We start from the raw sequence: 56,581 nt of genomic DNA on the forward strand, positions 1-56,581 counted from the left end.
ATTCTACAGCGTTAATCGCTGCTGTCAACACCTCTTTTTCTCCGCTTTCGACCGAGAAGATCGAACCGTTAAAAGAGCTACACATCATTGCTCTTTCAACTCCTTCCAGACTTCGATGATCTGAAGCAAGTCGCTGTCGAAAACTGCATAACTCTTTGAATCTCAAGGAGTTTTCCGCTTCGACTGCGCCGGAAGTGGGGCGAATTATAGACCTCTGGAATCTGCCGTCAACACCTATTTTCATATTTCTGTCATATCGGTCAAAAAGCCCCGAAAACACGAAGGCCGACCCTATAGGTCGGCCTCCTGCACCCTGCTCCTTATAAGCTAGGGAATGCGAACTGCGAAGCTTCATGACTCGCACGTTGTGGCCAACGCTGAGTGATCGCCTTGCGACGAGTATAGAAACGCACCCCATCCGGGCCATACGCATGAAGGTCGCCAAACAGCGAACGCTTCCAACCGCCGAAGCTGTGATAAGCCACCGGCACAGGCAGCGGCACGTTGACGCCAACCATGCCGACTTCGATCTCGTCGCAGAACAGACGCGCCGCTTCGCCATCACGAGTGAAGATGCAGGTGCCGTTGCCGTATTCGTGATCGTTGATCAGTTGCATCGCCTCTTCCAGGCTGTTCACTCGCACCACGCACAGCACCGGGCCGAAGATCTCTTCTTTATAGATGCGCATCTCCGGGGTGACGTTGTCGAACAGGCAGCCGCCGAGGAAGAAGCCTTCTTCATGACCGGTCACACTCAGACCACGACCATCGACCACCAGGGTCGCGCCCGCCGCCACACCGTCATCGACATAACCGCTGACCTTGTCACGCGCCTGACCGGTAACCAACGGGCCCATGTCCAGACCGCACGACGTACCCGCGCCGATTTTCAGCGCTTTGATCTGTGGAACCAGTTTCGCCACCAGCGCGTCCGCGACCTGATCGCCAACACACACGGCCACCGAGATGGCCATGCAGCGTTCGCCGCAGGAACCGTACGCCGCGCCCATCAATGCACTGACCGCGTTGTCCAGATCAGCATCGGGCATCAGCACCGCGTGGTTCTTCGCGCCGCCCAGTGCCTGAACGCGTTTGCCGCGCTTGGTGCCTTCGGCGTAGATGTATTCGGCAATCGGCGTCGAGCCCACGAAGCTCAGCGCTTTGACTTCCGGCGCTTCGATCAGCGCGTCCACCGCAGTCTTGTCACCATGGACCACGCTCATCACGCCTTTCGGCAAGCCCGCTTCCAACAGCAACTGAGCGATCAGTAGCGTCGAGCTTGGATCGCGCTCGGATGGCTTGAGGATGAAGCAGTTGCCGCAAACGATCGCCAGCGGGTACATCCACAGCGGCACCATCGCCGGGAAGTTGAACGGGGTGATACCGGCAACAATCCCCAATGGCTGAAAGTCCGACCAGGCGTCAATGTTCGGGCCGACGTTGCGGCTGTACTCGCCCTTGAGGATTTCCGGCGCGGCGCAGGCGAACTCTACGTTCTCGATACCGCGCTTCAATTCACCGGCGGCGTCTTCCAGGGTCTTGCCGTGCTCTTCGCTGATCAACTGCGAGATGCGTGCTTCGTTCTGCTCCAGCAGTTGCTTGAAACGGAACATGACCTGGGCGCGTTTGGCCGGCGGCGTGTTGCGCCAGGCCGGGAACGCGGCCTTGGCGGCATCGATGGCTTTCTGAATAGTTGCTTGACTGGCCAATGGCAGTTTATGGATCGCCTGGCCGGTAGACGGGTTGAACACATCCACTGCGCGACCGGTTTCGGTCACCAGTTCGCCATTGATCAAATGCGGGATAACGCTCATCGAACACTCCTGAATTCTGGTCCGCAGGCGCCGCAACAGGCGCCCGCATTTTTGTACATATATATAGAGAGAAAAATCAGTCGAGCTTGTTCAGCACTTCGCCGACCGCGTCGAACAGACGATCAAGGTCTTGCGGCTTGCTGTTGAAGGTCGGGCCGAACTGCAGGGTGTCGCCGCCGAAACGCACGTAGAACCCGGCTTTCCACAAGGCCATGCCCGCTTCGAACGGACGCACGATGGCATCGCCGTCGCGCCCGGCAATCTGGATCGCGCCGGCCAGACCGTAGTTGCGGATATCGATGACGTTCTTCGAGCCTTTCAGACCGTGCAGTGCGTTTTCGAAATGCGGCGCGACTTCCGCGACGCTCTGCACCAGCTGTTCCTTTTGCAGCAGATCGAGTGCGGCCAGGCCAGCGGCGCACGCCACCGGGTGCGCCGAATAGGTGTAGCCATGGGGGAATTCCACGGCGTACTCCGGCGTCGGCTGGTTCATGAAGGTCTGATAAATCTCGGAACTGGCAATCACCGCGCCCATTGGAATCGCGCCGTTGGTGACTTGCTTGGCGATGCACATCAGGTCCGGGGTCACGCCGAAGCTGTCTGCACCGAACATCGAACCGGTGCGACCGAAACCGGTGATCACTTCGTCGAACACCAGCAAGATGTTGTGCTGATCGCAGATCTCGCGCAGACGCTTGAGGTAACCCTGCGGCGGAACCAGTACCCCGGCAGACCCGGCCATCGGTTCAACGAACACGGCAGCGATGTTGGAGGCGTCGTGCAGCTCGATCAACTTCAGCAGCTCATCGGCCAACGCGATACCGCCCTGCTCCGGCATGCCACGGGAAAAGGCATTGCTCGCCAGCAACGTGTGCGGCAGATGATCGACATCCATCATCGCCTGACCAAACAGTTTGCGGTTGCCGTTGACGCCGCCGAGGCTGGTGCCAGCGATATTCACGCCGTGGTAGCCACGGGCACGGCCGATCATTTTGGTCTTGGTCGCCTGGCCTTTCAGGCGCCAGTAGGCACGGACCATTTTCACGGCGGTATCGGCGCATTCGGAACCGGAGTCGGTGAAGAACACGTGGTTCAGGTTGCCCGGGGTCAGTTCGGTGATTTTCTCTGCCAACTGGAACGACAACGGATGGCCGTACTGGAAGCCTGGCGAGTAATCGAGAGTGCCCAGTTGTTTCGAAACGGCCTCTTGAATTTCCTTGCGGGTGTGCCCGGCGCCGCAGGTCCACAAACCAGACAGCGAATCGTAGATCTTGCGGCCCTTGTCGTCGAACAGCCAGCTGCCTTCTGCGCCGACAATCAGCCGCGGGTCGCGCTGAAAGTTGCGGTTGGCGGTGTACGGCATCCAGTGCGCGTCCAGCTTCAGTTGGCTGGCCAGTGGCGACGGCGCGTTTTCAGGCATGTTCATCGGGCAAAACCTCGCAGGGCATAAGCGTCAGGGAGATGGAAAGCGTTGTTGCGGCTAAGTTGCCATGGCGATAAAGTCGGTGAAATCCAACTCTTCTAACCTTCAGTTAGATCAATGCTAAACAAAGAGAACAAAAAATGAGCAGCCGCCGCGCCGATCCGCTGGCCCAGGTCAGTGATTTTGATATTCGCCTGCTGCGGATTTTTCGCAGCGTCGTGGAGTGTGGCGGCTTCTCCGCAGCGGAAACCGTGCTCGGTATCGGGCGTTCGGCGATCAGCCAGCAGATGAGCGATCTGGAGCAGCGCCTCGGATTGCGCTTGTGCCAGCGTGGGCGGGCCGGGTTTTCGCTGACCGAGGAAGGTCGTGAGGTGTATCAATCAGCGCTGCAATTATTGAGCGCGCTGGAAAGTTTCCGCACTGAGGTAAACGGTCTGCATCAACACCTGCGCGGCGAGTTGATCATCGGCCTGACCGACAATCTGGTCACCCTGCCCCACATGCGCATCACCCACGCCCTCGCGCAGTTGAAAGAGCGTGGGCCGGACGTGCAGATTCAGATTCGCATGATCGCGCCAAACGAAGTTGAACAAGGTGTACTCGATGGGCGCTTGCATGTGGGTGTGGTGCCGCAGGCCAGTGCATTGTCGGGTCTGGAGTATCAGCCGTTGTACAGCGAGCGTTCGCTGCTGTACTGCGCCGTTGGTCATCCGCTGTTTTATGTCGATGACAAACAGCTCGATGACCAACGCCTCGACAGTCAGGACGCGATTGCACCGACCTTTCGGTTGCCGGCGGAGATTCAGGCGCATTATCAGGCGCTCAACTGCACCGCCAGCGCGTCGGATCGCGAGGGCATGGCGTTTCTGATTCTGACCGGGCGTTATATCGGCTATTTGCCGGATCATTACGCCAGCCTTTGGGTGCAGCAAGGACGGTTGCGGGCGCTCAAGGCCGGCACGCGCTTTTACGATTTGAGTCTGGCATCGGTCACGCGCAAGGGCCGGCGCCCTCATTTGGTGCTGGAAAGCTTTTTGGAGAGTCTGGCGGCGACGCGCTGAACGCGAGATCAAAAGATCGCAGCCTTCGGCAGCTCCTACTTCTGACGGTCGTTATTCACGAAAGCTGAGCAAGTGGACAGGTTTTTGCAGAGAAGGCGTAACTCGATCCTTCAAGAAGCCAAAGCCATGCAGCCAGACTCCGATTCGTCCAGTGAACTGATCTACGGCCTCAACGACCGTCCCAAACCTCCCGCCGCGATCCTCGCCGCGTTGCAACACGTGCTCGCCAGTTTCGTCGGCATCATCACCCCGCCGCTGGTGATCGGCTCCGCGCTCGGGCTGACCGCGCATCTACCGTACCTGATCAGCATGGCGCTGATGGTCTCGGGCGTCGGCACCTTTATCCAGGCGCGGCGACCGTTCGGCATTGGCGCGGGGATGATCTGTCTGCAAGGCACCAGTTTCGCGTTTCTCGGTGCGGTGCTGTCGGCCGGGTTTCTGGTCAAGCAGCGCGGCGGCAGCCCGGAAGATATTCTGGCGATGATTTTCGGCGTGTGCTTTTTCGGCGCAATCGTGCAGATCGTGCTCAGCCGCTTCATCGGTCAGTTGCGCCGAGTGGTGACACCGCTGGTGACCGGCATTGTCATCACCCTGATCGGCATCAGCCTGATCAAGGTCGGCATCACCGATCTGGGTGGCGGCTTCAATGCGCCGGACTTCGGCGCGCCGGGCAATCTGGCCTTGGGCGTGTTCGTGCTGCTGACGATCATTCTGCTCAACCGCTCGAATACACCGTGGGTACGGCTGTCGGCGATCATTATCGGTTTGCTGCTGGGTAGTCTGGCGGCGTGGTTCAGCGGGAAATTCGTCCCGCAGCCGCTGCCTGACTTGCCGCTGGTGAGTTTTCCTACGCCGTTCAAGTTTGGTTTCAACTTCGACTGGACGGCTTTCCTGCCGGTCGCGCTGATTTATCTGATCAGCACCATCGAAACCGTCGGCGACCTCACCGCCAATTGCATGCTCGCCCGCCAACCGATCTACGGCCCTTCTTATATAAGTCGCTTGCGCGGTGGCGTGCTTGGCGATGGCGTGAGCTGCATGATCGCGGCGACCTTCAGCGCGTTCCCTAATACGACGTTCGCGCAGAACAACGGCGTGATCCAGCTGACCGGCGTTGCCAGCCGCTACGTCGGCCTCTACATCGGCGCGATCCTGTTCTGCCTCGGCCTGTTCCCGATGATCGGCGCGGTGTTGCAACAGATCCCAAAACCGGTGCTAGGCGGTGCGACGCTGGTGATGTTCGGCGCCGTCGCGGCGGCCGGAGTGCGCATCCTTGCGCAGTCGCCGCTGGACCGGCGCAGTATGTTGATCATCGCCACTTCGTTCGGCGTCGGCCTTGGCATCGCCGCGCAACCGAACCTGCTGCACCTGCTGCCTAAACTGGTGCAGAACCTGTTCGACTCGGCGATCACCAGCGGCGGGCTGACAGCAATCTTCCTCTGTCTGTTGTTGCCCGAAGGCAAAACCGCAGCAGCGCAAAACCCCGCATCAATGAACAAGATCGAACAGGCGTAACTGTTTTTCTGCGCAAGGACTTGTCGGATGCCTGTGGGTGCGCTATCAACGCAACTGGTTGCACCCACAGACAATCCCGGAAGTGCCTATGACCTTTGAAGTCCCAGCCCACGGCGGCAAACCCGCCAGCCGCATTCGTCAGAAGAACGAAGAGACCATCCTCAAAGCCGCCGAAGACGAGTTCGCCCGTCACGGGTTCAAAGGCACCAGCATGAACACCATCGCGCAGAATGCCGGACTGCCCAAGGCCAACCTGCATTACTACTTCACCAACAAACTCGGTTTGTACGTAGCAGTGCTGAGCAACATCATCGAGTTGTGGGACAGCACCTTCAACACCCTCACCGCCGAGGATGATCCGGCCGAAGCCCTGACCCGCTACATCCGCGCGAAGATGGAATTTTCCCGGCGCCAGCCACAGGCCTCGCGAATCTTCGCCATGGAAGTGATCAGCGGCGGCGAATGCCTGAGCGAATACTTCAATCAGGATTACCGCGCCTGGTTCACCGGGCGTGCTGCGGTGTTTCAGGCGTGGATCGATGCGGGCAAAATGGACCCGGTCGATCCGGTGCACCTGATCTTCCTGCTGTGGGGCAGCACCCAGCATTACGCCGACTTCGCCACGCAGATCTGCCGCGTCACCGGGCGCAGCAAGTTGACCAGGCAGGACATGGAAGACGCCGGCAACAACCTGATCCGCATCATTCTCAAAGGCTGCGGCCTCACTCCTTCTCTATAAGACGTTTATGCCTTTCACCCTCAGCGGTTTTTGCGAATACCGCGAAGAGATTCGCAAAAGCCGCTTTATCACGCTGGCCACGCCGATCAGCAGCCCCGCCGACGCGCAGGCTTTTTTCGAGCTGCACAGCGATCTGAACGCCACGCACAACTGCTGGGCGTGGAAACTCGGCGCGCAATACCGCAGCACTGACGACGGCGAGCCCGGCGGCACTGCCGGGCGCCCGATTCTGGCGGCGATCGAAGCGCAGGATTGCGATCAGGTCGCGGTGCTGGTGATCCGCTGGTACGGCGGCATTCAACTGGGCACCGGCGGCTTGGCCAGGGCCTACGGCGGCGGCGCCAATAAATGCCTGCAAGCGGCGGAAAAAGTCGAGCTGATCAGCCGGGTGCCGCTGAGTTGCGCCTGTGGCTTCGCCGAACTGGCGCTGGTGAAGCTGCGCGTGGCGGATCTGGGTGGGCTGGTGGTGGAGGAAAACTTCACGGCCAATGGCGTGGAGTTGAAGTTGGCGGTGGGGGAAGCGCAGATCGACGTCTTGCAAACGCAACTTGCTGATCTGAGCCGTGGACGGATTTTGTTGCAGCGATAAATTCAAGATCAATAGATCGCAGCGTTCCGCAGCTCCTACAGTTGAAATGCGTTCCCCTGCAGGAGCTGCCGAAGGCTGCGATCTTTTAGGGCATCCCCGATTGGCAAGTTGCCCACACCTGCTGTGCACCCGCTTGTGGATAACCTGAGCACATACCGCTGTAACCCTTCTGTCATGCGGCTTTGCGCGATTTGTTCACTTTTCGTTCAAATGACCCGACGAAACGGAAATTCGTCGCAAAAACAAGAAGTTAACTGCGTATATCACCAATAGAACAAAGCATTACAGTGCTTATGCCCTACCTCAACGCTTGCGCACAATTACTGTGGAGCAATCTGTGGATAAGCCGTTCATGACCGCCGCAGTCGCTGGATCTGCCTAGCCCCCAAGTGATTGCTCGTTTTTTAACCAACTGCTCACGGGCAAAACTGGAGCCGGATCAACGGCTTTGCGCTGAAATGGTGCTCGATCATGAAACAAATCGAGCGCCGATGCGCTGCAATCAGCGTTTGGCAACGGGTTGGGCCGGCGTTCCTGACTCAATGGCCAGGAAATTGCTTTATCCACAGGCACAACTCCAAGTCAGTCGAGCCTGTCATGTCCATCGCCTCTTCACCACCGCGCCTGCAACTGCGCCAGATCAGCAAACGCTACCCCGGATGTCTGGCCAACGATGACATCGACCTGACCATCGCGCCGGGTGAAATCCACGCTTTGCTCGGTGAAAACGGCGCGGGCAAAAGTACGTTGATGAAGATCATTTACGGTGTCACCCAGTGCGATAGCGGTGAAATGCTATGGCAGGGTCAACGCGTGCATATCCGCAATCCGGCGCAGGCGCGGCAGTTGGGCATTGGCATGGTGTTCCAGCATTTCTCGTTGTTCGAAACCCTTAGCGTGGCGCAGAACATCGCGCTGGCGATGGGTGCGAAAGCCGGAACGCCGAAGCAACTGGAGCCGAAGATTCGCGAAGTATCCCGCCGTTATGGCATGGCACTGGAGCCGGAGCGACTTGTTCACAGCCTGTCGATCGGCGAGCGCCAGCGCGTGGAAATCATTCGTTGCCTGATGCAAGACATCCGCCTGCTGATTCTCGACGAGCCGACCTCGGTGCTGACGCCGCAAGAGGCTGACGAGTTGTTCATTACCCTGCGGCACCTGGCTGCCGAGGGCTGCAGCATTCTGTTTATCAGCCACAAACTCGGCGAAGTGCGCGCCTTGTGCCACAACGCCACGGTGCTGCGCGGCGGTCGGGTAGCGGGGCATTGCGTGCCGGCCCAGTGTTCGGATCAGCAACTGGCGCAACTGATGGTCGGCGAAGCGGCGGCATTGATTGGCGAGTATCGGAAAGTCAGCGGTGGCGCGGCGTTTCTGCAGGTGAGCGGTTTGAGTTGGCACAACCCGGATCCTTTTGGCTGCTCGCTGCATGACATCAATGTGCAAGTGCGCAGCGGTGAAATCGTTGGCATCGCTGGCGTCGCCGGCAATGGCCAGGATGAGTTGCTCGCCCTGCTCAGCGGCGAACAGCCCTTGCCTGGTGCGCAATCGGCGAGCATTCGCTTCGCTGAGCGAAACGTTGCTCATCTGCGCCCGGATGCGCGACGCAAACTGGGCCTGGCCTTCGTGCCGGCCGAACGACTCGGCCACGGTGCGGTGCCGGAGTTGAGTCTGGCCGATAACGCCCTGCTCAGTGCATTCCAGCAAGGACTGGTCAGCAGCGGGCTGATTCAACGCGGCAAAGTCGAGGCGCTGGCGCGGCAGATCATCCAGCGTTTCGGCGTTAAAACACCAGGCACGCAAACCGCTGCGCGCAGCCTGTCGGGCGGCAATCTGCAGAAATTCATCCTCGGCCGGGAAATTCTGCAGCAACCGAAACTGCTGATCGCCGCGCACCCGACCTGGGGCGTCGACGTTGGCGCAGCCGCGACCATCCATAGCGCCTTGATTGCCCTGCGTGATGCCGGCGCGGCGATCCTGGTGATTTCCGAAGACCTTGATGAATTGTTCCAGATCAGCGATCGCCTCGGTGCGCTGTGCGGCGGGCGTCTGTCGACACTGCAAGCAACGTGCGCGACACAACTGAGCGATGTCGGCGCGTGGATGGCCGGCCAGTTCGATCACTCACCTTGCGCCGCCTCGGTTTAACGGAGTTCCAACCATGCTGCTTTCTCTCGAACCTCGTGGCCAGCAATCGCGCGTGATGCTGTGGTGCTCGCCCTTATTGGCGGCGGTGCTGACCCTCGGCTGCGGCTCGCTGTTGTTCGTCGCGCTGGGCCACGATTCACTGCAAACCTTACACACGCTGCTGATCGCGCCGGTCAGCGATTTATATGGCGTGTCTGAATTGCTGGTCAAAGCGCTGCCGATTCTGCTCTGCGCACTCGGTCTGGCGGTGGCTTATCAGGCGCGGATATGGAACATCGGCGCCGAAGGTCAACTGCTGCTCGGCGCATTGGCCGGCAGTGCTTTGGCGGTGAATATTATCGATGTGCAAAGTCGCTGGGCGCTGGTGCTGATCCTGTTGACCGGCACCTTCGCCGGCGCCGCGTGGGCCGGACTCACCGCATGGCTGCGAACGCGCTTCAACGCCAACGAAATCCTCACCAGCATCATGCTTAATTACATCGCGTTGAACCTGCTGCTGTTTTGCGTGCATGGCCCATTGAAAGATCCTGCGGGGTTCAATTTCCCCGAGTCGGCGATGTTCGGCGACGCCAGTCGCCTGCCACTGCTGCTGGAGGACGGCCGCGTGCACGCTGGGGTGTATTTCGCCCTGCTCGCGCTAGTGGCGGTGTGGGTGCTGTTGCAGAAGAGCTTTATCGGTTTCCAGATCAAAGTGCTGGGTCTGGACAAGCGTGCGGCAGGCTTCGTCGGCTTTCGCGAGAAACGCCTGATCTGGCTGGTGCTGTTGATCAGCGGTGGCCTGGCCGGGCTCGCCGGGGTCTGCGAAGTGACCGGACCGATTGGCCAACTGGTACCGCAGGTGTCGCCAGGTTATGGCTACGCGGCCATTACCGTGGCGTTTCTCGGACGGTTGAATCCGATCGGCATTCTGTTCTCCAGTCTGCTGATGGCGCTGCTGTACATCGGCGGCGAGAGCGCGCAGATGTCGCTCAATCTGCCGCAGGCAATCACTCAATTATTTCAGGGCATGATGCTGTTTTTCCTGCTCGCCTGCGACGTGCTGATTCTCTATCGGCCACGCCTGAAACTGCGCTGGACCCGGCGCGCCTCGACCACTGCCGTAACCGCCGGAGCGCTGTGATGGATATCGATCTGCTGAGCAACATTTTCTACGCCATGGTCCGCTGCGGCACGCCGCTGCTGCTGGTGGCGTTGGGTGAACTGATCTGCGAGAAAAGCGGCGTCCTCAATCTTGGCCAGGAAGGCATGATGCTGTTCGGCGCGGTGATCGGTTTTATCGTCGCCCTCAACAGCGGCAACCTGTGGCTGGGCGTGCTGTTGGCGATGCTCGCCGGCATGCTGCTGTCGTCGCTGTTTGCCTTGGTCGCGCTGGTGTTCAACGCCAACCAGGTGGCAACCGGGTTGGCGTTGACGATTTTCGGTGTCGGGCTTTCGACCTTTGTCGGCGCGGCTTGGGTCGGTAAGCCGCTGGCGGGTTTCGAGCCATTGGCGATTCCCTATTTGAGTGAAATTCCGCTGCTGGGGCGGATGCTGTTTGCCCAGGATCTGCTGGTGTATCTGTCGTTCGCGCTGTTTGCGCTGGTGGCGTGGGTGATCATCAAAAGTCGTGTCGGGTTGATAATTCAGGCAGTCGGCGAGAACCCGGATGCAGCGAGCGCAATGGGCGTGCCGGTGTTGACCGTGCGCACATTGGCGGTGCTGTTTGGCGGGGCGATGGCCGGGTTGGCGGGGGCGTATCTGTCGCTGGCCTATACGCCGATGTGGGCAGAAAACATGACCGCCGGCCGCGGCTGGATCGCCCTGGCGCTGGTGGTGTTTGCCAGCTGGCGCGTATGGCGATTGTTGCTCGGCGCGTATCTGTTCGGCCTTGCCAGCATCCTGCATTTGGTGGCGCAGGGATTGGGGCTGGCGATTCCTTCGAGCCTGCTGGCGATGCTGCCGTATGTGGCAACGATCGTAGTGCTGGTGTTGCTGTCCCGCGATGCCGTGCGCACACGACTGTATGCGCCGGTGTCGTTGGGGCAGCCTTGGCAATCGGGGCATTAAGAGGTGAATTCGCTCGCTCGCGAAGGCGTCCGCACAGGCAACACTTGAGCAACGCCCCACGCCAGTTCGAAGACCAGGAAAATAATCAAAATCGAACTTGCGCCATGGGCCAAGGCATACCCCTGCCAAGCCGCAAACAAAAATCTGGCCACCGCGTCATAGCGTCCATAAAGCGCCTGCGGATCACGAATCCGCAGCACCGCCCAAACACACACCACTGACCCCAGCAGATTCGCCATCAACATATGCACAGGCTGAAACGTCGGCAGTTCGCCGGGCAAATTCAGTGCGCTCAACACTCCGTGCACAACGGCGAAACTCCACGGCGTGGCAAACGCTGCCGTGACGATCAGGTCATACCAGGCACTGCCACGCACCACGTTGCGATACTGCGTTGAAGTCCACATCATCCATGCTCCAGAAATTCAGGGAGCAAGCACGGTAAAGCCTGGAGTATGCTCCAGGGTCAATAGTCCTTTTTGAGAGCCCGCATGCGCATCGGTGAATTAGCCCAGGCCAGCGCCGTCAGCCGTGACACCTTGCGTTTTTACGAGCAGCGCGGGTTGATCGCGGCGCAACGCAGTGCCAACGGTTATCGCGACTACCCGCCGCAGATGGTGCAACTGGTGCTCTATATCAAAACGGCGCAACGCCTGGGATTTACTCTCGGCGAAATCGGCAACAGCGTCACGGCACTGTGGAACGCGCCCGAGCCGGAGGACGCCGTGGCGCAGTTGCTGCGCGACAAACTGCAACTGATCGAAACGCGCATGGGCGAACTCGGCGCGCTGCGTCAGGAGTTGCAACTTCGGCTCGGTCAGGCCTGTCCATTGAATCCATGATCCTCATTCCTCAAGGAAGCCCTTCATGTCTGCAAAAAACGCACTGATCATAGGCGCCTCCCGGGGCCTGGGCCTCGGTCTGGTGAAGACCCTGCTGGCCGACGGCTGGCAAGTCACTGCTACCGTGCGCAATCCTGCCAATGCCGATGCGCTTCAAGCATTAGGCAAAGTGCGCATCGAGAAGCTCGACATGGACGACCAGCAAGCGGTGATCGCTCTGAGCCAGAAACTCAAGGGCGAAACCTTCGATCTGTTGTTCGTCAACGCCGGGGTCAAAGGCCCGGAAGTACAGACGCCGGGCGGCGCGACCCTGGCCGAAGTCGGACAGCTGTTTTTCACCAACGCGGTGGCGCCGATCAATCTGGCCCAGCGTTTCGTCGGGCAGATCCGCGACGGCAGCGGCGTGCTGGCGTTCATGAGTTCGGTGCTTGGCAGCGTGACCATGCCCGACGCGCCGGAACTGGCACTGTACAAGGCGAGCAAGGCGGCGCTGAATTCCATGACCAACAGTTTCGTCACGCAACTGGGCGAGCAGAAACTGACCGTGCTGTCGCTGCACCCGGGCTGGGTGAAGACCGACATGGGTGGCGAAGGCGCCGATCTCGACGTCGACACCAGCACCCGCGGGCTGATCGATCAGGTCAATGCGTTTACCGGCAAGGGCGGGCATCACTTCGTCAACTACAAGGGTGAAACGATTCCCTGGTAAGCACTGAAGATCCCCTGCAGGAGTTGCCCAAGGCTGGGATCTTTTGAATCTGAAAAACAAGATCAAAAGATCGCAGCCTTCGGCAGCTCCTACACAGGGATCGTGGTGAATGGTCGGGTGGCGCTTGCCCGGCGCTGCGATTTGTTTGAAACTGCGCGCCTCGTCCTCGCGACGACCCTGGATCAGCAGACAGGGCAACACTGAGCTGGCAACCCTGAACCCGATTTTCAGAGGAGCCGGCCACAATGCCTGCGACCCGTACCTGGTTAAAAAACCCCCTTGCCATTTTCACGGCCAACGCGCTCGACGCCCGTGGCGGTCTGGTGCTGCAAGACGGCGTGATCGTCGAAGTGCTCGCTGTCGGTCAGCAGCCGACGGCGCCGTGCAATGAAGTGTTCGATGCCCGCGAGCATGTGATCCTGCCGGGCCTGATCAACACTCACCATCACTTCTATCAAACCCTGACCCGCGCCTGGGCGCCGGTGGTTAATCAGCCGCTGTTTCCGTGGCTGAAAACCCTGTACCCGGTATGGGCACGGTTGACCCCGGAAAAACTCGCGCTCGCCACCAAAGTGGCGCTGGCCGAGTTACTGCTCTCCGGCTGCACCACTGCTGCCGACCATCACTACCTGTTCCCTGACGGTCTGGAAAACGCCATCGACGTGCAGGTTGAAAGCGTCCGCGAACTGGGCATGCGCGCCATGCTCACACGCGGCTCGATGAGTCTCGGCGAGAAGGACGGCGGCCTGCCCCCGCAACAAACGGTGCAGGAAGGTCAGGTGATCCTTGATGACAGCCAGCGGCTGATTCACGAGTACCACGAGCGTGGCGACGGCGCGCAGATCCAGATCGCTCTGGCGCCGTGTTCACCGTTTTCGGTGACTCCGCAAATCATGTCGGCCAGCGCTGATCTGGCGAACACGCTGGATGTGCGTCTGCACACCCACCTCGCAGAAACCCTCGATGAAGAGGACTTCTGCCTGCAGCGTTTCGGCCTGCGCACCGTCGACTATCTGGACAGCGTCGGCTGGCTCGGCCCGCGTACCTGGCTGGCCCACGGCATCCATTTCAACCCCGACGAAATCGCCCGCCTCGGCCAGGCCGGTACCGGCATCTGCCATTGCCCAAGCTCGAACATGCGTCTGGCGTCCGGCATCTGCCCGAGCATTGAGCTGACCGACGCCGGCGCGCTGTTCGGTCTTGGCGTCGACGGTTCGGCGTCCAACGATGCCTCGAACATGATCCTCGAAGCGCGTCAGGCCCTGTACATCCAGCGCCTGCGTTACGGTGCCGAAAAAATCACCCCGGAGCGCGTGCTGGGCTGGGCGACCAAGGGTTCGGCGAGCCTGCTCGGTCGTACCGATATCGGCGAAATCGCCGTCGGCAAACAGGCGGATCTGGCGTTGTTCAAGCTTGATGAACTGCGCTTCTCCGGTAGCCACGATCCGATTTCGGCACTGCTGCTCTGCGGCGCCGATCGGGCCGATCGGGTGATGATCGGTGGCAAGTGGCGTGTGGTTGATGGACAGGTTGAAGGGTTGGACCTGAAAGGTCTGATTGCCGATCACAGCCAGGCGGCTCGGCAGTTGATTGCCGGAAGCTGATCCAAGCAACAATCCCTGTGGGAGCGGGCTTGCTCGCGAAGGCGTCGTGTCAGCCGGTATTGAATTGCCTGACACGCCGCCTTCGCGAGCAAGCCCGCTCCCACAGTTGGTTTTGTGGTGGGCTTAAAGGCCTAGCAGGGACAGCATGATAAACGTGGCGAACAGCACAAAGTGCGTCATCCCCTCAATGGCGTTGGTCTCGCCGTCATTGAGGTTGATCGCGCTGACGATCAGGGTGATGAAGATCATCACTGTCTGCACCGGGGTCATTGCCATTTGAAACGGCTGGCCGGTGTACAACGCCATCGCTTCCATCACCGGCACGGTGAGAATCACCGTCGACAGTGACGCGCCCATCGCGATGTTGACCACCGATTGCATGCGATTGGCCAAGGCTGCACGCAACGCGGTCAGAATCTCCGGCGCCGCCGAAATCGCCGCCACCAGAATCGCAGTGATCACTGGCGGCGCGCCCGTCCCTTCCAAGCCAACATCCAGGGTCTTGGACATCACCTCGGCCAGTGCGCCGATGATCACCACCCCCGACACCAGAATGCCGATCGACAGTGCCAGGCTGACCGGCTTCGGCTCCTGCTCGACCGGCTCTTTTCTGCGGCGTTTGTCCGGGTAGCTGTAGCTGAAAAAGTAACTGTGCGGGCCGACCTGCATGCGCAGGAACAGCGCGTAGAGCACCATCATCGCGCCAATGGTGAACGCCGAATACATCTTCCAGTTGGCCTCGGGAATGAACTCCGGCACCACCATCGACACGCCCATCGCCGTCAGAATCATCACGCTGTAGCTGCGCGCCGAGTCGTCGTTGTAGGACTGCTCGCCGTGTTTGATCCCGCCCATCAAAGCGGCGAGGCCGAGGATGCCGTTGATGTCGAGCATCACCGCTGAATAAATCGTGTCGCGCACCAGCGTTGCCGAGGCCTCGTTGCTCATCATGATCGCCAGGATCACCACTTCGACGAGCACCGCCGAGAGCGTGAGAATCATCGTGCCGTAGGGGTCGCCAACCTTTTCCGCGAGCAGTTCGGCGTGATGAGCGACACGCATCGAGGCGGCGACTATGAAGGCGATCAGCAGCAGACCGCCGACCAACCCGACAATCTGGCCGCTGTGCAGCAGCCAGTGTTCCAGTGGATAAGCGACGCACGCGGCAAGGACTGCCAGCAGCAGGAAGCTTTCTTGTTTGAGGATCGAGAGCATGACGGGCCTTTTGCCGAAAAGAGCTGATGAAGCTACTGACTGCCGGGCGGCGCTAACGTTTCGTTACATCTTTGCGCACCAACCCATGGCGCGCGCACGCTGACTTGCACTGCGTTGGTTCCAACGCTGAAAAGATCGCAGCCTTCGGCAGCTCCTACAGGTTCGCATTTCCATGTAGGAGCTGCCGAAGGCTGCGATCTTTTTGTTTGTTGTCCTGTTGGTCAGCAATTTGCATTGGCCCTGAGCACACACAACAAAATGGAGTTCGGGTTCATGCCAATACGTCCGCTGCACAAATTGCTGTATGCCGCCATCGGTCTGGGAATCAGCCTGAGCGCCAGCGCTGCCGATCCGCTGAAGGTCGGTTTCGTCTACATCGGCCCGATCGGTGACCACGGCTGGACGTATCAGCACGAACAGGGGCGCAAGGCGCTGGCGGAGAAATTCGGCACGCAGATCACCACCAACTACGTGGAAAACGTCGCCGAGGGCGCCGACGCCGAGCGGGTGATCCGCAACATGGCCAAGGACAAATATGACCTGATCTTCACCACGTCTTTCGGCTACATGAACCCGACAGTGAAAGTCGCCAGGCAATTTCCCAAGGTGACGTTCGAGCACGCCACCGGCTACAAGCAGGACAAGAACCTCGGCACTTATCTGGCACGCACTTACGAGGGGCGCTACGTCAGCGGATTTCTCGCGGCGAAGATGACCAAAACCAGGAAGATCGGCTACGTCGCCTCGTTCCCGATTCCGGAAGTAATCCGCGACATCAACGCCATCCAGCTGGCCTTGAACAAGTACAACCCTGGCACCGAAATCAAAGTGGTGTGGGTCAACTCCTGGTTCGACCCGGGGAAGGAAGCCGATGCCGCCAACGCGCTGATTGATCAGGGCGTCGACGTGGTGTTCCAGCACACCGACAGCCCGGCGCCGATTCAGGCTGCCGAACGGCGGGGGGTGTATGCCGTGGGTTACGCCTCGGACATGGCCCACTTTGGCCCGAAAGCGGTGCTGACCTCGATCGTCAATGACTGGGCGCCGCACTACATTCAGGCGACGCAGAGCGTGATCGACCACACCTGGAAACCCCAGGATTACTGGGGCGGGCTGAAGGAAGGCACGGTGGAACTGCCGATCAGCGACCTGGTGCCAGCGCCGGTGAAAGCCGAGGCCGAGCAGTTGATCGCTGACATCAAGAGCGGCACGTTGCAGCCGTTCACCGGGCCGATCAAGGATCAGGCAGGCACAGAGAAAATCCCGGCCGGCGTGAGCGCCACCAACGCGGAACTGGCGTCGATGAATTATTACGTTGAGGGCATGAAGGCAGAGATGCCTAAGTAACTTCCAAAAATACACCGCCCCTGTGGGAGCTGGCTTGCCAGCGATGAGGCCTTCACATTCAACATCATTGTTGCCAGTTGGATCGCCATCGCTGGCAAGCCAGCTCCCACAGTTTTTTCGGTGTTCTCATGTTTGCGTTTCTTCAGGACCAGTGCATGAACAGTCTCCCCATCATCGACATCAGCCCGCTCTACAGCGCCGACGAGAATGCCTGGCCCGCCGTGGCCGGGCAGATCGACCAAGCCTGCCGCGAGTGGGGCTTTTTCTATATCAAGGGCCATCCGATCTCAGCGCAACGCATCGACGCCCTGCTCGATCACGCCCAGCGCTTCTTCGCCCTGCCTGCGGCACAAAAACTCGAAATCGACATCACCCAAACCCGCCACCATCGCGGCTACGGAGCGATTGCCACCGAGCAACTGGACCCGGACAAACCCAGTGATCTGAAAGAAACCTTCGACATGGGCCTGCACTTGCCGGCCGAGCATCCCGAGGTGCTCGCAGAAAAACCTTTGCGAGGCCCCAATCGTCATCCGGCGCAACCCGGCTGGGCAGCGCTGATGGAGCAGCATTACCTCGACATCCAGGCGCTGGCGCAAACCCTGTTGCGGGCGATGACCCTAGCGCTGGGCATCGAGCGCGACTTCTTCGATACGCGATTTGTCGAGCCGGTCAGCGTGTTGCGCATGATCCATTATCCGCCGCGCCACAACGCCAGTTGCGCCGAGCAGCAAGGCGCCGGCGCCCACACCGATTACGGCTGCATCACCCTGCTTTATCAGGACAGCGCCGGCGGCCTGCAGGTGAAGAACGTCAAAGGTGAATGGATCGACGCGCCACCTATCGAGGGCACTTTTGTGGTCAACCTCGGCGACATGATGGCGCGCTGGAGCAACGACCGTTATCGCTCGACACCGCACCGGGTGATCAGCCCGCTGGGTGTCGACCGCTATTCAATGCCGTTCTTCGCCGAACCGCATCCGGACACGCGCATTGAATGCCTGCCTGGTTGTCAGGACGCACAGCACCCGGCGAAATATCCGACGACCACCTGCGCTGAGTTCCTGCTATCGCGCTTCGCCGATACCTACGCCTATCGCCGCGAACAAGCAGCGGTTTAATCAATCAGCTGGTCAGGTTTTGCCAATTGTTGCGGCCGGCCTCTGTAGAATGCCGGCATTGCACCTGATGAGAAAAAACCATGTACGACTGGCTCAACGCCCTGCCCAAAGCCGAACTGCACCTGCATCTGGAAGGTTCGCTGGAGCCTGAATTGCTGTTCGCCCTAGCCGAACGCAACAAGATCGCCCTGCCGTGGAGCGACGTCGAAACCCTGCGCAAGGCTTACGCCTTCAACAATCTGCAGGAATTCCTCGACCTGTATTACCAGGGCGCCGATGTGCTGCGCACTTCGCAGGATTTCTACGACCTGACCTGGGCCTACCTGCTGCGCTGCAAAGCACAGAACGTGATTCACACCGAACCGTTCTTCGATCCGCAGACCCACACCGACCGGGGAATCCCGTTCGAAGTAGTGCTCAACGGCATCGCCGCCGCGCTCAAGGATGGCGAGACGCAACTGGGCATCAGCAGCGGTTTGATCCTCAGCTTCCTGCGCCACCTCAGCGAAGACGAAGCACAGAAAACCCTCGATCAGGCGCTGCCGTTCCGTGATGCGTTTGTCGCGGTCGGCCTCGACAGTTCGGAGATGGGCCACCCGCCGAGCAAATTCAAACGCGTCTTCGATCGCGCCCGCGACGAAGGCTTCCTCACCGTCGCTCACGCCGGTGAAGAAGGCCCGCCTGAGTACATCTGGGAAGCCATCGACCTGCTGAAAATCCAGCGCATCGATCATGGCGTGCGCGCGATCGAAGACGAGCGCCTGATGCAGCGGATCATCGACGAGCAGATCCCCCTGACCGTATGCCCGCTGTCGAACACCAAGCTCTGCGTGTTCGATCATATGTCGCAGCACAACATCCTCGACATGCTCGAACGCGGCGTGAAGGTCACGGTGAACTCCGATGACCCGGCGTACTTCGGTGGTTACGTCACCGAGAACTTCCACGCACTGCACGAACATCTGGGCATGACCCAGGATCAGGCCAGGCGCCTGGCGCAGAACAGTCTGGATGCGCGGTTGGTAAAACCGTAAGTAACATCGCAAAACCAATGTGGGAGCGAGCTTGCTCGCGAATACGGTCTGTCATTCAACGAAGATGTTGTTTGATACACCGCTTTCGCAAGCAAGCTCGCTCCCACAGTTGGTTCAGGGTTCAGCCAATAACTTGTGCTTCGGTCAGCTCCTCCAGTGTTTTGCCCCGCGTCTCCATCCCGAACAGCCACACCACGCCCGCCGCTATCGCAAAGCATGCCGCGCCCAGCGCGAACACTCCGCCCTGCCCGGTAATCGGGAACACCAGCCCGGTCACCAGTGGCCCGAGTAATGAGCCAACGCGACCGATCGCCGAGGCGAACCCAGAGCCGGTTGCCCGTGCCGACGTCGGGTAAAGCTCCGGCGTGTAGGTGTAGAGCACCGCCCACATGCCGAACAGAAAGAATTGCATCAACAACCCGGTGCCAATCAGCAACGCCACGTTGCCGCCGAACACCGCGCTCTGCCCATACAAAAACGCCATCACCCCGCCGCCGAGCAAGGTGACGATACACACCGGTTTACGCCCCCAACGCTCGACCAGCCACGCCGCCATGAGGAAGCCGGGAATCCCGCCGAGCGAGATCAGCACCGTGTAGTACACCGACTGCGTCACGGCGAAACCCGATTGCTGCAGCAAGGCGCTGAGCCAGGAAGTCAGCCCGTAAAAGCCCAGCAATGCGAAGAACCACAGGCTCCAGATCATCGTCGTGCGCTGGCGATACTGCGGCGACCAGATCTGTTTGAGAGCCGAGAAAAAATTACCCGGCGGCGTCACCGTGCGTGGCAAACGAACAGGCTCCGGCAACGCCGCACCGCGCAGCGAAGCACACACGCGCTTTTCGATGCCGTCCAACACCTTGTCCGCGTCGGCTTCGCGCCCGGCCTGTTCCAGCCAACGCGGCGACTCGGGAATGAAAAAGCGGATCGCCAGAACAAACACCGCCGGCACCGCCAGCACCAGAAAGATATCGCGCCAGCCAATCAGCGGCAGCAGAAAATACGAGAGTACGCCGGCCGCGACAAAACCCAGCGGCCAGAAGCCGTCCATCAATGCGATGTAACGGCCACGGCGTTGCGCCGGAATCAGCTCCGACAGCATCGATTGGGCGATGGGAAACTCCATGCCCATGCCGATTCCCAGCAGGATGCGCAACAGCGTCAGCGTTTCCACGGTCTGCGCCGTCGAGCACAGGTAACTGGCCACACCCCACAACACGATGCTCCACTGAAAAACCGGTTTGCGCCCGAAGCGGTCGGCGAGCATTCCCGACAACGACGCCCCGAGCACCATGCCGAAGAAGCTCGAGCTGGCCAGCAGGCCGGCTTGCGCACTGCTCAGGCCGAACTCGGCTTTGATCGAGCCGAGCAGGAACGTCATCATCGCCAGATCCATGGAATCGAAGAAAAACGCCAGGGCAATGATGATGAAAATGACGCGGTGATAACCACTGAGCGGCAGCCGTTCCAGGCGCTCTGCCGCGCTAAAGCGTTGTGTATTCATGTTGCGCTCCCCATCCGGAAAATCCCCGGATCGAGTGTGCGTGATGGTCATTCAGAGGTCGTACTGGATGCGACCTGTTCACAGCCGTAGGCGACGTTGCGCTTCAGTTCATCCCGGAGCAGCGCTCTAGAACGCTGTTTCCAGCTCGGTTTCCTTGGCAAAGCGATGAATTTCGCACTGGCCGATGGCGGTCAACTGCAAGGCACGCGAATCGTTGGGCAAGGTCAGCCAGCCGGACTGCATGAACAACTGCAATAGCGCCGCGCCCAGTGAGCCGCCCATGTGCGGACGGCGCTCGCTCCAGTCCGGGCAGGCGCAAGCGACCTGCACGTTGCGGTGCGCCAGGGCCTGAATGAACACGCCGCGCTGGGCCAGTCGGGTTGAGCCCTTGTGCGTCACCACGACTCGTTGCTCGAGTTGTTCGATCCAGCCCGCATCGAGCAGGCGCTGATACAGGTCGGCTGCCAGAGTGCCGCCCAGATGATCGTCGCAGAACCGCGCGCGCAACAGCGAAGACGGCGCCGCCTGCGGCTTGACCATCGGCGTGGTGTGTTTCAGCGCGGCAGGCACTTGCCGTGGTGCGCTGGCAATGGTGGCGCTGGCCAGCGCCTCGATCGCCGCGCCCACCTCCGGCGCTGCCAGGCGGAAGAAGCGTTTGCGCCCACGCATTTCGATGTTCAACAGTCCACCTGCGGACAGTCGCCCCAGATGCGCACTGGCCGACGACGGCGAGAGCCCGGCCAGCAACGCCAGCTCCTCGGCTTGCCGCGCCGAGCCATCCATCAACGCCCACATCATTGCGCTGCGCTTGGGGTCGGCCAGCAATGTCGCGATCTGGCTGATGCACGGTGCATTTTCCATTTGTTCACTCCCTGTCGAATCGTATCGTCTACCGCTCGGAGACATCTTGGCCGCTAATGGCTGATCGGCCAACACGCGAAAACCGCCCTGGATCGGGGCAATGCTTGCCACCGACACCAGCTGCTCCGGCACACAACCTTGCAGCAGAGTTGCAACCGCCACCAAAAAGCCGGCAACGCGTTACGGGATCTGCGCGCCAGGTGTCAGTGCAAGCATGAGGCGGGCGCTAGTATAAGCGGGTTAAGCCAGACGTCCTGCGCCTGTACCTGCGCAGTTGGCGATTGTTCCTGACAGAAATTTCTCTATTTACCTGCGACTAATGATCAACTTTTGAGAAAGCCGGGAAACTGACTATTCAATTCGGCGCATCGGCTGGCGAGCATCTCTCTCAGCAGGTTCACCGGCTTACTCAATTGTGCGCGATGGGCGCACAACAGATTCAGCGGTGCGCGCTCGCACAGCAGTTCCGGCATCAGCACTTTCAGGCGCCCGGCCAGCACATCGGTGCCGACGTCGAGCCAGGATTTGTAGGCGATGCCGGCGCCCGCCAGTGCCCATAACCGCACGACGTCGGCATCATCGCTGAAGCGGTCGCCGCTGACGGTCAGGCTGACTTCGCGTTTGCCATCGTGAAAACTCCAATGGTCATGAACGCGACTGCCGAGCATGTAGAGCAGGCAATTGTGCTGAGCCAGTTGCTCGAGCTGACGCGGCTCGCCATGCCGGGCCAGATAATCGGGGGATGCGCACAGCACGCGGCGATTGTGCGGGGCGATGGGCAAGGCGATCAGGCTGGAATCTTCCGGCTCGCCATAGCGCAGAGCAATGTCTACCGGTTGCCGGAACAAATCGGCGATCCGGTCGCCAAGCAACAACCGCACGGTCAGTTTCGGGTGCTCTCGCTGAAATGCGTCGAGCCACGGCAGCAGCAGATTGCGCCCGAAGTCCGACGGCGCCGACAGCTGCAGGATCCCGCTGACCTGATCCTGACCGCTGGCGAGCAGACGACGCCCTTCATCGAGATTGCTCAGGGCGGCGCGGGCATATTCGAGGAAGCCTTCGCCCTCGGCGGTCAGGCGCAGGCTGCGGGTCGATCGCGCGAGCAGCCGCGCACCGAGTTGTTGCTCGATGCGCTTCAATGCCGCGCTGGCCACGGCTGCGGACATGTCCATCACCCGTGCCGCCGCCGACAGGCTACCCAGGTCCGCAGCACGGACAAACAACTGCAAGTCATCGAAACGCAGCATGCGCAGCACCGATTATCAAAAAAATATTGAAGGAGACTGCTCTTTTAGCCGGTTTTATCGTGCAGAGAAATAGCCAATGATGGCCCCCATCGATTTCGTCCCGACTTTGGAGTCCACGCATGTCCCAGCCCTTTACCGCTGTCGCCACACTGACCGCCAAAACCGGCCAGCAGGACGTTCTCGAACAGGCCCTGCGCGCCCTCGTCGAACCGAGCCGCGCCGAGCCAGGTTGTGGGCAGTACGACCTGCACCGCGACCTCGCCGATCCGCAGGTTTTTTATGTGATCGAACAGTGGGCCAGTGACGAGATTCTTGAGGCGCATAACGCCAGCGCGCATTTTCTGAATTTTCAGACCAGCGCCGGCCACGCCATCGAACACTTTCAGCTCAAGCGCCTAGGCGCGATTGCCTGATTTCTTCTTCTATTAACTGTACGGAGCCACTTATGAAAGCCATCGCCTATTACGCGTCCCTGCCGATCAGCGACGCCAAATCCCTGCAGGACATCGAACTGCCAGAACCGCTTGCCGGTCCGCGCGATCTGCTGGTGGAAGTCAAAGCCATCTCGGTCAACCCGGTCGACACTAAAGTGCGGCAGAACGCGGCGCCGGAAAACGGTGCGGCGAAAGTGCTGGGCTGGGACGTTGCCGGTGTGGTCAAGGCCGTCGGCAGCGACGTCACCCTGTTCAAGGCGGGCGACAAGGTTTTCTACGCCGGATCGATTGCCCGGGCCGGTGGCAACAGCGAGCTGCACGTTGTCGATGAGCGCATCGTCGGCCACATGCCCAAGTCCCTTGGTTTCGCCGAAGCCGCCGCGCTGCCGCTGACCGCGATCACCGCATGGGAATTGCTTTTCGAGCGCCTGCAAGTCAGCGAAGGCAGCACCGATCAAGGCCAAAGCCTGCTGATCGTCGGCGCGGCGGGCGGAGTCGGCTCGATCCTCACCCAATTGGCCAAGCAGTTGACCGGCCTGAAAGTGATCGGCACCGCCTCCCGCGCGCAAACCCGCGACTGGGTCAGCGAACTGGGTGCCGACCTGGTCATCGATCACAGCCAGCCGCTGAGCGAAGAACTCAAGCGCGCCGGAATCGACAGCGTGACCCATGTTGCCAGCCTGACCCAGACTGATCAGCATTTGCCGCAACTGGTCGAAGCCCTCGCGCCGCAAGGCAAACTGGCACTGATCGATGATCCGAAGTCGCTCGATATCAGCCTGCTCAAGCGCAAGAGCCTGTCGCTGCACTGGGAATTCATGTACACCCGTTCGCTGTTCGAAACGCCGGACATGATCGAACAGCACAAGCTGCTCAACCGCGTCGCCGAGCTGATTGACGCGGGCACTTTGAAGACCACTCTGGGCGAGCACTTCGGCGTGATCAACGCGGCCAACTTGCGTCGCGCCCATGAATTGCTGGAAAGCGGCAAGGCCAAGGGGAAAATTGTTTTAGAAGGTTTCTAAAAACACAAAACCTCGCAGTCGCTGCTCTGCCAGAGCGGCTGCGAGGTTTTTTGCCGTCAGTCAGTTGCTTGACCCTTGTCACAATTGCGCGGGAATCGGGGTCTACAATCGAAGCCTCTGCGATACATCTTTTACGCAAGGGAGGTCAGCAATGAAGATCTTGATAAAAGAAGTGGCAAAGTCTCAATGGCAAGTGCGCCTGGACCAGCACGTCGTGACCTTTCGCAGCGAAGCCGAGGCTCTGGCCTTCACGCGTACCCTCGAAGCGCGACTCTGCGCGCCCCACCAGATCCCCGAACCCAGCCAGCAGCGCGCCGCCGGCTGAGTTTTTTAACGGGTCTTTAACCCTGGGCTTGCGCCAGCGCCCGGGCATTCTGCAGACGCCGGGTGAGCAGCGCGACGCCCACCACCAACAAACCGCACAAGCTGATGACCATGGCCATCGGCACGGCGCTGCCATCGTGCAACGCCCCCACCAATGCTGCGGCACCGGCGGCGATGCTGAATTGCAGGCAACCGAGCATCGCCGACGCACTGCCGGCGCGGGCGCCCTGACCGTTCATCGCGCAAGCCGAGGCGTTGGGAATGATGCATCCGAGGCTGGCAATGCAGATGAAGAGCGGAATCAGCAACGGCCAAAGCGCTTCCGGGCGCATTGCGCTGACCGCCAGTAACGTCAGCCCGGCGAGGAAATACACCCACACCGCGCGCACCAGCAGAAACGCCGGGCCACGTTTGGCCAGCAGACGCGCATTGACCTGCGCCACCAGAATGAAGCCCGCCGCGTTGGTGCCGAATAGCCAGCCGAAATGCTCGGCCGGTACGCCGTAGAGCTTGATGAACACAAACGGTGAACCGGCGATATAGGCAAACATCCCGGCGATGGCGATGCCGCCGGTCAGGGCATGGCCGAGGTAGACCGAGTCCTTGACCAGTCGCGCGTACTGGCGCAACGCGCCGGACAACGGCTGGCGTGGCACGTGGGCCGGCATGCTTTCGGGCAGACCCAATGCCACCGCCAGACCTGCCGCCGCACTGAAACCGGTCAGAACCAGAAAAATCGACTGCCACCCGGTGGTGTTGACGAGCAGCCCACCCAGCATCGGCGCCAGAATCGGCGCCAGGCCCATCACCAGCATCAACTGGGAAAACACCTTCGCCGACCCCACCGCGTCGCACTTGTCGGCCACCACCGCACGGGAAATCACCATGCCTGCGCAGCCACCGAGTGCCTGAACGAATCGCGCGCCGATCAGCCATTCCAGACTCGGCGCGTAGGCGCAGGCCAATGACGCCAGCGTGAACAGAGCAACGCCGCTGAGTAGCGGAAGCCGCCGGCCAAAACGATCGGAGATCGGCCCGTAAGCCAGTTGGCCCAGAGACAAACCGAGGAAGTACGCTGCCAGCGTCAGCTGGACATGCTGCTCATCGGTGCCGAACGCCAGCGCCATGGCGGGAAACGCAGGTAAGTAGAAGTCGATCGCCAAGGGACCGAAAGCGCTCAAGGCGCCAAGTATCAAAATCGTGCGGAAATTCATCAGGCATCCAGGTGGGCAAGTCGCAGCCCGACAGTCTAGCCGCGCCCGGACGCCTTGAACATTCCGATAGCTCGCTAACGATCAATTTCAGACGAGCTTCACTTCATAACCCTCTTCGCGAATCGCTTCGATCACCTGATCGGCACTCAGCGCGCTTTCGACCCCAACTTCCCTGGCTGCCAGATCGACGCGCACGCTGGCTGCCGGGTCCATGGCCTGCACCGCTTGAGTAATGGCTTTGACGCAATGACCGCAGGACATGCCTTGAACATTGAACACTTGCATGGGAAGACTCCTTTGAGTGAGATTGCCGGCAGTTTCGAGCTTGCCACGATGGCAAGGTCAAGTTCTGCGAGAAACTGCCGGGCTGGCATTCGGCGCCGCGCTCGGCCAAGCTGCGTGCATCAATGACTGAAATTCAGGAGATTCAGCCATGCGCTGGTCAGCTTTGAGCCTGTTTGGCTTGCTCAGCCTCTTCGCCGCCGCCCCGCAGGTGCAAGCCGCCGGTGAGGATTACGCAGTACTGATCATTTCCCGCGAACGCCTTGAAGTTGCGACCTCGTGCGAGATCGGCGTGTACATCCAGGACCAGCTCTCGGCGCGTCTGTTTCAGGAGCAGAGCACTTCCTTCAACTTGCCACCGGGCAAGGTCTCGCTGCGCTTGAAACTGCTGCCGGGCCAGGCGCCGGGCTGCAATCCCGGCATGCTCGCGCCGGGTTCGCAGGAAATTGTGCTGCATGCCGGAGATGTATTGAAGTTTCGCCTGGCGATGAATGCCGAAGGCGTCTACCTCAAGCCTGCCGGCCTCGGTTACTGACCGAACTTGCGATCTGTGGAGCGGGCTTGCTCGCGAATGCGGCGGGTCACCAAACGATGATGGCGACTGATACGCCGCCTTCGCGAGCAAGCCCGCTCCCACATTCTGGCACTGCGTCATATCGCGAAACTGGTGCTTGACCTTGCCCGCATGGCAAGGTTGATCCTGTAGGCATTCACTACAGGGAGCGCGACCGATGTCCGAATCCACCACTTTCGACCTGCCGATTTCCGGCATGACTTGCGCCAGTTGCGCCGGGCGTGTCGAGCGGGCCTTGCGCAAGGTCAGCGGCGCCAGCGCCGTCAGCGTCAACCTCGCCACCGAGCAGGCCCGGGTGCAGGCGCCCGGTGACAGCCTGCCGGCGCTGATGCAGGCCGTGGAGCGCGCCGGCTACAGCGTGCCCAGGCAAACCGTCGAACTGAGCATCGACGGCATGACCTGCGCGTCCTGCGTCGGTCGCGTCGAACGTGCCCTGAACAAAGTCGCCGGCGTGAACAGCGTCAGCGTCAATCTGGCCAACGAACGTGCGCACATTGAATTGCTCGGCCAGGTCGATACGCAAACCCTGCTCGACGCGGTGAGCAAGGCCGGTTACTCGGCCAGCGTCTGGCAAGCCGAAGCGCCGCAATCCAATGACCAGCAAAAACGCCTGCACCGCGAGCGCTGGGCATTGATCTGCGCGATCGCCCTCGCTCTGCCGCTGGTGTTGCCGATGTTCCTGCAGCCGTTCGGTATTCACTGGATGCTCCCGGCCTGGGCGCAATTCGCCCTCGCCACACCCGTGCAATTCATCTTCGGCGCACGCTTTTATGTCGCGGCGTGGAAAGCCGTGCGCGCTGGCGCCGGCAACATGGACCTGCTCGTCGCCCTGGGCACCAGCGCCGGTTATGGCCTGAGCGTGTATGAATGGGCCAGCGCCGCCGGACGCATGCCGCACTTGTATTTCGAAGCCTCGGCCGTGGTCATAGCGCTGGTGCTGCTCGGCAAATATCTAGAGAGCCGCGCCAAACGCCAGACGGCCAGCGCCATCCGTGCGCTCGAAGCACTGCGGCCGGAGCGCGCGACTCAAGTGATTGACGGGCGTGAGCAGGACGTTGCCATCAGCGCCCTGCGCCTTGACGATCTGGTGCTGGTCAAACCCGGCGAACGCTTCCCGGTGGATGGCGAAGTCGTCGAAGGTCAGAGCCACGCCGACGAAGCGCTGATCAGCGGCGAAAGCCTGCCGGTGCCGAAACAACCGGGCGACAAGGTCACCGGCGGCGCGATCAACGGCGAGGGTCGCTTGCTGGTGCGCACCCAGGCGCTCGGTGCGGAAACCGTGCTGGCGCGGATCATTCGTTTGGTCGAAGACGCACAAGCGGCAAAAGCGCCGATTCAGAAATTGGTCGACAAGGTCAGCCAGGTTTTCGTGCCGACCGTGTTGCTGATCGCTTTGGCCACGCTGATCGGCTGGTGGTTGTATGGTGCGCCGCTGGAAACTGCGGTGATCAATGCCGTCGCCGTGCTGGTGATCGCCTGCCCGTGCGCCCTCGGCCTCGCCACCCCGACCGCGATCATGGCCGGCACTGGGGTGGCGGCGCGTCATGGGATTCTGATCAAGGACGCCGAAGCGCTGGAGCGCGCCCATGAAGTCAGCAGTGTGGTGTTCGATAAAACCGGCACCCTGACCTCGGGCACGCCGCGAATTGCTCACTTCAGTGCAGTCGACGGCGACGAAGAAAACCTGCTGACACTGGCCGGCGCGTTGCAGCGCGGCAGCGAGCATCCGCTGGCCAAAGCCGTGCTGGATGCAGCCGCCAAGCGTGGCTTGAACGTGCCCGATATCAGCGACAGCCAGTCGCTGACCGGACGCGGAATTGCCGGCACGCTAAATGGCCGGCATCTGGCGCTGGGCAATCGGCGGATGCTCGACGAAAGCGGTCTGCGCGCCGGTAATTTGAGCGCATCCGCCGAGGCCTGGGAAAGCGAAGGTCGCACATTGTCGTGGTTGATCGAACAAAGCCCTGAGCCGCAAGTGCTTGGCCTGTTCGCCTTCGGTGACACGCTGAAACCCGGCGCATTGCAAGCGGTGCAACAACTCGCCGCGCGGGATATCCAGAGCCACCTGCTGACCGGCGACAACCGCGGCAGCGCACGCGCGGTGGCCGAGGCCTTGGGCATCCGCAATGTTCACGCCGAAGTGCTGCCTGCCGACAAGGCCGCGACGGTGGCCGAGCTGAAGAAAACCGGCGTGGTCGCCATGGTCGGCGACGGCATCAACGACGCCCCGGCCCTCGCCGCTGCAGACATCGGCATCGCCATGGGTGGCGGCACCGATGTCGCCATGCACGCTGCCGGCATCACTCTGATGCGCGGCGATCCGCGACTGGTGCCGGCGGCGCTGGAGATCAGCCGCAAGACCTACGCGAAGATTCGTCAGAACCTGTTCTGGGCCTTCGTCTACAACCTGATCGGCATTCCGCTGGCGGTGTTTGGCTTCCTCAATCCGGTGCTGGCTGGTGCGGCGATGGCATTGTCGAGCGTCAGCGTGGTGAGCAATGCGCTACTGTTGAAAACCTGGAAACCCAAGGACCTGGAGGAACACCGATGAACATCGGCCAAGCGGCCCGACAAAGTGGCCTGAGCGCAAAAATGATTCGCTATTACGAGTCGATCGGCCTGCTCAAAGCGGCCAATCGCACCGACAGCGGCTACCGCGTGTACGGCAGCGATGACCTGCACACACTGGCATTCATCAAACGTTCGCGGGATCTGGGCTTCTCTCTGGAGGAAGTCGGCAAGCTGTTGACCCTCTGGCAGGATCGCCAGCGTGCCAGCGCCGACGTTAAGGCCCTGGCGCGCCAGCACATCGATGAGCTGAACCAGAAGATCCGCGAGCTCGGTGAGCTGCGCGACACCCTGCAGGATCTGGTCGAGCACTGCAGTGGCGACCATCGCCCGGACTGCCCGATCCTCAAGGAATTGGCGTCGGGCTGCGCCGCGAAACCCGCTCGCGCCTGATCCGCAACAGCGTCACAACGCCCAGGGTGCACAAGGGAATGCCGTGAAACAGCATGACCACGGCACCCGGCGTCCACCACGCATAGAAGGGCGCGGCGACGAGCATGCCGATGCCGAAACCGGTCATCTGCAGCAAGGTCAGCACGCTGAAAATCGGCAAGCGTAACGCCGCAGGCTCTCGTTGCAGACGAGACATCAGACTGACTTCGGACACCCCGTCACCGAGCCCGGCCGGCAAGGCGAACAGCAGCAGCCCCAAGACACTGTGCTGCTGGAACATCAGAATGAAACCGCACGACATCAACGCCACGCCGCAGAAAAACCGGCGCTCGAGATGGCTGTTGTCCGAGCCTTTCAGGTGGCTGGCGATGCGCGCGCCGAGCAGTTTGCCGCTGGCCCAGACCGCCAGCGCGAGGCCCAGAGTCGTGCTCGCCGCATCGGGTGTGAGGAGTTTCGAAATGATCGGGAAACCGACGTTATGCGCCGCACTGCCCAAGGTATCCGCCATGGTGACTGCGAGCATCGCCGCCACCACCGGCGCCGAGCGCAGGCCCTGCCGGAGCGCAAACCATTCGCCGCGTTCGGGCTGTTCGCTGATTTGTGCCGGTGCGAAACGCAGCGGCACGATCAGCAGCGCGGCGAGTAAATAGGTCAGCGCGTTGAGGGCAAAGACTGTTTCGAAACCAAAAGCGGCCACCAGCAACCCCGACACCAGACTGCCGCCAACCATTGCCGCTGAAGAGGCGGAGGTTATCCAGGCATTCGCCTTGAGCAGTTGCGCCGATTCGATCAAGCGTGGCAACTGGCTGTTGAGGCCGATGGCGAACATTGAATTGCCCAGGCCAAGGCCGAAGGCGATGACTGGCAACAGCCAGGTTTGCTGACTCGCCGGGGTGACAAGCAGCAGTGCCAGCAGCACGGCGCGTAGCAGGTCGAAAGCGATCAGCGGCGCGCGGCCCTGCCAGCGTCGGTAAAACCGTGTGCCGATCAGGCTGGCAAAAATTCCGCCACCGACGCGACTGGCAAGAAAGACGCCGACGCTCATGGCGCTGTTGCTCAGCAAATAGACGTAAGTGGCCAGTGCGACCATGTTGAGGAAGGCGCCGAAATCGGAGATCAGCCGGGCGCTTACGATCAGGTGGGTGTTGCGTGGGGTGCTCACATACGGTCCTTGTAGGAGCTGCCGAAGGCTCGGGCCGCGTTCGGACGTTCTTTTGATCTTGCCCTTTTAAAAGCAACAACAAAGATCGCAGCCTTCGGCAGCTCCCACAAGGGGCATGCTCGCTATTGCGCAATAGCGCAGGCACAAAAAACCCGGCCGAAGCCGGGTTTTCCATCAAGCGATCACTGCATCCACGGCGGTGGAGGCGGTTCTTCGGGTTTGCCTTTCGGCGCGTCGTCCGCCGCGCGAATGGCTTGCTTGCGTTCCTCGTCGAGGCGCGCCGCTTCGATCTCTCGCAGCACCCCGCCGACATCGGCCAGGTCTTCCGGATCGTCGAACTCGCCGGTCAGCACACTGTTCGGGTGCAAGGTGCCGGCTTCGTACAATGCCCACATTTCCTTGGCGTACTTGGTCTTCTTCAATTCCGGCGCGAAACGGCCGAAGTACGAAGCCATGTTGCCAACGTCACGTTCGAGCATGCTGAACGCATGGTTGTTGCCCGCAGCGTCGACTGCCTGGGGCAGGTCGATGATGACCGGGCCGGTCGGTGTCAGCAGCACGTTGAACTCGGAGAGGTCACCGTGCACCAGACCGGTACACAACATCAGCACGATCTGCGAGATCAGGAACGCGTGATATTCGCGCGCCTGATCCGGCTCAAGTACCACATCGTTCAGACGCGGCGCGGCGTCGCCGAATTCGTCGGCCACCAGCTCCATCAACAGCACGCCGTCGAGGAAGTCATAGGGTTTGGGCACTCGCACACCGGCGCCGGCCAAGCGGAACAGCGCCGCCACTTCGGCGTTCTGCCAGGCGTCTTCGGTCTCTTTGCGACCGAACTTGGACCCCTTCGCCATGGCCCGCGCCTGACGACTGTTGCGAACCTTGCGGCCTTCCTGATATTCGGCCGCCTGGCGGAAACTGCGTTTGTTAGCCTCCTTGTAGACCTTGGCGCAACGTAACTGATTGCCGCAGCGCACTACATAAACAGCTGCCTCTTTGCCACTCATTAGTGGACGCAGCACTTCGTCGACCAGACCGTCCTCGATCAGGGGTTCAATGCGTTTTGGAGTCTTCATCAGCTTTTATTGTGGGTCCTTTATTACCAAACACGCGAATGTCACTCGTTATACGGCAATCCTCGCCCGACGGGGAGGGGTTGCCGACCTGTGAACCTTGAGGATGCACACACTGTGCCGGTTAAATCGCGGTCACACCGCAGCGACCGCTGGGAATCATAGCCGAGACCGTGGCATTGATCGGTACCAGCCGGCAAGGGCATTTGCGACAGAATCTGACATGCACATGCATCGAGGATCTTGTGGGGGCAAGCTCGCCTCCACATTGGAATAAGGCTCAGCGTTCGATGATGACGGTGACGCCCTGCCCGCCCGCCGCGCAAATCGAGATCAACCCTCGCCCCCGACCCGCCGCCTCCAGCAGCTTGGCCAGATTCGCCACAATTCGCCCGCCCGTCGCAGCAAATGGATGCCCCGCCGCCAGCGAACTGCCCTTGACGTTGAGCCGGCTGCGGTCTATCGAACCCAGCGGCGCGTCCAGTCCCAGTCGAGTCTTGCAATACTCCGCATCTTCCCAGGCCTTGAGCGTGCACAGTACCTGCGCGGCGAACGCTTCGTGAATTTCGTAGTAATCGAAATCCTGCAACGTCAGCCCATTGCGCGCCAGCAAGCGTGGCACGGCATACACCGGGGCCATCAGCAGGCCCTCGGTGCCATTGACGAAATCCACCGCCGCCGTTTCGCCGTCGCGCAAGTAGGCAAGGATCGGCAAGCCGCGCTCTTTGGCCCATTCTTCACTGCCGAGCAAGACCAGCGAAGCACCATCGGTGAGCGGCGTGGAGTTGCCTGCCGTCAGGGTGCCCCTGGCGCTTTTTTCGAACGCCGGTTTCAGCGTGGCGAGTTTTTCCAGGGTCAGGTCCGGGCGCAGGTTGTTGTCGCGGGTCAGGCCGAGGAATGGCGTCATCAGATCGTTGTGCCAGCCCTCGCTGTAGGAGGCGGCGAGTTTGTGGTGGCTTTCGAGGGCGAGTTGATCCTGCGCTTCGCGGGGAATATTCCAGGTCTGCGCCATCAATTCACAGTGCTCGCCCATCGACAGGCCAGTGCGCGGCTCGCCGTTGCGCGGGAATTCGGGGATCAAATGCTGGGGGCGCAACTGCAGAAGGGTTTTCAGCTTGTCGCCGGTGCTCTTGGCGCGGTTGGCCTGCAGAAGGACCCTGCGCAGGCCTTCGCTGACACTGATCGGCGCGTCCGAGGTGGTGTCGACACCGCCAGCGATGCCGCAGTCGATCTGACCGAGGGCAATCTTGTTGGCCACCAGCAATGCCGCTTCCAGACCGGTGCCGCAGGCTTGCTGAATGTCATAGGCGGGCGTCGCCGCAGACAAGCGCGAGCCAAGCACGCATTCGCGGGTCAGGTTCATATCCCGTGACAATTTAAGCACCGCGCCCGCCACCACCTCGCCGATGCGCTGGCCGTGCAGGTTGTAGCGTTCGATCAGGCCTTCGAGGGCGGCGGTGAGCATCGCCTGATTGCTGGCCGTGGCGTACGGTCCGTTGGAGCGGGCGAAGGGGATACGGTTACCGCCGATGATCGCGACGCGGCGCAGCTGGGTCATGAATAACTCCTGTGGACTTTGCGGATTCACATGGAACCCTGTGGGAGCTGGCTTGCCAGCGATGGGGGCGGCATTCCCAACCCTTCAGCGGCTGACACTCCGCCATCGCGGGCAAGCCCGCTACCACAGCGTCAGTGGTCTACTCTGCTAAACCAGCGTAGGCCTTATTGCACCGATCGAACGATTGATTGCCGCAGGCAGTCCACACTTTGAACCCCAACTTCTGGAGAGCGTTCCATGTCTGACCGCTATATCGACTTCGCCAACTCATCCTTCGGCCATCGTCTGGTCGGGGCCTTGGGCCTGCCGTCGCCGGTGCGGCTGGAACGTTGGCAAGCCGGACGTCTGCGGCCGATCGAGGGCGCCTTGCTGATCGGTGGCGGGCCGCTGGCCGAACGGATCGGCGTGTTTGCCAACCGCTTGACCGATGCGATCTACAGCTACGGCACCGAGCCCTCGCTGGCCACCGCGTGGATCCCCGGCCACGGGCCGAAACTCAAAGCGGTGGTGTTCGACGCCAGCGAACTGCAGCACACCGACCAGCTCAAACAACTGCGCGAATTTTTCCAGCCATTGATGAAGAATCTCGACCACAGCGCGCACCTGGTGATCCTCGGTCGCGCGCCGGAGACCCTGAGCGATCCGTTCGCTTGCAGTGCACAACGGGCGCTTGAAGGATTCTCGCGTTCACTGGCCAAGGAGCTGCGCAGCGGAGGCACGTTGCAGCTGATTTACGTCGGCGACGGTGCCGAAGATCAACTGGAAGGCCCGCTGCGATTCTTCCTCTCGCCGAAAAGTGCTTTCGTTTCCGGCCAGGTGATTCGCCTGACCGCGTGCGCCACCCCAGTCACCGACTGGACCCGACCGCTGGCCGGGCGCAAGGCGTTGGTCACCGGTGCTGCACGCGGCATTGGCGCGTCGATCGCCGAAACCCTGGCCCGTGACGGCGCCGAGGTGATTCTGCTCGATGTACCACCGGCCAAAACCGACCTCGAAGCCCTCGCCGCCCGCCTCGGTGGCCGCGCAATCACTCTTGATATCTGCGCCGATGACGCCGCCGCGCAATTGATCGAACACCTGCCCGAGGGCCTCGACATCCTGGTGCACAACGCCGGCATTACGCGCGACAAAACCCTGGCCAACATGACCCCGGAGTTCTGGGACGCGGTGCTGGCCGTCAACCTGAATGCGCCGCAAGTGCTGACCAAAGCCCTGCTCGACAGCGGCACCCTGCGCGACAACGCACGGCTGGTTCTGCTCGCCTCGATCAGCGGCATCGCCGGCAATCGCGGGCAGACCAACTACGCGGCGAGCAAGGCCGGTCTGATCGGTCTGGCGCAAGCCTGGGCGCCGACACTGCTCGAACGCGGCATCAGCATCAACGCTGTTGCCCCGGGTTTTATCGAGACGCAAATGACTGCGCACATTCCATTCGGCCTGCGCGAGGCCGGGCGCCGCATGAGTTCGCTGGGCCAGGGCGGCTTGGCGCAAGACGTCGCCGAAGCTGTAGCGTGGCTGGCGCAACCGGGTACAGGTGCGTTCACCGGCCAAGCGCTGCGAGTCTGTGGGCAAAGCGTTCTGGGGGCATGAGCATGAGCATCGAATGGCACACGCTGGATCGTGAACCGAGTCTGCCGGGGCTTTATTCGCGCGCAGCGACGCGACGCAAAATCACCGGCACGCAACTGCCGGACAGCGGCCTGCGCTGCTGGGTCGATATCGACGGCAAGCGGCTGGCGGCTTATCGCAAGGTCTGCGGGTTCGTCGATGACGGCCTGCTGCCGCCGACCTATCCACACATCCTCGCCTTCGCCTTGCAGATGCAATTGCTCACGGCCAGGGATTTTCCTTTCCCGCTGCTGGGGCTGATTCACCTGAGCAACCGCATCCGTGTGCTGCGGCCAATGGGCGCGATCAGCCGCGCGCAAGTCAGCGTGCGGGTGCACAACCTGCAGCCACATGCCAAAGGCGCGACATTCGATCTGCTCACCACCCTGGACGATCAACTCGGGCCGTTGTGGGAAGCCGAAAGCCGCATGCTCTGTCGCGGCGTGAAACTCGAGGGCGAGGCGCTGGCTGAGGACTGGCAGCCGTCTCGGGATTTGCTGGAAGTGGCGCGCTGGACGGCGCCGGCCGATATCGGTCGCCAGTATGCGAAAGTTTCCGGCGACTACAACCCGATTCACCTGAGTGCGGCGAGTGCAAAACTGTTCGGTTTTCCCACGGCGATCGCCCATGGTTTGTGGAACAAGGCGCGCACGCTGGCGGCACTTTCCGATCACCTGCCCAAAGCCAATCTGGAAGTCGCCGTGCATTTTCGCAAACCGGTGCGCCTGCCCAGTGACGTGACATTGCTGGCGAGTGCGGCGGGCTCCAGCGGTGAATTGCGCCTGGTCGGCGCCGGCGACCTGGAACATATGGTCGCTCAATGGCAACCGATTGCTTGATCCGCGACGCGGGGAGAGCCCGTCAATTGTGTGTATATCACTTACGTTTTCCCCCGCCCTGCCGGCGCGTTCATAAAAAACCGAGCCTTGAATTTCAAGGCTTTTTTTTGCGCGTTTATCACCTGGGTATTAGTCCTTCGGCATAGCGCCGAGCCCGCTATAAAAACGGGTTAATACCAACTTGAGAATGGTGAAAAACCTGCCCTCGACTGAGATTACAGCCACGGACGAGGCATCGACGACGACAGATCGGCGGGCCATCGAAGGCAACGTAACGTTGTGACAGGTGCAGGAATCTCAATCATGAAAACTCAAGTGATGTGGTCCAAATCGGCAATCGCGCTGGCACTGATTCTTTCTGTAGGGCTCGTCGGCTGCAGCAGCGGTGGTGGCGGACATCGCAGCAGCTCGGGCAGCTCGACGGCGGACGGCACAGCGGGCACCGATGGCAGCGGTGGCGCGGGTGGCGCGGATGGCGGAACCGGCGGCGATACGGCCGGCACTGGCGGCACCGCCGGCGATACCGCAGGCACTGGTGGAACCGGCGGCACTGGCGGCACTGGCGGAACAGGCGGCGGCACCGATCCGAGCAATCCAACCAACCCGACCGACCCGACCGACCCCACCAACCCGACCAATCCCGCTGCACCTTCGCTGGTAACCACAACACTTGTTCAGGACGTCGGCAAAACCGTCAGCGGTGTCGGCGATGGCGTCGGCCAGATCGGCGATTCACTGAGCACCGTCCCGGTCGCTGGCGGCATCGTGCAAAGCCTGGCCAACACCACCGGCAATGTGGTCAGTACCTTGGGCGATGGCGTCACTGACGGCATCGGCAAACTGGCCACTGACCCCAACGGCCTGACCACCACCGTGGCCTCGGCTGGCGGTGTGGTTTCCGATGTTGGCGACGGCGTGTCGGACCTCAGCGTCAAACTGAACACTGCGACCCGTAGCGTTCCCGTCGTTGGCGGTGTAGTCACCCGGGTGGCGCCACTGGTCGATGGCATCGGCGAAAAAGTCACCATGCTCGGCGACACCCTCAACACCTCACTGACCAGCGGACCGACCAGCCAGTTGACCAACAAGGTCGGCAGCGGCCTGGTGCCGGTGATCGCCATGGTTGAAAGCACCACCGACAAACTCGGCGTTGCCACCGGCCTGGGTGATCCGCTCAAAGGGGCAATTGCGACAGTCGGTGGCACTGTGAACAGCCTCGGCGGCAAGCTCACCGATGCCGGCAACGGCAATGCCCTGACCAACACCCTCGGCGGCGCCCTGAGCAACACTGGCACGGCGGTCGGTAAAGCGGGCGGTCTGGTGTCCAATGGCACTGGCTCGGGTACTGGCGGCATCGGCGGCATCGGCGGCGGGCTTGGCGGCACCGGCCTGCTGCAAACCGTCGGTGGCGCCGTGGTCAACGTCGGCAGCGGTCTGAATGCCGGCAGCACCAGCGGCGTGGTCAGTGCCGGCGGTGTCACCGCTGGCGGGCTGGGCAACACGATTGCTTCGCTTAACACCGTACTCGGCGGCTCGGGCACGCCGATCACGGCAACCACTTCGCCGCTGGCCAGCGTCGGCGCCGCAGTCGGTGCAGGCCTCAATCCGGTCACCAGCGCCGTCACCACTGTGACTCAACAGGTCGGCGCCGCTACGGGTCTCGGCACTCCGGTTGCCGGTATCACCAGCCAGGTCGGCGCGGCCGTCGGCAGTCTCGGCGGGGCGATTGCCGCAACCAACAACCCGGTCACCACAGCGGTCGGCGGTCTGGTCAGCAACGTCGGCGGCACGGTGGCGGCAGTGGGTGGTCTGGTCAACGGTGGCACTGCTACCGGCGGCGGCACCGCAACCGGTGGTCTGGGCGGTGTACTCGGCGGCCTGACCGGTGCGTTGAGCGGCACTCAACGCTGAATTGCACCTGGCCGATTCGACGGCCTTACCTACAGCGCCTACGCTTGGTTGAGGGCGGAAGATTCCCACGAGTCTTCCGCTTTTTCTTAGGAAAAATCAGCCTCGTGCTGTGTCCTGACCATGGAGTGTCCTATGCGCGTCCTGGCATCCCTGCTGTGCCTGAGCCTCAGTTCCGTTGCCCTCGCCGACACCTTGCCCAGCTTTCTCAACAGTAATGAAACCACGCGCAACCTGCCCGTACCCAACCTGCCCGCCGACGCCTATCGCCCGAGCGCGGCACCGCTGCAAGTGCCCGACCCGGGCGCGACCGCCGCACAGCCACTGCTGATGGAAACCAGGGTCAACCTCAAGACCGTGCAGATCGAAGGCGGCACGATCTACCCGCTCAACGAACTCGCGCAAATCTACAAGCCTCTGATCGGCCGCCAGGCCAGCCTGGCCGAACTGATCGAAGCGACGCGCAACATCACCCGCCGTTATCAGCAGGATGGCTATCTGTTGTCCTACGCGTTCCTGCCGCAACAGAACTTCGATGACGGCGTGGCCCGGGTGGTGCTGGTCGAGGGCTACGTGCGCGATATCCAGATGCAGGGCGACATCGGCCGGGTCAAAGGCCTGCTCGACAAACTGGCGGCGAAAATCCAGGCCGAACGCCCACTGACGCGCAAGACCTTCGAGCGCTACACCACGCTGATGAGCCGCATTCCCGGGGTAACCATTCAAGCGCAAGTGCCACCGCCGGGCACCACCGATGGCGCGACCACTCTGGTTGCCCAGGCCAGTCGCAAACCGTTCACCAGTACCCTGAGCACCACCGAAGACAACCGCAACGGCCCGCAGGCGTTGCTCGGTGTCAGCAGCAATTCGCAAACCTCGATGGGCGAACAGTTGAGCCTCAGCGGCCTGTTCCCGCCGGGCGACGACAAAGAACATTACTACCGTCTCGACTACAGTCAGTTCCTCGACACCGAGGGCACGCAACTCAACGTTTCGGCCTCGCGTTACCGCGCCGACCCGAACACCGAAGTGCTGGTGGGCGGTGGCGGACGCCTGAGTACCCATCGCGAGAACGATCGCTATTCGATCGGCTTCAGCACGCCCCTGATCGCCTCCGCCAACGAACTGCTGACCGCCGGCTCGCGCCTGTATGCGGTCGACGACAAGACACGCTACGACGGCATCAACTTTCCCTTCAGCACCGAACTGCGCACCGACGTCCGCGCCCTCGCCTTCGAAGGCGACTGGCGCAAAGCCGACGCCCGCCAACTGCGCATCCTCAGCGCCGGCGTTTACCAGGGCTTCGACAGCCTCGGCGCGCACACCAACTACGACGACATCGACCTGGATTTCTTCCGCGTGCGCCTGTCCGGCGTGCAGAGCGACAAGTTTCTCGACAACTGGCAAGGCGTGCTCTCGGCCGCGTTGTACTGGAGCGACGACACCTTGCCCGACAGCGAACGCGCGGTGTTCGGCGGGCAGAATTTCGGCCGCGGCTACCCCGACGATCAGGCCTCGGGCGACAAGGGTTGGGGCGTGGCCTACGAGGTCAACTACAGCTACAAACGCGACGGCAACTGGGTGCGCATCCTGCAACCCTACGTAGTGCTCGACCGCTCGCGCAGCTGGTTCAACCAACTGCCGGTGCAGGCCAACAACCTGTCATCGACTGCCCTCGGGCTGCGCTTTGGTGATGCCAGGTATTACAACGTGGCCCTGGAAGTGGCGAAGGCCATGTCCGATGAAGCGCTGGACACGTTCAATCGCAAGCCGCGGTACAGCATCAGTTTCAGTTATCAGTTGTGAGAAGCGGCGGCGTGTCAGTCGGGAGTCTTTCAACTGACACACCGTCTACGCGAAATGGTTCGGCTATTCGATCGATCTATCGCACCGCTTAAACTAGCCGTTTAAACACACGCCCCGTTACCTAGCAACAGCCCACAAATCCTTGCGCCATTGCCTACGGCTACGCCAGAATCCGCCGGCTTGTGCGCCTGGGGCGCGGGTTCTATCGTTTGCCTGCCACTGCTCATCAGTGGTCGGGTTTAGTCGCCCGCTTGTCCACGCCGCACAGGTCCCTGTCAGCCAGGTATTGCATACCTGCACTTGATGGTGGCTGTGCGCAGGGCGCCTCCGGGCGCGCCGATTTCGTGGCTCATCGGTCGACTAACCTGCGTGCAGCTGCCTCCCTTTCGTTTAGTCGCGAACGGGTTGCGGCCCTACTCCATCAGGAGACTGAGCCCGTGAAAAAGATAACGCCCGATCCACCCGTTGCCGATCCGCTCCTCGAAGCGCAAAAGCTCAAGGAAGCCGCCGACCGCGTCATCGATTACTACCTCAACCCCCGCCTCATCAAAGACCCTGCCGCACCGCGCAAACCCAGCACGCTTTTCCTCGTCGACCCGGCTGCGGATAACGAAACCCTGTTGGTCCATGCCTGCGAATCACTGGCCTCGGCGAGCATCATGGCCAGCGACCTCGCCGGATTTATCGATGGACCGCAGCGCAGCTCCCTGTTGGGGATACAGCAAGTGATCATGCTGGGCGAACTGGCGGTCAACCGCGTACTGGACAGGCTGGTGCCTGAGTGACGGGAGGGAAAAGCAGTTGCAGGTGGTGAGTCACAGAGAGATGTAGTGGCGGGCAGGCCGCCTTCGCGAGCAAGCCCGCTTCCGCAGAAAAGCAAAAGCTAAAGATCGCAGCCTTCGGCAGCTCCTACGGTTGGATCGCGTAACACTCAAGAACAGGTCGGCGGGCAGGCCGCTTTCGCGAGCAAACCCGCTTCCGCAGAAAAGCAAAAGCTAAAGATCGCAGCCTTCGGCAGCTCCTACACGATGAGCGTTAGCTCGAGTAAAGCTTTTGATCTTGATCCACCGGCGACGTCGGAAGGCTGAGTGGAGGGATTGATCCGGGCGTGGGAGCGCAGCGACCGTCTGGCGCAGCCAGACACAGCGCAAGGAGGTGCAGCGAAGCAAACCGTAGCCGCTGCGCCCGGATCAGTCCCGGAGCGAAGGAACCCGAGCCTGCGAGGGCCGAACGCAGGAGCAAGCGTTTTTTTGCTTACTTTTTTACTGGGCCGGCATTCCGGGCGTTTGTAAAAAAAGTGAGTCGTCGTAAGGGCGAAACCGCCAGCCGCAACACCCGCAGGAACGGATATTCACCCACCCCCAAGAACACGGTCGGCCCAAAGGCCGCCGAGTCACACGACCTCGACCCGAGGCTTGGGAAACAGATTATCGAGAGTCTCCAACAACCTCACGTGATAAATCGGCTTGCGAAACAGATCCAGCACCTGCAACCGCAACATATCGCTGACATCCTCCATATCCGCATGCCCCGACATCACAATCACCGGCAAATGCTCCCGCGACGTATGCTCACGCAACCGCCTGATCAACGACATACCCGACTCCTCCGGCATGCGCAGATCAGTAATCACCAAAGCAATATCCGGATGCCGGGTCAGATGATGCAATGCCAGCTTCACCGACGTCGCGGTATGACAGGCAAACCCCTCCCCCTCCAGCAACTCTGCCAACTCCAGCAACGCGTCTTCTTCATCATCAACCAGAAGCAGTTGTTGGCGGGACGACGAAGACGCGTTCATGGGCAATACCTGAATGCTGAAGAATTAATCCAGTGTAGTGCGATATCAGCCAGGTGCAGTGTTCACACGTCCGCAACGCCCTAAGGAGTCGCAGCCGGAAGTGCATTCAGAATGCTGTCGAATATCGCCAGGATCCGTTCCCCGATCGGCGTTATGAATGCCACAACCACCACTGCCACCATCGCCACCACAATCGCATACTCGATCGCCGAAGCCCCCTCTTCGCTGCGGGCAAACGCGCGAGCCCTGGCGATCACATAATCCAGATTCAGACCCAACATAGTTTCACTCCTTCGCGCCTCTGGCGCCGACATCACCACCGCGGCAAGGTTCCACCGTGCCACTTGAGCATTGTCAACAAACCCCCGCGCAACAACTGTAAGAACGCATTAATCACAAAGCATTAATCCCTGCGTGTCTCGGCCCTTTGCAGCAGTCAATTGGGCAGAACCCAGACTTTGGTGGGTTATTTACCTGTCATTAATGGCGCTTTTGCTTGGATCAGCTAGCTTGGAAATAGCGAAATAGTTGCATGTTCATAGCTGCCGAAGCAGTCCGCCTTTCGCAAGCAAATGCAGTCGGTTGTGCAGCAGGAAAGGGAGAGCCGTCATGAACAGTCGCGTCACCATGGGCCTTGCCGCGTTGCTGTTGCTGGGGGCAGTTTTCGTCGGTTACTGGGGACTCGTGCTCAGCCGTCAGCCGGCCCCGGTCGTCGACGCACCCGTGGCATCAGCGGTCAGCGTTGAACAGACTGTCGCGATTGCCGAAGACCAGACCCGCCAACCGGTGGTGGTGCTGCTGCATGACGTGCCGCCGTTCACGCCGTTGACCGCCGCCGACGTGACCGTGGAAAAACTGCGCAGCGCACCGGCCGGCAGCCTGGCCACTGTCGAACAGGCAGTGGGCCGCACGCCATGGCGCCACCTCAGCGCCGGCACGTGGCTCAATGACGAAAGCTTCCAGGCCGGCGGTGCGCTGGCGCGAATGATCCGCCGCGATGAACGCGCGCTGACCGTGGCCGTCGATGAAGTGATCGGTGCTGCCGGGCAATTGCTGCCGGGCGATTACGTCGATGTGCTGCTGTACCTGCGCGAGGATGCAAGCAACCTGCAGCAGTCGGCGCAGATCGCCATTCCGGCTCTGCGCGTGCTCGGCATTGGCGATCAGTACGGCCTGACCAATGACGGCCAACCGGCTTCGCCCAGCCTCAGTGCCGAAGAAAAAATCAAACAGGACCAACGCCGCATCGCCGCGCGCACCGTGGTGTTGGCGGTGCCGGAACAACTGCTCAGTCGTCTGATGCTGGCAACCCAGGTCGGCACGTTACGCCTCGCGGTGCGCAGCAGCGAAGAACAACGGCTGGCCAAATATTGGGCCGGCGAAACGCAATCGCCCGCGCACCTGGATCGCGCCAACAGCCAGCTCTTCCAGTTCACCCAGCTCGCCCTGGGCAGTGCCCAGCGAGCACCTGCCACCGCGAGTGCCGGCGCGGCGCCGAGGCCTGCGGTGGAAATCATTCGCGGCAATCAGATCAGCCAACAAACCCCATGACTGCGCAAGGATTCACGTGCATGCAGAGTCGACTCAGACCGACCTTGAAACCGGCGCTCCGGGCAATGCTGTTGTTGGGATTGTCGATGGACACCGCCGTCGCGGCGGTGGGCAACTGCGCGGCACTGGCGCGCCTGCCCTCGGTGATCGAGATCGGTGAAGGCTTCCAGCAGGACATGCAATCCCCGGTGGCGATAACGCGGCTGGCGGTCGGCGATCCGAAAATTGCCGACGTGCATGCCAACGGCAGTACGTCCTTTCTGCTCACGGGCGTCGGCCCCGGCGCGACCAGCCTGATGGTCTGGACGGCCTGCTCGGCGCAGCCTCAGCAAGCCATGGTCTTCGTCCAGGGTGCGGCGACCACGGCGCTGACCAGCAGCGTGCCGTCGGACGATCCGACCCTGCCTTCGCAGGTGCAGACCGACATTCGTTTCGTCGAAGTCAGCCGCACCAAACTCAAGGAAGCCACCGCGTCGCTGATCGGCACGCGCGGCAACTTTCTGTTCGGTTCGCCCGGCACACTGCCGCCGATTGACGGCGTGCCGCAGCCGCGCTTGCCGGTGGATAACTCGCCGTTCAACTTCTCCTGGGTCGGCGGCAAGACCATGGCGATCATCAATGCGCTGGAAACCAGCGGCTTTGCTTACACCCTGGCGCGGCCGAGTCTGGTGGCGTTGAACGGGCAGAGTGCGAGCTTCCTGGCCGGTGGTGAAATCCCGATTCCGGTGCCCAGTTCCGGCAGCGACAGCGTGTCGATCGAGTACAAGGAATTCGGCATCCGCCTGACGCTGACGCCAACCATCATCGGCCGCGACCGCATTGCCCTGAAGGTCGCCCCGGAGGTCAGCGAACTGGACTTCACCAATGCGGTGAACATCGCCGGCACCACCGTCCCGGCGCTGACCATCCGCCGTACCGACACCAGCGTGTCGCTGGGCGATGGCGAAAGCTTTGTCATCAGCGGTTTGATCAGTACCACCAACAGTTCGCAGGTGAACAAGTTTCCCGGACTGGGCGACATTCCCGTGCTCGGAGCTTTTTTCAAGGGTTCGCAGATCAAGCGCGAAGAGCGCGAGCTGCTGATGATCGTCACCCCGCATCTGGTCCAGCCACTGGCGGCAGACGCGCGGCTGCCGTCGTTGCCGGGAGAGAAATTGCGCAACTACGACCCGAATTTCTATCGCATGTTCTTCCTCGAGAACGGTAACTTCGACAAGCGCAGCGGGTTGTCGCAATGAACCAGAATCTCAGTCAGACCTTCCTCGCCATCACCCGCAACAGCACCGATCTGCAATGGCTGCAAAGCGCCCTTGCGCCGCTCGGCCAAGTGGTCAGCGCCGGGGCCGGCAGCCTCGATGAACTGCTCGCACTGGTCGACGTGACGTTCGCCAATCTGGTGTTCGTCGGCCTCGATCGCGAGCACGTCGTGGCGCAAAGTGCGCTGATCGAAGGTGCGCTCGAAGCCAAGCCGATGCTGGCAATCGTCGCCCTGGGCGACGGCATGGACAATCAACTGGTGCTCAATGCGATGCGTGCCGGCGCGCGGGATTTTGTCGCCTATGGCTCGCGGTCCAGCGAAGTCGCCGGACTGGTACGGCGCCTGAGCAAACGCCTGCCGGCGGTCACCCCGAACACGCAGCTCGGTGGTCTTACTGTGCTGTATGGCGTGCAAGGTGCGTCGGACGGCGCGTTGATCGCCAATCACATGGCCATGGTGGTGCAGAAAAGCGGCCAGCAAACCCTGCTGCTCGATCTCGGTCTACCGCGTGGCGACAGTCTGGCGCTGCTGGGTCTGGAGAGCTCGTTCCACTTCGGCGATGCCCTGCGTCACCTGCGCCGCCTCGACACCACGCTGATCGACAGCGCCTTCACCAGCGCCGACCACGGCCTGCGCATTCTCGCCTACGCCGACACTGATGAGCCGCTGGAAACCACCAGCGCCGCCGAGCTGTACATGTTGCTCAGCGCTTTGCGTCAGCACTTTCAGCACATCGTCGTGAACCTCACCGGGCAGGCCGACAGTGAGGCGCTGCGCACCTTCGTCAGCCATTGCGACAAGCTGCTGTGGTACACCGACCAGAACGTACTCAACTGTCGACGCAACCTCGCCGTGCTCAACCTCTGGCGCGAGAAAGGCATGAAGCTTGAGCACGGGCGCCTGTTGGTTGATCGTTATTTGAACAACGTCGCGCCGGATTCAGAAACCTTGGGCAAGACCTTCAATCTGGAAGTCATCGCCGTGCTGGCCTTCAGTCCCGACGTGCGCCTGAATGCAAAGAACCAGGGCGTCAGCCTGTTTGAACTGGCGCCGCGGGAAAAAATCACCCAGAGCCTGCGCACCCTCGGCGAGCGTCTGGCCAAGCGTTCCGAAGGCCTGAGCAAACCGAAAGTCACCTGGTTCGACCGCCTGCGAGGCCTCTCATGAGCGCAGAAAAACTCTTTGGCGCAACGCCGCGCGGAGCGATCGGCAACAGCGATCACGAGGGCCTGAAACTGGTCCTGCACCGCTACATCATCGACGCCATCGAAGAGTCGGGGAAAAACCTGCTCGAAGGTTCACGCCAGCAACTGGCGCAATTCGTCACCGACAAGGTCGCCGAATACATCGCGCGTCTGCACCTGGCGATCTCACGCTACGAGATGGAGCGCCTGGGCGAAGAAATCGTCGATGAGCTCACCGGTTTCGGCCCGCTGGAAGTGCTGCTGCGCGACCCATCGGTGACGGAGATTCTGGTCAACGGCCCGCACCGGGTGTTCATCGAGCGCGACGGCGTACTGCATCAGAGCGATCTGCGTTTCATCGATGCGCATCATGTCGAGCGGGTCATGCAGCGCATTCTCGCGCCGCTCGGTCGCCGCCTCGACGAGTCCTCGCCGATGGTCGATGCGCGCCTGCCCGATGGCAGCCGGGTCAATGCAATCATCCCGCCGATAGCCCTCGACGGGCCGTGCCTGTCGATCCGCAAGTTCCGCAAGGACATGCTCAACAGCACTGATCTGATGGCGATGCAGACCATCGATCTGGCGATTTTCGAATTTCTGCAGAACGCCGTAGGCAAGCGCTGCAACGTCCTGATCAGCGGCGGCACCGGCACCGGCAAGACCACGCTGCTGAACATCCTCAGCCAGTTGATCAACCCCCACGAACGGCTGGTGACCATCGAAGACGTCGCCGAACTGCAACTCGGCCATCCGCACGTGGTGCGCCTGGAAACCCGCCCGCCCAACGCCGAAGGCCACGGCGAGGTCAAGGCCAGCGACCTGATTCGCAACGCCCTGCGCATGCGTCCTGACCGGATCATTCTCGGCGAGATCCGTGGCGTCGAAGTGGTCGACGTGCTCACCGCGATGAACACCGGCCACGACGGTTCGATGAGCACCGTGCATGCCAACAATGCCCAAGACGCGTTGCTGCGTCTGGAGACTTTGGTCGGGCTGACCGGGCGCTCGATCGCCGAACGCACCTTGCGCCAGATGATCTGCGCCGCCCTCGACGTGATCATTCAACTGACGCGCATGCCCGATGGCCGGCGCTGCGTCAGCGAAGTGGTGGAAGTGGTCGGGATTCGCGAGGACGTCTACGTCACCAACACCCTGTTCCGCCTCGACCGCCGCACGGGTTTCGGCTTCCTGCGCGAGGCGATCAACCCGGCCGGCGACAAACTGCGCCATGACGCTCACCTGGGCTGACGGCGAGGAGCACGCAGATGCTGCGACCGACCATTCTTATCGCTGTCTGCCTGGTACTGCTGGGGCTGTCGATCTACCTGTTCCTGCAAGGTCTGCACAAGACCGCGACGGAAAAAGTCCTCAACCGACTGGCCGCCGGGCAACCGCAACTGGCCGTGGAACAGACGAAATGGGTCGGGCTGGAACGCATGTTTCTGCGTGCCGGACTGGGCCGACCGAGCGAGCGTTTCGGCGTGTGGCTGAGCCTGTGGGCAGCGGCCATGGGCCTGGGGTTTCTGCTCGCCAGCTGGATCGGTTTGCTGATCATGCTGATCGCCCCGCCCGTGGCGTTGCGGCTGTACATCGCCATTCGCTACCAACGGCGGATTCGCCGCATGATCGAGCAGTTGCCGCAACTGCTCGACCACACCGTGCGCAGTCTCAAGTCCGGGCGCACGCTCAGCGATGCGGTGATGGGCGGCATCGAGGCCAGCGAGGATCCATTGAAAACCGCCATGGGCCGGGTGCAGCGCAACGTGCAACTGGGAGTGAACCTGCCGGACGCGGTCAGCGATTTTGCCGAACTTTACGAGCAGGACGAACTGCGCATGTTCGCCCTCGGCCTGAAGGTCAATCACCGCTACGGCGGCAACGCCAGTGAGCTGCTGGAGAACCTGATCAAGCTGATCCGCGAGCGCGACCAGGGCGCTCGACAGCTGCGAGCGCTAACCGGGGAAACGCGCATGACCGCTTGGGTGCTCGGTCTGCTGCCATTGCTTCTGATGAGCTACTTCATGCTGACCAACCCCGGCTACATGCTCGGCATGTGGCACGACGAAAGCGGCCAGACCATGTTGCTCAGCGCCGCTGCGTTGCAGGTGCTGGGCAGTCTGGCGCTGTGGCGCATGTTGCGGAGCGTTTGAGATGGTCTGGCTCGCCGCGTTGTTATTGCTCCTCGGTTCGCTGCTCTTGGTGGGCAATCACCTGCTCACCGAGCGCCGTCGCGTGCGCCAGGTGCACCTGCGCCTGCACGGTCAACGGGTGCGGGAAAACCGTTTCGACCATTGGCTGCGCGCAATGGGGAACAGTCGCTTTGGCCGGCGCTCGGTGAGCATCGACAGCGAAACCCAGACCTTGCTCGGTCGCCTCGGCTGGCGCCGTGCCAACGAACGCGCGTTGTTCGCCGCGTGCCAGATCGGCACGCCGCTGCTCGCCCTGGGGTTGGCGATCTTTCTGCAGGAAGTGTTTTTCCCACAGACCAGCCATCGCTGGATGGCGCCGATGTTCGCTGCGGGCGGCGGCTATCTCTTGCCCAAACGTCTGCTCGCCTACGCCGCCGCCCGTCGGCAGAAAACCATCGCCGTGGAAATCTCCACGTTCATTCCGCTGCTGCGCATCCTCTTCGAATCCGGCATGGCCGTGGAACAAGCGCTGCGCGTGCTCAGCGTCGAAGCGCAGAAACTGCTGCCGGAACTGACGCGCGAACTGCGCCTGATCCTCAACCGCGTCGACTCGGGTCTGGAACTGGGGCGGGAGCTGAACAAGACGGCGGTGATGCTCGCCGTGGACGAATTTACCGACACCTGCGTGATCCTCCAGCAACTGATCCACCAGGGCGGCGGCGCGATGAAATCGTTGCTGGCGCTCAAGCAACTGCTGGATGACCGTCGCCTGACCCGGCTGCAGGAATACATCTCGAAAATGTCGGCGAAGATGTCGGTGGTGATGATGCTGTTTCTGTTTCCTGCCCTGCTGATCGTTTTGGCCGGCCCGGGCTTCACCGCCATCGCCCGCGCGTTCGCAAACTGACCTTGGCTCATGGAGAGCGCTTGATGAAAGTACTGATAGTCATGACCAGTCTGCTGCTGCTCAGCGGCTGCGCCACGGACGGCCAGGCGCCGCGGACCTCGCTGCTGTCGCCGTCCAGCTGCAGCAAGCTGACCTCGGAGCAGGAACTGTCGCTGAACCTCGCCGATGATCTGGCCAGCGACGGCAAGCTCCACGCCAGCCTGGCCAACCTGCAAAGCCTGCCGGACAACCTCAGCGAAGTGCGCCTGCGCAAAGCCAAGGTCTATCGCCTGCTCGGCCGCAGCGAAGCCGAGCCGCTCTACCGCAGCCTGCTTGGCGGCTGCCTCACCGCCCAGGCCGAACACGGCCTGGGCCAGGTCTACGCCGCCCGTGGCGACCACGGCCAGGCCCAGGCCCACCTGCAACGCGCCGCCCGTCTGGCGCCCACCGACGAGAAAATCCGCAACGACCTCGGCGTCGTGTACCTCAACCAGCTGCGTCTCAACGAAGCGAAATTCGAATTCCTCACCGCCATTGAACTGAGCCAGAACAATCAGTTGGCGACGCTGAACATGGTCACTTTGCTGCTCTACCAGAACGACTGGCCACAGGCCGCCGAAATCGTCAGCCGCTCGAAACTGACCCCGGAACAATTCACCGAAGCGCAGCAACGCGCGGAGAAACTCAAAGCGCCAGCCAACGCCAAAACCCCATCCGGCGACCGCGTCGCCGCCTTCATCGACCCGCTACCGCCGACGCTCGAATAAGGAGACAGCCATGAACATTCGCCAAGGCCTGTGCTACCTGACCCTGCTCACACTGCCCCTCAGCGCCCACGCCATCGACACCGGCCCCGCCTCGGCCCAGCAACAGGAAACCGAAGGCTGGCTGGTCCTGCAAAGCCGCAACAAAGCCGCCTCAGCAAAACCCCAAAGCGCCACCGCCACCGAACGCGAACTGGCGATGCAGCGCTGGCTGAAGAAATACCGGTACGAGATTCCGGATTTTTATGATCCGGATGCGGGCGGGAAGATCGAGGGCAAGAATTAGTTTGTTGGTGCCCTTGAAGGCCCCTTCGCGAGCAGGCTCACTCCCACAGAAAAGCAAAGCAAAAGCAAAATCAAAAGATCGCAGCCTTCGGCAGCTCCTACAGTTGGATCGCGTAAGACTCAAGAGCAGTGTCGGCTGCCGGGCCGCCTTCGCTGGCAAGCCAGCTCCCATAGAAAAGCAAAAGCAAAAGATCGCAGCCTTCGGCAGCTCCTACACACGATGAGCGTTAGCTCGAGTACCGCTTTTGATCTTGATCTGGGAGCCCGTCGGCAGGCTGAGTGGAGGGATTGATCCGGGCGTGGGAGCGCAGCGACCGTCTGGCGCAGCCAGACACAGCGCAAGGAGGTGCAGCGAAGCAAACCGTAGCCGCTGCGCCAGGATCGATCCCGGAGCGAAGGAACCCCGAGCCCCAGCGAGCGGGCCGAACGTCAGGCCGAGGACCTTTTGGTTCCTTTGGGCCGGGCCGGCATTCCGGCGTTTGCCAAAAGGGACTGGCCGTAAGGGCTAACCCCTAAGAAGCCGTTACCGCAACAACGGATATTTACCGATTAATGAGCCGTAACGTTCTGCCGCCCCGCCGAACTGCCAGGCGAAAGGGCCAAAGCCAACTGCGTCCGATTATGCATATGCGTCAACCGCAACACCTGCGACACATACAGCTTCACCGTGTTCTCGGTAATCCCCAACTCACAGGCAATCTGATAATTGGTCTGCCCCTTGCCCACCAACCGCGCCACGTCCAACTGCCGCGGCGACAACTGACTGAACACCGCCGGCATCTCGGCAGACTCAGGCTCACCATCACTCACCTGCGGCGCGGGCGAACGCCGCACCTTGTCCAGATCCTGATAAAGGTCATCAATGGACTCGGACAAGAACTGCAACTTCTGATTCAAGTGCCCAAGATGCAAGTTCTTCTGCCGCTCCTGCAAAGCCAATTCCTGACGCTGCACCCCTTCGAGCAACTCACCCAGATCGATCGGCTTCTGATAGTAATCGGCAATCCCTGCACGCAACGCCTTGATCACATCCTGCTTGTCGGCGCGCCCGGTGAGCATGATCGCCTCGAACACCCGCTGCTTGCCGGCCAGCCGCTGCAACGCCTGGATCAACTCGATGCCATCCATGTCCGGCATGTGCAAATCACTCAGCACCAGACCGACGTCCGGGTCCGCTCTGAACAGCTCAATCGCTTCAAGACTCGAATCGCACGGCACGCAACGGTAGCCACTGCTCTCGAGAAACTCACACAGCTCTTCGACGATCAGCGGCTGATCATCGACCACGAGGATTTTTACTGCATTAGGCTTGTTCACGAACCACTCCATTGCTCGGGCCAACGCTGACGATTCCTGCACTTTGGTGGCGTATTCGCCTGAATTGAAAGTAGACCCACTTTCCGGCTATGTACATAGGACTAGTGGCACCCCGCAGCTAGCTGATCCAGTGCAGCGAAAGCACCACTCCAATCAGCACGAACGGTGCAAATGGCAGCTTTTTTGACTTATCCGGTGTGAGATGGCGCACATGCCCTCTAAGCCCTTGACCCATATGAGGCCAGAGTTTTGGCGCGAGCAGCAGCCAGAGCACGCTGGCCACGCCCGCGCCGATAAACGCACCGAGAACAAATACGCCGTTCGTCGCAAGGCCCAGGGCTGTCATTAATTTCACATCACCAGCGCCCATGCGACCCAGCAGGTAACCGGGCAATGTCAGCAGCAAAGCGATCAGGCAGGCCCACCCGCCCTGCTGTGCGTCGGCGCCCAGCCAAGTAGTGCCAGTCGCCAACAACCAGACCAACGCAAGCGCGCCGACGCCTAACGTCAAAGCATTGGAAATTCGCCGGTGCCGGGCATCTTGCGCGGCGCAGATCGCCAACCAGATCAGAACCAGAGAAATCTGCATCCGCTAAAGCCGTCCGTTTTGGCTGAATGATTCTATGCTGATACTACGCAGTGACTGTCAGGGTAGACGCACGCATGAAAAACGGCTTTCGCAGGTCGCAAAAAGGTGCGGTGGCGATCGAGTTCGCCTTGGTGTTCATCATCTTTTTCGCAGTGTTTTATGGGCTGGTCAGCTACGGCCTGCCCTTCGTGATGATGCAGTCGTTCAACCAGGCCACCGCCGAAGCGGTGCGCCGCAGTGTTGCGGTCGACCCGACCACGCCGAACTATTCGACGGCAGTGGTCAATACCGCGAATGCCGCGCTGACCCAGCAATTGCGGTGGCTGCCCTCGGCACTCAATCTGGTGGTCGGAACGGACACCAGTTCGGTGTACGACGCGGGTAGCGGCACCCTGACCGTCAGCGTCAACTACCCGGTGAGCAAGCTCAACCAGATCATGCCGTTTCTGGTGCTGCCCGGGATCGGCACGGTGCCCAATCTGCCCACCCACCTCACCGCCCGCTCGAGCCTGCAATTTTGACCGCCGGCGATAAGCTCTTCGGGCGTTTGCTCAAGCGTGCGCCCAGCGCTGTTCTGGAGCTGCCGGACCGACTCGGCGCGCCGCCCACCGGGCTGCATTTGTATCTGAATGGCGACGGCGAGGTGTTACAGATTGCCGGCCCGCTGCGGCATTTGCTTGCCCAGCACAAACCCCAAGGTCAGCCGCTGCCGCTCAGCGCCTATCTGCTGCCGCATAGCCTGTTGAGCGTGGAAGGTCAGCCGCGAGACTGGCAAGGGCAATTGCTTGATCTGGATTTCACCGGCCTGAATGAGCAGCCGCTGCACCTGCGCGGCTGGGTGCAGCCGCTGGAGGATGGCTGGCGACTGCAACTGCTCGACATCGCCGACCTGCTGCTCGAACGTCAGCAATCGCGCGACCGCGACGCCTGCCAGACCCTTGCCGCGCAGATCAGTGATCATCTGCGCACGTGCAGCCTGACGCGCTTGTCGACAGTGCTCGGCGAACAGTTGCAGGCCATCGCCCAGCGCTGGCATATCCCCTGTCTCGCCGTGGCGCTGCTGGATGAACAGGCACAGGGCTGGCAGATTCACCAGCAGTTTCGTGGCCACGACGCTCCGCAACTGTGGGCGGACGGCCAGCCGCTGGGTACGCCGCTGGACAGCCTCAACGGCAGTGCGCCGCAACGTCTTGCGGGCCAGCAGGGCCGTTATGAACACTCGCGATTACAGGCCACATTCGGCAACGCCAACGGTTTCGCAGTGCCCTACAGCAATGACCAGGGCGTGGTCGCGTGGCTGCTTTGCGGGTTTTATACGGTCGACAGCGTGGCACCATGGCTGACCGATCGCGACTGGCTGACCTTGGTCGGCGCGCTGGCCGGGCCGCTGCTCAGCCGCTTGCGCGAGCAGCGCCATGGGCAATCGATGGAGCGCCTGGACTCGCTGCAAAACCTGCTCGGCGCCGGCTGGTGGGAAATCAATGCCGACGAGCACATGGTAGTGGCGCCGTCGCTGGCTTCGGCACTCGGCCTCAGCACTTGCACGCTGGCGGTGGAGGACTGGCTGTTGCTGTTCCATCCTGCCGACCGCGACGAGTTGCGCAGCCGCTTGCGCGCCCTGCAATGGCAGGGCGAAGCGCTGACTCTGAGCGCGCGCCTGCACCGCGCGGATGTCGGCGCAGCAGCGACGTGGTACCGGATTCAGGGCCAGGTCAGCGGCACCGGTGAACAGCGGCGTCTGATCGGATTCATGCTCGATATCAGCGATATCCAGAATCAACAACAGCGCGCTGCAGCCGCTCACGCGCGGCTGGATAATCTGATCGCCAGTTCGCCGGCGGTGATCTACGTGCAGCGTTATGAAGAAGGCGCGCTGATCCCGGCGTTCTTCAGCGCCAGCCTGCAACCCTTGCTCGGCTGGACGCTGGAAGATTGCGATGCAGCAACACTGGTCGAGCGCGTCCATCGCGACGACCGTGAACTGTATTTCCAGCGCAACCGCCAGTTGCTGCGCGAGGGCTCGGTGCGTGCGCGTTATCGTCTGCGCGACAGCCGTGGCGACTATCACTGGTTGCTCGATGAGGCAAAACTGCTGCGCAACGATCTCGGTCTGCCGATCGAGGCGGTAGGCCTGTGGCTTGATGTCACCGACGCGACGCTGGCCGCCGAAAAGGTTCGGCAGAGCGAGGAGCGCTACCGGATTCTGGTCGAGGATTCGCCGGCGATGATTTGCCGCTATCGCCCGGACCTGACGCTGATTTTTGGCAACCGACCCTTGGCGACCTATCTGGAATGCGCGCCGGAACAACTGCCCGGCATTGATCTGGCTGGCTGGATGTCCGAGGAACAACGCGGCGCGTTTGTTCAGCGCCTGAACCAGCTGACCCCGAAACATCCGGTGAGCACCGCCGAAATCAGCCTGCAATTGCCCGGACGCGAACACGCCTGGTGGGTCTGGTCGGATCGCGGCGTATTCGACGAGCGCGGCCAACTGGTCGAAGTACAAGCCGTGGGCCGCGACAACACCGAGGTGCGCCGCTCGCAACAGCAACTTACGCAAAGCGCCAAAATGGCCACCCTCGGTGAAATGGCCACCGGCCTCGCCCACGAGATCAATCAGCCGCTGAACGTTATGCGCATGGCCATCGTCAACGTGCTCAAGCGCCTCGACAACGGTGACGTGCAGGTCGATTACCTGACCGACAAACTCAAGCGCATCGATGCTCAGGTTCAACGCGCAGCGAAGGTGGTCGACCATATGCGCGTGTTCGGTCGGCGTTCGGAAATCGAACAACAGCTGTTCAACCCGGCTCAAGCCATCGAAGGCACTCTGTCGCTGCTGGCCGAAGGCATGCGCGGCAAAGGTGTCGATCTGCACATCAGCGAGACCGGCCTCGAGGCGCAGGTGCGTGGTTACGTCGATCAGCTGGAACAGGTGCTGATCAACCTGATGGTCAATGCCCGCGACGCCCTGCTCGGCAAGCGCGAGAGCGACTCGGGGTTCAAGCCATGGATTTCAATCTACGCCGAGCGTGACGATGAAAGCGTGCGACTGTGGGTCGAGGACAACGGCGGAGGCATCGATCCGCGTTTGCTGGAGCGGATCTTCGAACCGTTTTTTACCACCAAACCGATCGGCGTCGGTACCGGCCTTGGGTTGTCGGTGAGCTACGGCATCATCGCCAACATGGGCGGGCAATTGAGCGTGCGCAACTCCACGGAGGGCGCACGGTTCTGCATCGAATTGCCGATTGCCACGGATGATCAGATCACCAGATAGGCCTTGCCGGTCTGCCCGCAGGTCATGTTGGCGCCCACCTCGGTGTTCATCAGATTGATGCCCAGGCCTTTGAGCAGATTGTTCAACAACGGGTCGAGCAAGGGACTGATCAAACCGGTGACCACTGGCAACAAGCGGTTGCTGACGTCGCTGATCAACGAGGCCACCCCGGTGACGATAGCGCCCAGCGGATTGCTGCCCACGGGTTTGTAGACGATCAGGTTGATGCCCGACAGGGTGTTCGCCAGGCTGCCGACGATGTTGCTGGTCGGCGCGGCCGGTAGCACGCTGGGCGGCAGTTTCAGATTGGCCGGGGTGGCGAAGGGTGTGGTGCTGGAGAACAGCAGATTCTGCGTGGTCTGCGCGACGCTGGTGTCGAGTTTGATGGCGATGCCGCCCGCGCCGTATTGGACGCGGGAGGCGGCATCGCAACTGCCAAAGCCGAGAATCTTGTGGCAGGTGATGATGCCGAGATCGACCAGCGGCAACGGCGCCACGGTGGGTTCGGCGACTGAAGAGAACGCCGCGACGGGATCGATCCTGCCGAGCTTGAGGTCAGCCAGAGAGGTGGAGGTGGTGGCGGTCAGGCTTTTGCTGCCGCTGTCGCCGGTCGGGCAGCGGTAATCGGTGACATAGCTTTTCGCACCGCCGGCATCCAGCGCGATGTCGATCTGCGGTGAGGGCAGCAGCTTCGGATCGAGCTGTTGGCAACCGGCGCCCAGCAGACAGAACACTGAATTGAGCGTGTCCACCAGGTTCAGGTTCAGCAATGCATTGAGTGTCGGCGTCAAGGTACCGACCAGACCGGCGACGGCATTCGTCAGCCCGCTCACCCCGCCAAGCACTGGCAGGTTGACCGACAGCAGCGTGCGAACCTGCGCCGTACGCACAAAAATCCGATCGGGTCCCAACGGGTTGGCCTTGGCCCGCGCCGGGTCGCCAATCGCCGAAAACTGTGGCGGCTCGATCACCTTCACCCGCACCGTGACACCGGCCAGCCCCAGCACATTGACCGGCAAGGTCGCCGCCACCGCGCTTTTGCTGTTGGCCAGTTGCACCACACCCTGCACCAGTTGCAGCAATTGCAGATTGGCATCCAGCCCCGCCGCCGTGGTGCCGGTCTGCAGTTGCAGAATCTCGCCGAGTCTGACCGGCGCCGCGTTGATCGCGGCGACCTGCAACTGGCCCAGCGCGGTGACCACTTGCGCAGTCGCGCCGTTGAGTTGCACCACCGTCGCTGCGGCCTGAATCAACTGCGTCACGGTCGCTTGGGTGTTGAGCAATTGCGCGTAGTTGCCGGCACCGACGTTGAGGTCGATGGCCAGTTGATCGAGGTATTTGAGCAGGTTGATATCGGTGTGCAGCAAGCCGTCCCAGCCCACCGCCGTGAGGTTGACGTTGCCGCCGAGCAACCCGGAAAACAGCGGGTTGAGAATATTCGACTGCGCTGTGTCGATGCTGGCGAGGGTGCTGCGAATATTCAGCTGGGCGATGGTCGGCTGCGGTTTGGCGGCCACCGCCGAAGCAGTGAGCGTGGTATTGAGGCTGACCGGTGTCGCGCTGAACAGCGCCTGTACACCCCGGGCGAAACTGCTGGTGACCGTGCGGCTGGCGGCGACTTTGACGGCGGTTGATTGCGTCGTATCGACGGTAAAACTGCGCACACCGCCGGCAGCAGTGGCCAGCGTGCCGCAGGTGGTGGCGAGGCGGTTGTTCGCGTCGACGAGGTAGCCATTGCGTAGTGCACTTTGCCCGGCGTAGGTGGCGGCGGTCAGCCCGGGCAGGCAATTGCCGCCGCGACTGACCGCTTCGAGGGCGGCGGTGTCCACCACCCGCTGCAGTTTGCGCTGTTCCATGTACAAGCGACCGCTGTCGACCACCAGCAACATCATCACCAGCGCCAGACTCAGGGTGGCAGCCGCCATCAAGCCGATTGCCCCGCGTTGCCGG

Annotated in this window: 51 protein-coding genes (1 of these 51 cut by a window edge); 34 read left to right on the forward strand and 17 right to left on the reverse strand. The window is 61.5% G+C overall.

Annotated elements, in window-relative coordinates:
• Positions 1-320: 320 nt before the first annotated feature.
• Together ACP7D9_RS24070 and ACP7D9_RS24075 are read right to left on the reverse strand one after the other, a co-directional pair.
• Positions 321-1,814: a CoA-acylating methylmalonate-semialdehyde dehydrogenase gene (locus ACP7D9_RS24070; RefSeq protein ID WP_101158203.1), complete on the reverse strand. Its 1,494-nt coding sequence runs from the start codon at positions 1,812-1,814 to the stop codon at positions 321-323.
• Positions 1,815-1,890: 76 nt separating this feature from the next.
• A complete protein-coding gene (locus ACP7D9_RS24075) occupies positions 1,891-3,240 on the reverse strand; it encodes an aspartate aminotransferase family protein (RefSeq protein ID WP_426159806.1) in 1,350 nt (449 codons plus the stop codon).
• A 137-nt stretch (positions 3,241-3,377) separates the two neighbouring features.
• Here ACP7D9_RS24075 and ACP7D9_RS24080 point away from each other — a divergent pair, with 137 nt between their 5' ends.
• From ACP7D9_RS24080 to ACP7D9_RS24110, 7 genes are all read left to right on the forward strand, one after another.
• Positions 3,378-4,298, forward strand: coding sequence for a LysR family transcriptional regulator (locus ACP7D9_RS24080; RefSeq protein ID WP_056787796.1), 921 nt, complete (start codon positions 3,378-3,380; stop codon positions 4,296-4,298).
• A 126-nt stretch (positions 4,299-4,424) separates the two neighbouring features.
• Complete coding sequence (locus ACP7D9_RS24085) at positions 4,425-5,813, forward strand: uracil-xanthine permease family protein (protein ID WP_426159807.1); 1,389 nt, start codon at positions 4,425-4,427, stop codon at positions 5,811-5,813.
• Positions 5,814-5,901: 88 nt separating this feature from the next.
• On the forward strand, positions 5,902-6,552 hold the full coding sequence (locus ACP7D9_RS24090; RefSeq protein ID WP_101158207.1) for a TetR/AcrR family transcriptional regulator: 651 nt from the start codon (positions 5,902-5,904) through the stop codon (positions 6,550-6,552).
• 7 nt (positions 6,553-6,559) lie between these two features.
• Positions 6,560-7,141, forward strand: a complete 582-nt coding sequence (locus ACP7D9_RS24095) for an IMPACT family protein (RefSeq protein WP_101158208.1) — start codon at positions 6,560-6,562, stop codon at positions 7,139-7,141.
• 597 nt (positions 7,142-7,738) lie between these two features.
• Positions 7,739-9,286 carry an ABC transporter ATP-binding protein gene (locus ACP7D9_RS24100; RefSeq protein ID WP_426159808.1) on the forward strand — a complete coding sequence of 516 codons (1,548 nt, stop codon included), beginning with the start codon at positions 7,739-7,741 and terminating at the stop codon, positions 9,284-9,286.
• 13 nt (positions 9,287-9,299) lie between these two features.
• Positions 9,300-10,406 (forward strand): ABC transporter permease, encoded by a 1,107-nt coding sequence (locus tag ACP7D9_RS24105; RefSeq protein WP_426159809.1) that lies wholly within the window; start codon positions 9,300-9,302, stop codon positions 10,404-10,406.
• Positions 10,406-11,332, forward strand: a complete 927-nt coding sequence (locus ACP7D9_RS24110; RefSeq protein ID WP_426159810.1) for an ABC transporter permease — start codon at positions 10,406-10,408, stop codon at positions 11,330-11,332. Before ACP7D9_RS24105 ends, ACP7D9_RS24110 begins: the two co-directional genes overlap by 1 nt.
• Here ACP7D9_RS24110 and ACP7D9_RS24115 read toward each other — a convergent pair.
• Positions 11,329-11,739, reverse strand: coding sequence for a hypothetical protein (locus tag ACP7D9_RS24115; RefSeq protein ID WP_426159924.1), 411 nt, complete (start codon positions 11,737-11,739; stop codon positions 11,329-11,331). The two genes, ACP7D9_RS24110 and ACP7D9_RS24115, sit on opposite strands and share 4 nt — an antisense overlap.
• Positions 11,740-11,823: 84 nt before the next feature.
• Between ACP7D9_RS24115 and ACP7D9_RS24120 the strand changes: the two genes are divergently transcribed.
• The 3 genes from ACP7D9_RS24120 to ACP7D9_RS24130 all read left to right on the forward strand — a co-directional run bounded on the left by ACP7D9_RS24120 (position 11,824) and on the right by ACP7D9_RS24130 (position 14,487).
• Positions 11,824-12,174 (forward strand): MerR family transcriptional regulator, encoded by a 351-nt coding sequence (locus tag ACP7D9_RS24120; RefSeq protein ID WP_426159811.1) that lies wholly within the window; start codon positions 11,824-11,826, stop codon positions 12,172-12,174.
• A 25-nt stretch (positions 12,175-12,199) separates the two neighbouring features.
• Entirely contained in the window at positions 12,200-12,883 is a 684-nt protein-coding gene (locus ACP7D9_RS24125) for an SDR family oxidoreductase (protein WP_426159812.1), read from the forward strand.
• Positions 12,884-13,128: 245 nt separating this feature from the next.
• A complete protein-coding gene (locus ACP7D9_RS24130; protein ID WP_426159813.1) occupies positions 13,129-14,487 on the forward strand; it encodes an 8-oxoguanine deaminase in 1,359 nt (452 codons plus the stop codon).
• A gap of 123 nt (positions 14,488-14,610) precedes the next feature.
• Here the strand turns inward: ACP7D9_RS24130 and ACP7D9_RS24135 are convergent, their stop codons facing one another.
• Entirely contained in the window at positions 14,611-15,702 is a 1,092-nt protein-coding gene (locus tag ACP7D9_RS24135) for a calcium:proton antiporter (protein WP_426159814.1), read from the reverse strand.
• A 273-nt stretch (positions 15,703-15,975) separates the two neighbouring features.
• Between ACP7D9_RS24135 and ACP7D9_RS24140 the strand changes: the two genes are divergently transcribed.
• From ACP7D9_RS24140 to ACP7D9_RS24150, 3 genes are all read left to right on the forward strand, one after another.
• The gene (locus ACP7D9_RS24140) at positions 15,976-17,049 is read left to right on the forward strand and encodes a BMP family ABC transporter substrate-binding protein (RefSeq protein ID WP_426159815.1); all 1,074 of its coding nucleotides are present in this window, start codon (positions 15,976-15,978) and stop codon (positions 17,047-17,049) included.
• A gap of 155 nt (positions 17,050-17,204) precedes the next feature.
• Complete coding sequence (locus tag ACP7D9_RS24145; RefSeq protein WP_426159816.1) at positions 17,205-18,170, forward strand: 2-oxoglutarate and iron-dependent oxygenase domain-containing protein; 966 nt, start codon at positions 17,205-17,207, stop codon at positions 18,168-18,170.
• An 80-nt stretch (positions 18,171-18,250) separates the two neighbouring features.
• Entirely contained in the window at positions 18,251-19,204 is a 954-nt protein-coding gene (locus tag ACP7D9_RS24150; protein ID WP_065615564.1) for an adenosine deaminase, read from the forward strand.
• A 121-nt stretch (positions 19,205-19,325) separates the two neighbouring features.
• On the opposite strand, the gene ACP7D9_RS24155 is transcribed toward ACP7D9_RS24150, so the two are convergent.
• The 3 genes from ACP7D9_RS24155 to ACP7D9_RS24165 form a co-directional block, all read right to left on the reverse strand.
• Positions 19,326-20,708, reverse strand: coding sequence for an MFS transporter (locus ACP7D9_RS24155; protein ID WP_426159817.1), 1,383 nt, complete (start codon positions 20,706-20,708; stop codon positions 19,326-19,328).
• Positions 20,709-20,834: 126 nt separating this feature from the next.
• Positions 20,835-21,569, reverse strand: coding sequence for an ArsR/SmtB family transcription factor (locus tag ACP7D9_RS24160; RefSeq protein ID WP_426159818.1), 735 nt, complete (start codon positions 21,567-21,569; stop codon positions 20,835-20,837).
• A 323-nt stretch (positions 21,570-21,892) separates the two neighbouring features.
• The gene (locus ACP7D9_RS24165; protein WP_426159819.1) at positions 21,893-22,816 is read right to left on the reverse strand and encodes a LysR family transcriptional regulator; all 924 of its coding nucleotides are present in this window, start codon (positions 22,814-22,816) and stop codon (positions 21,893-21,895) included.
• Between the two features lie 119 nt (positions 22,817-22,935).
• Here ACP7D9_RS24165 and ACP7D9_RS24170 point away from each other — a divergent pair, with 119 nt between their 5' ends.
• From ACP7D9_RS24170 to ACP7D9_RS24180, 3 genes are all read left to right on the forward strand, one after another.
• Entirely contained in the window at positions 22,936-23,229 is a 294-nt protein-coding gene (locus tag ACP7D9_RS24170; RefSeq protein ID WP_101158228.1) for a putative quinol monooxygenase, read from the forward strand.
• Between the two features lie 32 nt (positions 23,230-23,261).
• Positions 23,262-24,275, forward strand: a complete 1,014-nt coding sequence (locus ACP7D9_RS24175) for a zinc-binding alcohol dehydrogenase family protein (RefSeq protein WP_101158230.1) — start codon at positions 23,262-23,264, stop codon at positions 24,273-24,275.
• A gap of 151 nt (positions 24,276-24,426) precedes the next feature.
• Complete coding sequence (locus tag ACP7D9_RS24180) at positions 24,427-24,600, forward strand: hypothetical protein (RefSeq protein WP_178081170.1); 174 nt, start codon at positions 24,427-24,429, stop codon at positions 24,598-24,600.
• Between the two features lie 16 nt (positions 24,601-24,616).
• Here the strand turns inward: ACP7D9_RS24180 and ACP7D9_RS24185 are convergent, their stop codons facing one another.
• A complete protein-coding gene (locus ACP7D9_RS24185) occupies positions 24,617-25,813 on the reverse strand; it encodes a multidrug effflux MFS transporter (RefSeq protein WP_101158232.1) in 1,197 nt (398 codons plus the stop codon).
• Between the two features lie 87 nt (positions 25,814-25,900).
• On the reverse strand, positions 25,901-26,098 hold the full coding sequence (locus ACP7D9_RS24190; protein ID WP_101158234.1) for a cation transporter: 198 nt from the start codon (positions 26,096-26,098) through the stop codon (positions 25,901-25,903).
• A 148-nt stretch (positions 26,099-26,246) separates the two neighbouring features.
• On the opposite strand from ACP7D9_RS24190, the gene ACP7D9_RS24195 reads away from it, so the two are divergent.
• From ACP7D9_RS24195 to cueR, 3 genes are all read left to right on the forward strand, one after another.
• Positions 26,247-26,630, forward strand: coding sequence for a hypothetical protein (locus tag ACP7D9_RS24195; RefSeq protein WP_101158236.1), 384 nt, complete (start codon positions 26,247-26,249; stop codon positions 26,628-26,630).
• 196 nt (positions 26,631-26,826) lie between these two features.
• A complete protein-coding gene (gene cueA / locus ACP7D9_RS24200) occupies positions 26,827-29,220 on the forward strand; it encodes a copper resistance metal-translocating P1-type ATPase CueA (RefSeq protein ID WP_426159820.1) in 2,394 nt (797 codons plus the stop codon).
• A complete protein-coding gene (gene cueR, locus ACP7D9_RS24205; RefSeq protein ID WP_312997293.1) occupies positions 29,217-29,630 on the forward strand; it encodes a Cu(I)-responsive transcriptional regulator in 414 nt (137 codons plus the stop codon). The genes cueA and cueR overlap by 4 nt, the downstream gene beginning before the upstream one ends.
• On the opposite strand, the gene ACP7D9_RS24210 is transcribed toward cueR, so the two are convergent.
• The 3 genes from ACP7D9_RS24210 to ACP7D9_RS24220 all read right to left on the reverse strand — a co-directional run bounded on the left by ACP7D9_RS24210 (position 29,584) and on the right by ACP7D9_RS24220 (position 33,426).
• Positions 29,584-30,792: an MFS transporter gene (locus ACP7D9_RS24210; protein WP_426159821.1), complete on the reverse strand. Its 1,209-nt coding sequence runs from the start codon at positions 30,790-30,792 to the stop codon at positions 29,584-29,586. The two genes, cueR and ACP7D9_RS24210, sit on opposite strands and share 47 nt — an antisense overlap.
• 182 nt (positions 30,793-30,974) lie before the next feature.
• On the reverse strand, positions 30,975-31,871 hold the full coding sequence (locus ACP7D9_RS24215; protein ID WP_016771829.1) for a PA4780 family RIO1-like protein kinase: 897 nt from the start codon (positions 31,869-31,871) through the stop codon (positions 30,975-30,977).
• 277 nt (positions 31,872-32,148) lie between these two features.
• Entirely contained in the window at positions 32,149-33,426 is a 1,278-nt protein-coding gene (locus ACP7D9_RS24220; protein WP_101158244.1) for an acetyl-CoA C-acetyltransferase, read from the reverse strand.
• A 237-nt stretch (positions 33,427-33,663) separates the two neighbouring features.
• On the opposite strand from ACP7D9_RS24220, the gene ACP7D9_RS24225 reads away from it, so the two are divergent.
• From ACP7D9_RS24225 to ACP7D9_RS24245, 5 genes are all read left to right on the forward strand, one after another.
• Positions 33,664-35,016, forward strand: a complete 1,353-nt coding sequence (locus tag ACP7D9_RS24225) for a 3-oxoacyl-ACP reductase (protein WP_426159822.1) — start codon at positions 33,664-33,666, stop codon at positions 35,014-35,016.
• A 2-nt stretch (positions 35,017-35,018) separates the two neighbouring features.
• The gene (locus ACP7D9_RS24230; protein ID WP_397479416.1) at positions 35,019-35,873 is read left to right on the forward strand and encodes a MaoC family dehydratase; all 855 of its coding nucleotides are present in this window, start codon (positions 35,019-35,021) and stop codon (positions 35,871-35,873) included.
• 303 nt (positions 35,874-36,176) lie between these two features.
• Entirely contained in the window at positions 36,177-37,784 is a 1,608-nt protein-coding gene (locus ACP7D9_RS24235; protein ID WP_426159823.1) for a collagen-like triple helix repeat-containing protein, read from the forward strand.
• 132 nt (positions 37,785-37,916) lie between these two features.
• Positions 37,917-39,587 carry a ShlB/FhaC/HecB family hemolysin secretion/activation protein gene (locus ACP7D9_RS24240; RefSeq protein ID WP_426159824.1) on the forward strand — a complete coding sequence of 557 codons (1,671 nt, stop codon included), beginning with the start codon at positions 37,917-37,919 and terminating at the stop codon, positions 39,585-39,587.
• Between the two features lie 437 nt (positions 39,588-40,024).
• Positions 40,025-40,372, forward strand: coding sequence for a DUF6124 family protein (locus ACP7D9_RS24245; protein ID WP_426159825.1), 348 nt, complete (start codon positions 40,025-40,027; stop codon positions 40,370-40,372).
• Positions 40,373-40,980: 608 nt separating this feature from the next.
• On the opposite strand, the gene ACP7D9_RS24250 is transcribed toward ACP7D9_RS24245, so the two are convergent.
• Together ACP7D9_RS24250 and ACP7D9_RS24255 are read right to left on the reverse strand one after the other, a co-directional pair.
• Positions 40,981-41,388, reverse strand: a complete 408-nt coding sequence (locus ACP7D9_RS24250; RefSeq protein WP_101158263.1) for a response regulator — start codon at positions 41,386-41,388, stop codon at positions 40,981-40,983.
• 80 nt (positions 41,389-41,468) lie between these two features.
• On the reverse strand, positions 41,469-41,669 hold the full coding sequence (locus ACP7D9_RS24255) for a Flp family type IVb pilin (RefSeq protein WP_178081171.1): 201 nt from the start codon (positions 41,667-41,669) through the stop codon (positions 41,469-41,471).
• Between the two features lie 328 nt (positions 41,670-41,997).
• On the opposite strand from ACP7D9_RS24255, the gene cpaB reads away from it, so the two are divergent.
• The 8 genes from cpaB to ACP7D9_RS24295 are packed head-to-tail and all read left to right on the forward strand — an operon-like array spanning position 41,998 to position 49,446.
• Entirely contained in the window at positions 41,998-42,939 is a 942-nt protein-coding gene (gene cpaB, locus ACP7D9_RS24260; protein ID WP_426159826.1) for a Flp pilus assembly protein CpaB, read from the forward strand.
• Between the two features lie 20 nt (positions 42,940-42,959).
• Positions 42,960-44,177, forward strand: a complete 1,218-nt coding sequence (locus ACP7D9_RS24265) for a type II and III secretion system protein family protein (RefSeq protein ID WP_426159827.1) — start codon at positions 42,960-42,962, stop codon at positions 44,175-44,177.
• On the forward strand, positions 44,174-45,364 hold the full coding sequence (locus ACP7D9_RS24270) for an AAA family ATPase (RefSeq protein ID WP_426159828.1): 1,191 nt from the start codon (positions 44,174-44,176) through the stop codon (positions 45,362-45,364). The genes ACP7D9_RS24265 and ACP7D9_RS24270 overlap by 4 nt, the downstream gene beginning before the upstream one ends.
• A complete protein-coding gene (locus ACP7D9_RS24275) occupies positions 45,361-46,629 on the forward strand; it encodes a CpaF family protein (protein WP_101158271.1) in 1,269 nt (422 codons plus the stop codon). The genes ACP7D9_RS24270 and ACP7D9_RS24275 overlap by 4 nt, the downstream gene beginning before the upstream one ends.
• Before the next feature lie 17 nt (positions 46,630-46,646).
• On the forward strand, positions 46,647-47,531 hold the full coding sequence (locus ACP7D9_RS24280; protein ID WP_426159829.1) for a type II secretion system F family protein: 885 nt from the start codon (positions 46,647-46,649) through the stop codon (positions 47,529-47,531).
• 1 nt (position 47,532) lies between these two features.
• Positions 47,533-48,417 (forward strand): type II secretion system F family protein, encoded by an 885-nt coding sequence (locus ACP7D9_RS24285; protein WP_426159830.1) that lies wholly within the window; start codon positions 47,533-47,535, stop codon positions 48,415-48,417.
• Between the two features lie 23 nt (positions 48,418-48,440).
• Positions 48,441-49,163, forward strand: a complete 723-nt coding sequence (locus ACP7D9_RS24290) for a hypothetical protein (protein ID WP_426159831.1) — start codon at positions 48,441-48,443, stop codon at positions 49,161-49,163.
• Between the two features lie 10 nt (positions 49,164-49,173).
• Positions 49,174-49,446 (forward strand): DUF3613 domain-containing protein, encoded by a 273-nt coding sequence (locus ACP7D9_RS24295; RefSeq protein WP_101158279.1) that lies wholly within the window; start codon positions 49,174-49,176, stop codon positions 49,444-49,446.
• 548 nt (positions 49,447-49,994) lie between these two features.
• On the opposite strand, the gene ACP7D9_RS24300 is transcribed toward ACP7D9_RS24295, so the two are convergent.
• Together ACP7D9_RS24300 and ACP7D9_RS24305 are read right to left on the reverse strand one after the other, a co-directional pair.
• Complete coding sequence (locus ACP7D9_RS24300; RefSeq protein ID WP_426159832.1) at positions 49,995-50,762, reverse strand: response regulator; 768 nt, start codon at positions 50,760-50,762, stop codon at positions 49,995-49,997.
• Positions 50,763-50,880: 118 nt separating this feature from the next.
• Positions 50,881-51,351, reverse strand: coding sequence for a prepilin peptidase (locus ACP7D9_RS24305; protein WP_426159833.1), 471 nt, complete (start codon positions 51,349-51,351; stop codon positions 50,881-50,883).
• 74 nt (positions 51,352-51,425) lie between these two features.
• On the opposite strand from ACP7D9_RS24305, the gene ACP7D9_RS24310 reads away from it, so the two are divergent.
• Both ACP7D9_RS24310 and ACP7D9_RS24315 read left to right on the forward strand, forming a co-directional pair.
• Positions 51,426-51,872 carry a TadE/TadG family type IV pilus assembly protein gene (locus tag ACP7D9_RS24310; RefSeq protein WP_101158285.1) on the forward strand — a complete coding sequence of 149 codons (447 nt, stop codon included), beginning with the start codon at positions 51,426-51,428 and terminating at the stop codon, positions 51,870-51,872.
• Positions 51,869-54,631 (forward strand): ATP-binding protein, encoded by a 2,763-nt coding sequence (locus ACP7D9_RS24315; protein ID WP_426159834.1) that lies wholly within the window; start codon positions 51,869-51,871, stop codon positions 54,629-54,631. Before ACP7D9_RS24310 ends, ACP7D9_RS24315 begins: the two co-directional genes overlap by 4 nt.
• Here the strand turns inward: ACP7D9_RS24315 and ACP7D9_RS24320 are convergent.
• Positions 54,616-56,581, reverse strand: partial view of a pilus assembly protein TadG-related protein gene (locus ACP7D9_RS24320; protein ID WP_426159835.1) — the 3' portion only. Its footprint extends 32 nt past the window's final position; only the last 1,966 of its 1,998 coding nucleotides appear in the window; its start codon lies beyond the right edge, outside the window — the gene reads right to left on this strand; the stop codon is at positions 54,616-54,618. The genes ACP7D9_RS24315 and ACP7D9_RS24320 overlap by 16 nt on opposite strands.

The sequence above is a fragment of the Pseudomonas sp. TSRC2-2 genome, assembly GCF_049897785.1.
Classification (GTDB): Bacteria; Pseudomonadota; Gammaproteobacteria; order Pseudomonadales; family Pseudomonadaceae; genus Aquipseudomonas.

Excerpts from the sequence above, each read along its gene's own strand:
- ACP7D9_RS24255 (WP_178081171.1), bottom strand. The coding sequence starts at position 41,669 with ATGTTGGGTCTGAATCTGGATTATGTGATCGCCAGGGCTCGCGCGTTT.
- ACP7D9_RS24155 (WP_426159817.1), bottom strand. The coding sequence starts at position 20,708 with ATGAATACACAACGCTTTAGCGCGGCAGAGCGCCTGGAACGGCTGCCG.
- ACP7D9_RS24145 (WP_426159816.1), top strand. The coding sequence starts at position 17,205 with ATGAACAGTCTCCCCATCATCGACATCAGCCCGCTCTACAGCGCCGAC.
- ACP7D9_RS24290 (WP_426159831.1), top strand. The coding sequence starts at position 48,441 with ATGAAAGTACTGATAGTCATGACCAGTCTGCTGCTGCTCAGCGGCTGC.
- ACP7D9_RS24115 (WP_426159924.1), bottom strand. The coding sequence starts at position 11,739 with ATGTGGACTTCAACGCAGTATCGCAACGTGGTGCGTGGCAGTGCCTGG.
- ACP7D9_RS24080 (WP_056787796.1), top strand. The coding sequence starts at position 3,378 with ATGAGCAGCCGCCGCGCCGATCCGCTGGCCCAGGTCAGTGATTTTGAT.
- ACP7D9_RS24215 (WP_016771829.1), bottom strand. The coding sequence starts at position 31,871 with ATGAAGACTCCAAAACGCATTGAACCCCTGATCGAGGACGGTCTGGTC.
- ACP7D9_RS24240 (WP_426159824.1), top strand. The coding sequence starts at position 37,917 with ATGCGCGTCCTGGCATCCCTGCTGTGCCTGAGCCTCAGTTCCGTTGCC.
- ACP7D9_RS24285 (WP_426159830.1), top strand. The coding sequence starts at position 47,533 with ATGGTCTGGCTCGCCGCGTTGTTATTGCTCCTCGGTTCGCTGCTCTTG.
- ACP7D9_RS24305 (WP_426159833.1), bottom strand. The coding sequence starts at position 51,351 with ATGCAGATTTCTCTGGTTCTGATCTGGTTGGCGATCTGCGCCGCGCAA.
- ACP7D9_RS24250 (WP_101158263.1), bottom strand. The coding sequence starts at position 41,388 with ATGAACGCGTCTTCGTCGTCCCGCCAACAACTGCTTCTGGTTGATGAT.
- ACP7D9_RS24275 (WP_101158271.1), top strand. The coding sequence starts at position 45,361 with ATGAGCGCAGAAAAACTCTTTGGCGCAACGCCGCGCGGAGCGATCGGC.
- ACP7D9_RS24100 (WP_426159808.1), top strand. The coding sequence starts at position 7,739 with ATGTCCATCGCCTCTTCACCACCGCGCCTGCAACTGCGCCAGATCAGC.
- ACP7D9_RS24105 (WP_426159809.1), top strand. The coding sequence starts at position 9,300 with ATGCTGCTTTCTCTCGAACCTCGTGGCCAGCAATCGCGCGTGATGCTG.
- ACP7D9_RS24195 (WP_101158236.1), top strand. The coding sequence starts at position 26,247 with ATGCGCTGGTCAGCTTTGAGCCTGTTTGGCTTGCTCAGCCTCTTCGCC.
- ACP7D9_RS24175 (WP_101158230.1), top strand. The coding sequence starts at position 23,262 with ATGAAAGCCATCGCCTATTACGCGTCCCTGCCGATCAGCGACGCCAAA.
- cpaB (WP_426159826.1), top strand. The coding sequence starts at position 41,998 with ATGAACAGTCGCGTCACCATGGGCCTTGCCGCGTTGCTGTTGCTGGGG.
- ACP7D9_RS24185 (WP_101158232.1), bottom strand. The coding sequence starts at position 25,813 with ATGAATTTCCGCACGATTTTGATACTTGGCGCCTTGAGCGCTTTCGGT.
- ACP7D9_RS24130 (WP_426159813.1), top strand. The coding sequence starts at position 13,129 with ATGCCTGCGACCCGTACCTGGTTAAAAAACCCCCTTGCCATTTTCACG.
- ACP7D9_RS24170 (WP_101158228.1), top strand. The coding sequence starts at position 22,936 with ATGTCCCAGCCCTTTACCGCTGTCGCCACACTGACCGCCAAAACCGGC.
- ACP7D9_RS24180 (WP_178081170.1), top strand. The coding sequence starts at position 24,427 with ATGAAGATCTTGATAAAAGAAGTGGCAAAGTCTCAATGGCAAGTGCGC.
- ACP7D9_RS24090 (WP_101158207.1), top strand. The coding sequence starts at position 5,902 with ATGACCTTTGAAGTCCCAGCCCACGGCGGCAAACCCGCCAGCCGCATT.
- ACP7D9_RS24150 (WP_065615564.1), top strand. The coding sequence starts at position 18,251 with ATGTACGACTGGCTCAACGCCCTGCCCAAAGCCGAACTGCACCTGCAT.
- ACP7D9_RS24120 (WP_426159811.1), top strand. The coding sequence starts at position 11,824 with ATGCGCATCGGTGAATTAGCCCAGGCCAGCGCCGTCAGCCGTGACACC.
- cueA (WP_426159820.1), top strand. The coding sequence starts at position 26,827 with ATGTCCGAATCCACCACTTTCGACCTGCCGATTTCCGGCATGACTTGC.
- ACP7D9_RS24230 (WP_397479416.1), top strand. The coding sequence starts at position 35,019 with ATGAGCATCGAATGGCACACGCTGGATCGTGAACCGAGTCTGCCGGGG.
- ACP7D9_RS24270 (WP_426159828.1), top strand. The coding sequence starts at position 44,174 with ATGAACCAGAATCTCAGTCAGACCTTCCTCGCCATCACCCGCAACAGC.
- ACP7D9_RS24220 (WP_101158244.1), bottom strand. The coding sequence starts at position 33,426 with ATGACCCAGCTGCGCCGCGTCGCGATCATCGGCGGTAACCGTATCCCC.
- ACP7D9_RS24070 (WP_101158203.1), bottom strand. The coding sequence starts at position 1,814 with ATGAGCGTTATCCCGCATTTGATCAATGGCGAACTGGTGACCGAAACC.
- ACP7D9_RS24310 (WP_101158285.1), top strand. The coding sequence starts at position 51,426 with ATGAAAAACGGCTTTCGCAGGTCGCAAAAAGGTGCGGTGGCGATCGAG.
- ACP7D9_RS24280 (WP_426159829.1), top strand. The coding sequence starts at position 46,647 with ATGCTGCGACCGACCATTCTTATCGCTGTCTGCCTGGTACTGCTGGGG.
- ACP7D9_RS24085 (WP_426159807.1), top strand. The coding sequence starts at position 4,425 with ATGCAGCCAGACTCCGATTCGTCCAGTGAACTGATCTACGGCCTCAAC.
- ACP7D9_RS24225 (WP_426159822.1), top strand. The coding sequence starts at position 33,664 with ATGTCTGACCGCTATATCGACTTCGCCAACTCATCCTTCGGCCATCGT.
- ACP7D9_RS24135 (WP_426159814.1), bottom strand. The coding sequence starts at position 15,702 with ATGCTCTCGATCCTCAAACAAGAAAGCTTCCTGCTGCTGGCAGTCCTT.
- ACP7D9_RS24265 (WP_426159827.1), top strand. The coding sequence starts at position 42,960 with ATGCAGAGTCGACTCAGACCGACCTTGAAACCGGCGCTCCGGGCAATG.
- ACP7D9_RS24295 (WP_101158279.1), top strand. The coding sequence starts at position 49,174 with ATGAACATTCGCCAAGGCCTGTGCTACCTGACCCTGCTCACACTGCCC.
- ACP7D9_RS24110 (WP_426159810.1), top strand. The coding sequence starts at position 10,406 with ATGGATATCGATCTGCTGAGCAACATTTTCTACGCCATGGTCCGCTGC.
- ACP7D9_RS24095 (WP_101158208.1), top strand. The coding sequence starts at position 6,560 with ATGCCTTTCACCCTCAGCGGTTTTTGCGAATACCGCGAAGAGATTCGC.
- ACP7D9_RS24140 (WP_426159815.1), top strand. The coding sequence starts at position 15,976 with ATGCCAATACGTCCGCTGCACAAATTGCTGTATGCCGCCATCGGTCTG.
- ACP7D9_RS24190 (WP_101158234.1), bottom strand. The coding sequence starts at position 26,098 with ATGCAAGTGTTCAATGTTCAAGGCATGTCCTGCGGTCATTGCGTCAAA.
- ACP7D9_RS24165 (WP_426159819.1), bottom strand. The coding sequence starts at position 22,816 with ATGCTGCGTTTCGATGACTTGCAGTTGTTTGTCCGTGCTGCGGACCTG.
- ACP7D9_RS24235 (WP_426159823.1), top strand. The coding sequence starts at position 36,177 with ATGAAAACTCAAGTGATGTGGTCCAAATCGGCAATCGCGCTGGCACTG.
- ACP7D9_RS24160 (WP_426159818.1), bottom strand. The coding sequence starts at position 21,569 with ATGGAAAATGCACCGTGCATCAGCCAGATCGCGACATTGCTGGCCGAC.
- ACP7D9_RS24125 (WP_426159812.1), top strand. The coding sequence starts at position 12,200 with ATGTCTGCAAAAAACGCACTGATCATAGGCGCCTCCCGGGGCCTGGGC.
- cueR (WP_312997293.1), top strand. The coding sequence starts at position 29,217 with ATGAACATCGGCCAAGCGGCCCGACAAAGTGGCCTGAGCGCAAAAATG.
- ACP7D9_RS24075 (WP_426159806.1), bottom strand. The coding sequence starts at position 3,240 with ATGAACATGCCTGAAAACGCGCCGTCGCCACTGGCCAGCCAACTGAAG.